This window comes from Pontibacillus yanchengensis Y32 (genome assembly GCF_000770635.1).
Lineage (GTDB): Bacteria > Bacillota > Bacilli > Bacillales > BH030062 > Pontibacillus > Pontibacillus yanchengensis.
The window spans coordinates 1-57,671 of record NZ_AVBF01000008.1; the positions used below are offsets into that span (position 1 = coordinate 1).

Below are 57,671 nucleotides of genomic sequence, written 5' to 3' on the forward strand. Positions count from 1 at the left end.
TTGTTCCACGGCCACCTTTATTCCATTTAAAGAAACGGAAACATCTCTCTTCCACAAAATATCTCGAATCCAAGTCTTCAAGGTTATGGTGCTTATATGGAAGAACATAAAACCATTTCATTACCATATCAACAATAAGCTTTAACACAGCCAATGAGTAAAATGAACTGAAATTGCCAGAATAAGAACAAGAGCGCAAGCGCCGTTTAGCGACGTATTTTGCTGCGGGCTAACTAATCGCCAACAAGGAGGAAACGTATGCGGAAGCCAATGTTGCCAACTTTAACGGAGGAAGTTCCTACGGAAGAGGAATGGGTATATGAAGTGAAGTATGACGGGTTTCGTGTACTGATGCACTGGACAGAGGATGGTGTGGAGCTTTGGAGTCGAAACGGGAAAGCGTTGCACGATCGCTTCCCGGAAATTGTAGAGAATTGCCAAGCCTTGTACCCTTCTATCACATCACACCTGCCTTTGTGGATAGATGGGGAATTAACTATATTAAACACGCCATTGCAAGGGAATTTCCCCCTCCTTCAACAGCGAAATCGAATGCGCAATGAGAAGTCGATTGAAAAAGCAGCCAAGGCAAGACCAGCTACCGTCATGTGTTTTGATTTGCTCGAATACCAAGGGGAAGACATTACTTCACAAAATTATACTACGAGAAAACAACGACTCCATTCCATTTTGAGCGATGTCTCAAGCGAACGACTTCTCTATGTCCCTTCTTTTGAGGATAAAGATAAATTGTGGGAAGATATTGTTTTACATCTAGGGGAAGGCATGGTTGCAAAAAGAGGGACTAGCTCATATGGGGAAGGAGACCGTACAAGAGACTGGTTAAAAGTGAAAAATTGGCGTGTCGTTTCTGGCATCTTACATACCTTCGACCCATCAAATGGGTATTACACATTATGTGTATATCGTGGGGATAACCTTGAAATGCTAGGCTCCTTTAAGCATGGTCTACCTAAAAAGGATAAACAAACACTTAAGCAGTTCTTTAAGAAGAATGGAACGTTGTACAACAAGGTGTACAGGCTTGAACCCAGTGCATGCGTGGATGTAAAGTGTTTGCATGCTCAAAAAGATGATCTTCGTGAACCTATGTTTAATTCCTTTCGATTCGACTTATCCCCAGAAGAGTGCACAGTTGAGAAGAAACAATGGGATTTAGCATTGTTTCCACATGTGGATATCACAAACGAGGATAAAAAGCTGTGGATAAAACCCACCTATACAAAACAAGACTTTCTGCTATATTTACGAAACATGGCGCCGTATATGCTCCCGTTTCTACAGGATAAGCGATTAACCGTTATTCGATATCCTGATGGTATTCATGAGGAATCCTTTTATCAAAAGCATTTGCCAGATTATGCACCTCAGTTTGTAGCACCTATCGAGAAGGAAGGAGAAACGTTTTTCATGTGTCAAAATGTCTCATCCCTTGTCTGGCTAGGAAATCAGGGATCCATTGAGTATCATATTCCTTTTGAAAAAGAAGGTCATGGAGAACCAAATGAAATTGTCTTTGACCTAGACCCACCAGATAAGGAGGCATTTTCCTTATCCGTTCGAGCCGCTACACTCCTCAAGCATTTATGCGATAAATTGGAGATCTTCGTATTCGCCAAAACATCAGGAAACAAAGGGATGCAACTACATATCCCTATTCCTGAGCATTCATTCTCCTATGACGAGACTAGGGTATTTACGGAAAAGCTTGCATCCTTACTCGTAAAGCAAGAACCTGATTATTTTACAACCGAGCGACTTAAGAAAAATCGCGGCAATCGTTTATATATCGACTATGTTCAACATGCAGAAGGAAAAACAATTGTAGCTCCCTACTCTCCGCGAGCTACGGAAACAGGTACTGTGGCCACTCCAATTTTTTGGCACGAAGTGGATGAATCCCTCTCCCCACAAACATTCACGATGACCCATGTATTACAACGAGTACAAGAGCTTGGTTGCCCTTTTGCTGATATAGAAAATGCTCGCAAAGAACAAAATATCGATTCCATAAAAAAGCTCATCGATTCCGAAACGGAATGATGAGCTTTCCTTTAATCTACCCAACCTCGCGCATACATAGCATCACCTAAACGTTTTACTGCTAGGTAATAGGCGGCGTGGCGCATAGTCTTATTATTGTTAATGTCTTCTTTCATGCTATACACTTCTTCAAATGCCTTAGCCATATCTTTTTCTAGACGCTCGTTCACCACTTCTTCTGCCCAATGGTCGTGGGAATCATTTTGCATCCATTCAAATGAAGAAACCATGACGCCACCTGCGTTACATAGAATATCTGGTATGACGAATACTCCCTTTTCAGCAAGGATGTCGTCACCCTCTCCAGATGTTGGCCCATTAGCAGCTTCTGCAACAATGCTTGCTGTCAGCTTTGGTGCTGTCTCTTTGGTAATCTGATTCTCCAGTGCTGCTGGTACAAAAATATCACACTCTACTTCAAAAATTTCATTGGAGTTTTCATTGGTTGTGTATCCTTTTAATGACCCGTTTTCCTCTACATAATCCATCATTTCAGGAATGTTCAAGCCATCTTCATCATAGATCATCGCATCAATATCAGCGACTGCAACTACGTTTATTCCTTTTTCATAAAGTGTTTGAGCTGTTACGGACCCAACATTTCCAAATCCTTGGATGGCTACTTTAGTATCCTCCTTATCCATACCAAGCTTATCCATCGCTTGCAAGATATTCACCACCACTCCGTGCCCTGTTGCTTCCACACGACCTTCAGAACCACCGATTACTGGAGGCTTTCCTGTAATAAAACCTGGCACATTTCGTCCTCTAAGCTTAAAAAATTCATCCATCATCCAGCCCATCACACGTCCATCTGTATTTACATCAGGTGCGGGAATATCCTTTTGTGGCCCGATTACCGGTTCTATATTTTGAACATATTGTCGACTTAATTGTTGGAGCTCTCTTTTTGATAATGTATTCGGATCAACGATAATACCACCTTTTGCTCCTCCAAAAGGAAGCTTTAAGATGGCTGTCTTCAATGTCATCCACATGGAAAGAGCTGTGACTTCCTCCTGATTAACATCAGGGTGAAAGCGAATGCCACCTTTTCCTGGTCCTAGCAAATCACTATGGACCGTACGATATGCCATAAAATTTTCGACAGTCCCATCATCCTTCTCTAGTGGGATGGATACTGAAAAGTTGTGTTTAGGATACTTAAGAATTTGATAAACAGAAGTGGATAAATTTAATTCTTCTACTACTTCTTTTATTTGTTTTCTAAGTTGATCTGTCGGATTCTGATTCGTCAAAACATACACTCCTTCGATTTACTGTCTATACCTTTTGTTCCCAAACGTTCTTCCATCGAAACCAAATTATGGGTATAAAGGCTAATGCTTGACACTACTTTTCTCACACGTTACTATTTAGCTACCGAACGTTAGGTAGTTATCGAGGTGATATACATGAGTAAGGATACCATTCTTCAAAGTGCCCTTTATTTATTTTCTCGAAAAGGATATGAAGGCACCTCCCTTTCTGAATTAGCCGCTCGATCAGGTATGAGAAAAGCATCTATTTATTCTCATTTCACAAATAAAGAGGCTGTATTCTGGGAGGTAATCGACAGGGCTTTTCAGGAAGAATCCGAAAAATTTTCTGCCCTATTAATAGAGACGGAAGAGGAATCATTTCAAGAACGATTGAACCGGATTATTGATTTACATGTCGATTTTTATAAACAAAACGACGAAAAAGCCAACTTGTGGAGAAGGATGACGCTTTTTCCACCTGAAGCGTTTCAAGAACGGTTGCAGAATAAATTGATGGAATATGAGCAACATTGTAATGCGCTACTTGAAAAGGAGCTAAATAGAGCAAAGAATGCAGGAGAAATAGCTGCTATTGATGCTAATACAGGGATAGCTATGATTCTATGCATGGTGGATGGCTTGTTCATGGAGTATAGCTATTATACGGAAGAAGAATTTGATAAACGCGTACAAGCCGTGAAGCAAATGACATGGAGAGCGTTTATGCCAGTACAAGGCTAACAATCAGGAGGGATCATAGATGGCATGGACATATGTACTTATCGCAGGGTTAATTGAAATTATTTGGGTATTCAGCATGAAGCTATCAGACGGATTCACGAATCTTGTCCCAAGTGTTGTAACCGTGGTGGCAATTGTCATTAGCTTTTATTTTGTATCCAAATCCATGGAAGCTCTACCAGTCGGTACAGCATACGCTGTATTCACGGGCATTGGTACGGTTGGTGCGGTTGTCATCGAATTTATCATGACACCAGATATGATGAATGTGGGCAAAGTATTCTTCTTGCTTTTACTGGTAACAGGAATTATTGGCTTAAAATTTACTGATAAAGATGAACAAGAAACCGCAAGCGAGGTGACGAACTAATGGCATGGATTCAGCTTATCCTAGCAGGTTTTGCGGAGGTTACTGGAGTTACGTTTTTAAAGCTTTCCGATGGATTTCGCAATAAATTTTACATGGTCCTTATGTTTCTTGCAGGTGGAGTGAACTTCTATCTTCTCTCTAAAGCCATTGAAACGTTGCCTATTAGTACTGCTTACGGGGTATGGACAGGAATTGGTTCACTTGGGACCGTCTTAATTGGTATGATTTTTTTCAAGGACTCGAAAGAATGGACAAGGCTTTTATTTATGTCGTGTATTATTATTGGAATTGTAGGATTGAAAATGACGACAGCTTAAGACTAGGTTATGTACACGAAACACTCTGATCCTCTTTGGGTTAGAGTGTTTTTTAGTTACAACTTCCTATATTTTCAAATTATGTTACAGTAAATAAAAGCTCTCTAAATAAAAGGGGAAATGTAAGATGAAGATAGAGAATCATAATGGGGTCCAATCTATATTAGGAAAGGTGTCTTATCAAGACTTTTCCATGTCTGTTTACCAGTATCTTGTCGACGGTATGCTGATTGACACAAGTGCCTACAGTCTATTAGATGAATTGATTCCTTTTTATAACGAACATGATATTGATTTTGTCAGCTTAACCCACAATCATGAGGATCATACAGGTACAGCCGCTTGGCTACAGCAGGAAAAGCAACTTCCTATCTATATACACCCCCAGTCCATTGAAGCTTGTGCACAAGAAGCTACCTATCCAGAATATAGACAAGTACTATGGGGTGTCAGACCGCCTTTTGAAACCCGCCCTTATGGCAATACCATTGAATCTAGGCAGTACACGTGGGATATTATTCATACTCCTGGACATGAAGAAAACCACGTTTGCTTATTGAACAAACAAACAGGCGCCCTGTTCTCTGGCGATTTATTTATTACACCAAAAACGAAAATAATCATGAAAGACGAGTCCATAACTGAGATTATGTCCTCTATCCGAAAAGTCCTATCCTATGATTTTGAGGAGATGTACTGCTCTCATTCAGGTTATCACCCGGACGGGAAATCCATGTTTACGAAGAAGCTAAACTACCTGGAGGAATTAAGCGGAAACGTCCTTCATCACTATGCAAAAGGGATGACGATTGAAGAAATTGATCAAGAGCTTTTCCCTAAAGTGCCTATGCTCACCTACTATTCTGATCATGAATGGGACTCGAAGCATATGATCCGTTCTATTGTTGAAGATAGTGGAAGGTCATAATATAAAAAAGAGAGCTCAACGTTTCGTTTAAACGCTGAGCTCTCTTTTTTTCTTTTCGATTAGTCGAAGCTAATAGCCCAGTTTCCGTTACGGAAAACTGGTTCTGTTGTGCCATCTTCTAGCACACCATCAATGTCCATATTAGCTGATCCCATCATGAAGTCTTCGTGCACCATGCTGTCATTCACTCCATGGTTTGCTTTTTCTTCCTCATTCATATCAGAACCGCCTTTTACATTGGTAGGATAAGCTCCACCTAATGCAAGGTGACAAGAAGCGTTCTCGTCATATAGTGTGTTAAAGAAAATAAGCTCTGATTGAGAGATTGGGGAGTGATGCGGCACGAGTGCTACTTCACCAAGATGACGCGCTCCTTCATCCGTATCTAATAGAAGCTTTAACGTCTCTTCCCCTTTTTCCGCTTTAAAATCTACAACTTTACCGTTTTCAAAGGTTAACGTGAAGTTTTCGATTAAGTTACCGGCATAGTTTAATGGCTTCGTACTTGTAACGGTACCATTCACACCATCTTTGTGAGGCATTGTGAATACTTCTTCTGTCGGCATATTTGGATTGAATTTCACACCCTGCTGCGTTTTCGTATCCCCACCATGCCATATATGATTGTCTACAAGCTGAACAGATAAGTCTGTACCTGGGGCTTTATAAACAAGCTTCTTATATTGTTTCTGATTTAAATACTCACGAGCTTTTCGGAGCGTCGCATTGTGCTCTTCCCAAGCTTGGATTGGATCCTCTTGATCTACACGAGTAATTTGGAAAATCTTATCCCATAGCTGGTCGATTGCTTCGTTGACCTCTAAGTCAGGGAAGATTTTCTTTGCCCAGTTTTCTGTTGGAACAGAGACGATGGACCACGCTACTTTATCATTCATAATGTACTCACGATATTCCTTCAACGCCTGACCGCTCGCCTTATTCGTAGCCGCAACACGCTCTGGATCAATATCTTTCAGTAGATCTGGATTTGGTGCATAGATAGATAGGATAGCCGCTCCATCCTTCGCATAGCTCATCACTTCATCCACTTTCCACTGAGCCACATTTTCCAGCACTTCCATCGGTGCATGCTTCATTTTTAAGTATGTTAAATCCTCATCATTCCATCTCACATGAACATCCTTCGCACCAGCTTCATACGCCTTACGAGCTACCGTGCGAACAAAGTCAGCACTTTCAACAGGAGCATTGATCATAATCGCTTGCCCCTCCTGAAGATTAACACCTGTATGTATCGCTAAATCTGCATATTTCTCTAACTGTTGCTGTGTTGGTTCCATTCTAATTTCCCCCTATACACTAGTTTTCTTTTTATCTATTATTTCATAGATTGGAATACATGACCAGCACTAGCCCCTCCTAGCTAATGCTGCAGGAGGGTGTGTGGGGGTGGGTTATGCTTGGGTTTCTTGTTATATGCGTGAGTTTTCCGTGATATGCGTGACTTCACTACCTATATGCGTGGATTTCCCCTCGATATGCGTGACTTTCCTACCGATATGCGTGGGTTCTCCTTCGATATGCGTGACTTCACTACCTATATGCGTGGGTTTTCCCTCTATATGCGTGACTTCACTACCTATATGCGTGGATTTCCCTCGATATGCGTGACTTCCTACCGATATGCGTGGGTTTTCCCTCGATATGCGTGACTTCACTACCTATATGCGTGGGTTTTCCCTCGATATGCGTGACTTCCTACCGATATGCGTGGGTTTCCCCTCTATATGAGTGAGTCTCCTACCGATATGCGTGAGTCCACGCTCGCTATTCCACTACTCTTCATTCCCCTCAAACATTGCGATGGCTTTCTTCCTCATCACTTTATGATCAACGGTCGGCTCAGGGTAGTCTTTTCCAATGATACAGCCATACTTCTCCTGTTCCGCTTCTGTCATTTTCGAAGGTTCATGAATGTATTTCTTCGGTACATGTTTCAGTGCTGGTAGATAACGTTTGATAAATTCCCCATCTGGGTCAAAGCGCTCGGATTGACGTGTTGGGTTGAAGACACGAAAGTAAGGCACCGCATCTGTTCCTGTTGAAGCTGCCCATTGCCACCCACCGATATTCGAAGCTGGGTCATAATCGATTAGATGATCTTGAAAGTAACGCTCTCCTTTACGCCAGTCCATCAAATAATCCTTTGTCAAAAAGGAGGCAACGACCATGCGGAGGCGGTTATGCATCCAGCCAATCTCATTGATTTGTTTCATAGCTGCGTCTACAATCGGAAAGCCAGTCTCCCCGTTCTTCCATTTCTCGAAGAGTTCCTCGTCTTGATTCCAATCGATTTGTTGGTATTTCGAGCTTATTTCTTCATCTTTGCAGTTTGGATGGACGTAGTAAATCATATTGTAAAAATCTCTCCATGCAATTTCCGAAACAAACGTTTCCAATCCCTTCGCTTCGCCGTATTCTTGCTGTACTTCCATTGCTTTATGATAAACAGTCCGTGGCGAAAGTACACCACATTTCAAATAAGGGGAAATCATACTCGTCGCCCTTTTTGCTGGAAAATCACGTTCCTCTTCATATGCCTTCACTTTGTTATGCAAAAAATAAGCCAGGCGTTGAATCGCTGATTTTTCTCCAATATGGTTCCATTCCCTCGTACACTTTTGGATTAGATTTTGAAATGACTCACTACCGCCCTGAAAATGCTTGGTGAAATCAGTACCGTATTGTTGTAACTTTTGTTTATCTACGTTGAAGACAGCTGGCTTATCTAGCGAGCTCCACCTTCGATAATAAGGCGTAAAAACCGAATAGAATCCGCCGTCTGGCTTCTCGACTTCCTCTGCCCCATGAATATGAGCGTCTACATAGCGATGTACCTGAATTCCTTCTGTTTCGAGCCAATGCGTCATATGTTCATCCCGCTTGCGACCGAAACCTACTTCGTCCAAATTAAAATGAACAGACTTGATTGCCGGAACCTTTTCAAGTAGATGTCGAAACGCATCCTCGGTATCTCCTTCGATAAAGTGGAAGGGGATTTTATATTCTTGCGCCTGCTGCGCTACATCCTCCACCGTACGAAAAAAATAATCATGACGTACCGTAAACGATTCATTTAACGCAGGATGTATGTGAAAAACCGCCATAATGGAACGATTGTGCTGCTCTGCATCTTTCATAGCATAGTAAAGTGCCTTATGGTCCTGTAGTCGTAAATCTTGCCGGAACCAAACGACCACCACATCTGATTGTGACATTGTATCGTCTCCTCTCTCTTCTATTTAACATACCATTATCCTAAGTGCCTTCAAACTAACGGATGTGCCATTTTTCGGTGCCTTTTTCGGTGCCAGACCCCCACCTCTGCATAATGGTAACGCATTACCGCGGCGGGGGTCTGGCACCGAAAAAAAGGGCACCGAAAAAAAGCTGTAAAAAAGACAACCTGAAGCATTCGCTTCAGGTTGTCTGTCTATGCCTATAATTTTGAGCTTAAGATAACCTCACCTTGTGGTTCTTTACTTGTGGCGTCTGGTTCTTTTGATATTGCGATTTGATCCCATTTCCCTTGGTTTTGTAGCTTATCTAGTGAGTAAGTAACTGCACCATCTCCGTTCTGGTTCGGAACAAAGCTACCTGCTCGATACGGTTTTCCTTCTTTGATTAGCCACACTTGATACACTTGTTCTCCTTCGAGGTTTGCAAGCTGATTTGCATTTACAACAAGCGTATTCGTATCTTTTTGTTCCACAATGGAGGCCGTTGCACTTCCTGTTCCCTCTAATTGTACACTCTGCAATACTTGGTCTATTCCATCTGTCGTTATCGTATCTGGTGGTTCTTCCTCTTGTAATATAGTATAGAGGTTTCCAGCCAGTGATAAGAACAAGGCTGCTGCTAATGCGGGAGCTAACCAACGCTTCGGTTTTGGGCTCTCGCTTTGAGTGTAGGATGATGCTTGTGCTTCCCGTTTCGTTTCCTTTGCTTTTTCAAAAGAAGCAGGTGCTTCCTTTTCTGCCTGGTCCGATTGTTCTTCTGCAAATACACCAGCTAATACACGATCCTTCATTCCCTCAGGTGGCTCTACAGGTTCTGCTGCATATGGGAGGTCTTCCGTAAGCTCGGTAAGCTCCGCCCATTCCTCTTGGCAATTTTCACAGGACTTTAGATGCTTTTCAAATTCTCTTTCCTCTTCTTCGGATAATAAGCCATTAAAATAATCAATCAGTTGATCGCATTGTTCATGCATCTCCTACACCCCCTTTCTCTTTGATGTTGGATAACTCTTTTCTAAGGTGTTTTAATGCTAATCGTATCCTGCCTTTCACGGTACCTAGAGATAGATTGCATGATGATGCTATTTCCCTTTGCGTTAACCCTTTGAAATAAAATAATTGTATGATTTTGTTCTGTTCTTCCGATAATTGCTTAACTGCTTCTCGTACGATTTCACCCTGCTCTTTCCACTCTGCTAAATCCTCTGCAGATGGTTCTTCCTGATGCAAGGTGTCCCGTTCTTCCTCAAGGGAATAATTCTGATTCTCTTTCTTTCGTACGATATCAATACTCGTAAATCTGGTCACCGATAAAATCCACGAGGAAAACTTACCCTTAGACGAGTCGTAGGTTGCCTTTTGGGTCCACACTTTTATAAATACTTCCTGCATGACTTCTTCAGCCATTTCCTTTTGCCCACATGATTTATAAGCAAACGAATAGAGGAGTTTTTCGTATTTATCATAAAGCTCTTCCAAAGCTCCCTTATCTCCCTCGAGGACCTGATTATATAAATCTAGATCCCGATCGCTCATACCATTCTCCTTTACTGCTTAGTTAATTAGGGCTAGCATAGCATATTTAATATGAAAAGAAAGTTCCTGGCGCTTACGTGTCTAGCTCCAGCAAATGGGATCTATTCAGTAATCGAATAACTCCCTAAAAAAGATCAATCTCACGCCTTTGTTTTTGACAATATTTAGATATGCTGTTATGTAACCATTTACAAATTACCTACTTACACCTATTCACTTTAAGTATATCGCTGAATCATAACTTCGGAAAGAAATGTACTATTTCGTAACTAGTTATACCGAAGATGCTTACTCCTTCATCATGTCATGCAATAGCTCTTTAAATACGAGAGTGTTTTTCGTTTGCATTGGTTTTTTTCGTAAAAGGATAGAGAAGGACCGTTTCACAAATCCTTCTGGCACATCCACGATAAACAACGTGTTCATGGAAAGCTCTTTCCGAATCGCCCAAAGGGACACAAGCGATAGTCCTAATCCGGCTTCAACGGATTCTTTAATAACTTGAGTACTCCCAAACTCCATCCGATGCGTAGGGTCTATTCCTAAGGTGGTAAACATCCTCTCTGTTGCTTCTCGAGTACCAGAACCTAATTCCCGCGTTATCCACATCTCATTTTCCAAATCACTCGTAGTAACAGGGAGTTTCTCTGTAAAAGGATGGTTAGAGGATGCAACAATCCGCATATAATCCTCTGCAAAATGCTCCACTTGAAGCAACTCTCTATCTACATCTCCCTCTACAATGCCAATATCTAGTTCCATCTTTTCCACCTGTTCGGCTATCTCTTTCGTATTGCTGATCGTTATGGTTGGTTGAATATCGGGATACCTTTCTCTAAGTGGAGCCATCACACGAGGCAATACATACTCTCCGAATGTATAGCTTGCTCCTATAGCTAACGTTCCAGTTGGTTCATGGAACAATTCATGAACGAGATGGTGCATGGTTTCATAATGACCAATCATCTCTTTTGCATGCTCATACACAATCTTTCCCGCTGTAGTTAAGCGAACCTTTTTATGACTCCGATCGATTAATTGCGTACCAATTTCTGATTCTAATGCTTTTATATACTGGCTAACAGCAGGTTGGGTCATAAACAGTGCTTCGGCAGCCCTTGAGAAGTGTTGTCGTTCCACTACTTCAACAAACACACGATACGATTGATTCATATCCTCCACCCTATCATAAGTAATTACTTATCTATAATATTATCATAATTTATTTAACTTATGATTCTGTTTCACTTAAGATATGGTAGGGATGAACGGAGGAAATCAACATGATTATACGAAATACAAAACATCAATTCGGTGGAGTCCTACTCACCTTTCTTTTTGCAAGTGCTGGATTGCTACTTGCCCAGCTACCAGGCTTTCAACATATTGGAGCCTTAGCTTCTTCTATATTGTTAGCGGTAGCTTATAGACATTTTTTTGGCTATCCTATGAAACTACAGCACGGTATTGATTTTTCTACAAAAAAATTACTGAAACTAGCTATTATATTATTTGGTTTAAAGCTAAATTTAGACGTGGTTTTTCAGGAAGGACTCGGTTTATTAGCTAGAGGGGCATTAACCATTGTCTTCTCCATCATCATCACCTTGCTCCTAGCAAGGTGGCTCAAGGCTAACTGGACGATTTCGTTTCTTTTAGCTGTTGGAACAGGGGTGTGTGGAGCTGCAGCTATAGCTGCCGTCTCTCCCATCATCAAATCCAAAGATGAAGACACGGCTTTAAGTGTGGGGATCATTGCGTTAATAGGCACGTTATTTGGAGTTGGTTATACACTTGCCGAACCATACTTACCTATTTCTAGCGAGCAGTACGGAATATGGACCGGACTTAGCTTACATGAAATTGCCCATGTTGCGTTAGCTGCAGCACCAGCTGGTGATGATGCACTGGCAATCGCATTTTTAGCTAAACTGGGAAGAGTTTTATTGTTAATACCTTTGTCCTTCTTGCTTGTTGTTTGGATGCGTCGGAAAAAGCAAGAAGATACGCAAACAACGATTGCCTTTCCATGGTTTTTACTTGGTTTTATGGCTATGAGCTTTGTTGGAAGTTATATGATTGGAGAATGGATACCCGCTTTTCCTGGTGTACTTGAGGCTGTTTCCTTTATTACGACCTTACTCTTATCCATGGCTATGAGCGGATTAGGATTAAACGTTGATATACGAAAAGTAAGAACCGTAACGTTAAAACCGTTAGTAGCTATGCTGATTACATCCATACTCTTATCCGTCCTTACATTCTTTCTTCTATAGAAGAGGGGAAGGCGGTAGTACTTTAAGGCTATCGTCCTGAATCTAGACATTCGCCCTTCCCTTTTTGCCTTTTCAGCATATAGTAACTTTGAAGGTAAAAACAAATGAAAAAGAGGTGGATACGATGTCAGGAGGATACGGATACGGCGGTGGTTTTGCTCTTGTAGTTGTTCTTTTCATTCTGCTTATCATCATTGGAGCAGGTGCATTTAGCGGCGGTTATGGCGGCTATTAATACAAAATAGTAAAAGATAAGCTCTTGCTTTGCTCACCCTGAGAGGGATCTTAAACCTTGAAGGCAGTGGTGCTAAGAGCGAACAATAAGAACAAAAGCGCAAGCGCCCTGCTAGCGACGTACAAACTGGACGGCTCCGTATGAGATAAAGGAAACACGAAGAGCGGTAGCGATTCGATGTTGACTTATCGTAAGGAGGAGCAGGAAGTTTGCTAGTCGCTGGGCGCTGGAGCTGGACGTGGCCGCATCACTTTTTTAGTTATACACATGCATTGAATTTTATAATTTCCTAAGCAATAAAAAAAGCGCATCTGCCAAGTCTGGCAGATGCGCTTTTGTATGATCTGTTATGCTTTTTTCTTGCGACGGAATTTCCCTAATGTCTCATAAACAAGTGGTACGATTAAAAGCGTTAGTAACGTGGAGCTTGTTAAGCCACCAATTACGGTAATACCTAGTCCTTTACTAATAATCGATCCACCTTCAAAACCTAATGCTAGTGGAAGCAACGCTCCGATGGTTGCTAGTGCTGTCATTAAGATTGGACGTAACCTTGTTGCACCAGCATCAAGTAACGCATCCCGTGTAGACAGTCCTTCGTTTTCTTTATGAATAACACGGTCAATTAATACGATACCATTGGTTACCACAATACCGATTAACATAAGAGCGCCAATCATCGCAGAAATGCTCAATGTTTCCCCGCCAATGAGCAAGCCTATTACTGCTCCGATAATCGTGAATGGCAAGGAGAACAGAATAGCAAATGGCGCTAGTGCTCCACCAAAGAAGATGACCAGCACGAGATACACAATAGCAATGGCTGCAAGCATGGCAAGACCAAGCTGACTAAAGGATTCATTGATATCTTGGGTTACCCCACCAAGTGTAATATCTACATTGGATGGATGATCAATCGTATCTAATTCTTCGTTAACGGTTGATGATATTGCACCAACATCATCTGTTGTTGCTTTTGCACTTACGCTTGCATACACTTGACCATCCCGTCGACTAATGGTGTCCTCTGTTGTTCCTTCTTCAACAGATACCACTTCACTTACTGGGATAGACTGACCTGTTGGTGTCGTGATTTCACGGTCTGTCAGGTCTTCGATGCTATTATAATCTTCTTGGTTCACTTCTAAATAAACCTGAAGCTCTTCCCCGTCTTGTTTGATGGTAGTAATCTTTGGACGTTGGCCGTTTTGATTTAATTCCATTCCTATTTGACCCGCTGTCAGACCAAGCTGACTTAGCTTTTCTTGATTGGCTACAAGGGTGTATTCCTCATAGGATTCAGACAAGCTAGAATCAACGTTTGTTAGATCTTCTTGTTCTTCTAGCATGGCTTGAACGTCTTTCACTACTGGTTCAATTTCATCTGTGTTTTCCCCAAAGACTTGGACTTGAATATCGCTACCAGACCCTGTTGCGGAGAAGTCTTGATTAGACCATTCTCCTTCATCTGTCATGGCTTTCAAGTCTTTCATCACTTGCTGCTTTTCATCAGAGAAGTTTTCTGTTTCACTGTCATATTCGACAAAGAATGCCGCCTGGTTGCTTGCTCCAGGACTCATCGGATTTTCTCCTCCGACAGAATATTGGATGGTATGGACGTTTTCACGACCATCAAAATATTCCTTCGCATCTTTGGCAATGTTCTCCACGTCTTCTAGTGTTTGACCTGGAGCAGGACTATACGTTGGCATCACCATTTTTTCCCCTTCACTAGGAAGGAAGCTTACACCAACTAATGGAACCATTGCGATACTTCCAGCCAATACACCTACTGCAACAATGGAGGTGATGATCTTATGATTCAACACGCTATCTAAGAATGAGCGATACGCGTTCGCAAGACGTCCTGGTCCTTCATTATGTGCTTTTGATGCTTTCTCTTTACTTAATAGAGAATGGGACATCATCGGCACAATCGTTACGGCAACGAGTAATGATGCTAGTAGCGAGAATACCACTGTTAACGCAAATGGTAGGAAGATTTGCCCTACAACACCTTGCACTAACCCTAATGGTAGGAACACGGCAATCGTTACAATCGTAGAAGATAGGATTGGCATAAACATTTCTTTCGTAGCTGCCAATACCAAGTCTTTGCCCTCTAATGTTTCTTCCGTTAGAGACATGCGCCGGTATATATTTTCGACGACGACAATGGAGTCATCGACCACCCGTCCAATCGCTACTGTCATCGCTCCAAGCGTCATAATATTTAACGTAATACCCATCTGATTCAAGATAAGTACGGCGATAAGTAAGGATAACGGAATGGAAACTACTGAAATCAACGTCGTACGGAAATTACGTAAGAACAGTAGAATAACAATAATCGCAAATAGTCCACCGAACAATGCTTTGTTTAACATCGTACTTACGGATTCTTCTATTGGTTTTCCTTGGTCAAATGTCGTAATCAGTTCTATTCCAGATAAGTCTTCCTCGAAGTCGGATGCTGTCTTTTTTACAGCATTTACAACATCAACTGTATTTGCTTCTTGTGATTTTACAATTTGAAGCGTGATGGAATCTTCCCCGTTCGTTCGAGAGATAGACTCTGCCTTCCCAACGATTTCTAGGTTCGCAATGTCTTGTAACTGGACAGTTGGGATGCCTTGCTGCTGGGCAGCCTGACTCTGACTAGCACCTTGCCCACTAGGCTGATTTTGCCCTGTAGCTTGTGCAGATCCTTGTTGAGGTGCTTGAGATTGCTGAGTGGATGGGGCTTGTGGAGCTTGTGCACCTTGCCCGCCTTGAGATGGTACAGCAGGTATCTCTAATTGCCTCAACTCTTCCAGTGTTGTTACTTCCCCGTCTACAACAACGGACTTTTGTGTTTCATCAAACGTGTACAACCCTAAAGGAACAGACACATTGGAACCTTTAATAAGATTCATAACTGTATCTTGTGACATTCCACGTTCTTGTAATGCTTCTTGGTCAAAATTCATTTGTACTTCTTTAACTTGTTGCCCAGCTACTTGAACAGAAGCAACACCTTCTACCCCTTCAAGCTCTGGCACAATGTTTTCTTCCACTGTTGTGGTAAGCTCTTCAAGGGACGCTTCCTCATTAATGACACTCATACTGATAACTGGGAATGCATTGAAATTAACCCTTGATACATTTGGACTTTGTGTAGCATCTGGCAAACTTACAGAGTCTACAGCCTCTTGAAGTTCATCCTCTGCCTCATCCAAATCTTTATTATAGCTATACTCTAATTGTAAGTTCGAGGCATTTTGAAAGGATGTAGAACTCACTGTCTTTAATCCACTCAAGTTTTGAACTTGCTTCTCTAGTGGTTCAGACACCTCTTCCGCTACCTCTGCAGGTGTCGCACCTGGATACACGGTAGTTACCGTGATTACTGGTGGATCGATATCGGGTATCGTTTCCAGCTTCATATTTAAACCAGAATATAAACCTGCAGCTGTGATAATAATCGTCATCAACCATACCGCAAATTTATTATTCATTGAAAAATTAATAATACTCTTCACCTATGACTCCCCTTTCGAAATTGACTAACCGGTCATTACGATATACAATATATATGACCAGTCAGTCACAGTCAAGAGAAAAGGGTTTATTTTTTTAGAAAGGTCGGTCATTTATGGATCAAAAGAAGGTCACCATCATAGAAAATGCTATAAAATTATTTGCTAGAAAGGGCTTCAGTTCTACATCTGTTCAAGAAATTGCTGACGAATGCGGAATCTCCAAGGGAGCTTTCTACCTCCACTTCAAATCCAAAGACGTCCTTCTATATGAGTTATTTGAATACTATTGGCAACGAATCCAACAAAGGGTTAACAAAATTACCTCAGAACCGCTACAGCCTCGCGAAAAGTTTGTTCATCAGCTGAAAGTAACCATCGAAGAAGTTGCAAATCATCGCGAATTCATCATTATGCAGATTAGAGAACAGGTCATACCGTTTAACGATACCATCGAGACATTTATCAAGCGCATGCGATATCATTCCTATTTATTTTATAAAAATCATCTCCTCGCTATTTACGGAGAAGCAAAGCGTGATTATGTATGGGAAGCTAGCTCCATTGTCCAAGGTTTACTCAAGCATTACATCGATTTAATTATCATGGATAACTTCGACGTCGATTATCATAAACTGGCCCTTGCTATTATGAGACGTGTTGATTACATCATGGAAGGCTTTGAGAAGCACAATGACCAACCAGTCATAACCGAAGCCATCATGAATCAAATCATTCCGGAGAACATTAAATATGAACAACTCGAGGATATAATCGATATTCTAATGAAAATAAAAGAACACGAAACAGACCGGGAAATCCTAGATACAGTCGATGTTTTATTAGAGGAATTGAAAAAAGAGGATTATCGCCAAGCTGTGATCAAAGGCATGGCATCTATATTAGAAAAGCATGAGGAATATATGGATGTGGCTTCGCAATTGAGGTCTTATTTTATATAAGCAAACGTGCTGATAGTAGTAGAGGAGCTGGGGGCGGAGGGTTATGAGCGACATTATAGATTTATGAGCGGGATTTGAGATTTATGAGCAACATGTTAAATATATGAGCGTGATCCGTATTTTATGAGCGACATTTCAAATATATGAGCGACCCTCCTATCAGCCTATCCCCTCTCCCCTACCATCCCCATTACTTAGGAATTAAATGACTGTACGTTTTTCGTAATTCACTTAACGCCTGTAAACGTTGCAAGGAAACTTCCTCAAGTTCTAAACCTACTCCCATTACAATCCCTTCAAGAACCGCTACCGGGGCAACCATTGTGTGGAATTCCCACATTTCGCCTCGGTGAGTATATAAAGAATAATCGACGTACTCATGCATATTCGAGACTAATTGATCGGATATTAAAATGATTTTCATGCCGATCGAATTGGCATGCTCAAATAAAGCTTGGGTTTCTAAGAGCATTTCAACAAATTGAAACACAATCAACGTTGATTGGGATGTCATATGTAACATAGATTCATAGATTTCAAATCCACTTTTGGCTATACGTTCAATATGGATACCAAAGCGTTTCAATCGAAATTCTAATAAATCTCCTAATCCTTCAGAGGACGCAGGTGCATAAATATAGACCACTGTAGCGGACGAAATGGTTTGGATAGCCTTTTGCATATGTTCATTATTTAAGTGGTTTGCGGTATGAACGAGGTTCTTGAAGTGATGCTCCACCAATCTACTTAATAAGTGATTTTCATCCAATTGTTCTGCAAAGTTTCTAAATTTATTTTCAGGTGTTATTTCTATTCTACTTTTCATTTCCTTCTTGAAATCCTTAAAGGTTGTATAACCTATTAATCCCCAAAACCTTGAAACAGTAGGAGTACTCACCCCCGCTTTATCAGCTATCTCCTTTTCTGTATGGTACACAATAGACGTCCCCTGCTTCTCAACTAAATCTGCAACCCTTCTTTGTTTAGGAGTTAAGTGCACTCCTTCAAGTGAAAATAATTTATCCATCTATCATCCCTCCTAGCCAAGAGTATAACGGTATTTCATAGCCTTTTGAAAAAAAACTTTCATTCTTAAGAAAATGTTTAATTTATTTACAAATTCTAAATCTACAAGGAAAACCTCCTTTACGTTCATTCCTTAACATAATAATTGCAAAATCAATTAAGGAGGCAATACCATGAACCAATTAAGCCGTGAAGAGTACTCTCAGTCGCAAAAGATGATGATTTTTATCTTAGCAATGTCCTTGTTTGGCTTAGCTAATTTATTCACAGAATTATTACCTGAATTTGTGTTAGGGCCAGTTGAAATTTCCGTATCTTATCTTGCTTTTATTCCTTTGTCATTAGTAATGCTATTTCATCCTCTGTACGCAGCAGTAGGAGCTTCTGTGGGAGAAATTATTTTTGGAGATTTGTTGTTAGGTGATTTTGGAGGACTTGGAGAATTAGAAGGGTTCATTGAATTCACCCTTGCCATGTATATAGCTGGGTTGCTTGTTACAAATCTTCGTAGCAAAAAACAAGTTGGTATTGCAGCAATAGTTGGTATTGGTATTGATCAAATGTTAAGTACGATCGTGGATGTCGGTAAAGTCTGGGTAGGAATTGAAGAAGTAGAGGCTGTACCAGGTTTACCAGAATCCATTCTAGCAATTGAAGGACTTAGTTTTGTCACAGAGATGATCATCTCTGGCGTGATATTTGGTTTAATTCCTACATTGTACTTAATCCCGAGACTGTATGGAAAAATTGAACCGCTGCTTGGCATCAAACCTCGTGAAGGTCGGGTTAAAGCTTCCATGACAGAGTGGATGTCTGTTCGTTTCGTGATTCTAGCAATCTTCTTAACCTTCATGGGGATGGTCGCTGAATTCATGGCTGAAATGGATATCAATTTTGCCGTGTGGGAACCTGAATTTCTTGAACAATTTGGGGATGGCTTTATATGGTTACCTATTTCTGCCGCAGCAATAGTTTTCATTGTCGCTGTGTTTACAGCAATCAAGTGGTTGGGGGCTTCTTCCAATCAAGATAAGAAAGGAAAGTCTGCATGAGTGAAGCTATCATCTCGATTGATCAAGTATCTTTTAAATATCCTGGAGGAGACGATTGGGTCCTCCAGGATTCCTCCTTATCCGTCAACAAAGGAGAATTCCTAGCTATCATCGGTGGGAATGGTAGTGGTAAATCAACCCTATGCAAAACCATTAACGGATTAATTCCACACTACTATACAGGGGACTTTAATGGATCCGTTCATGTGGATGGCATAGATATGTACAGTTCCGCCGTAGCTGTTTTAAGTCAAAAGGTTGGTTATGTGTATCAGGATTTTGAAAACCAGCTTATGCGCCCTACGGTTTTGGAGGATGTAGCCTTTGCCCCTCTTAATTTTGGGGACCCTGACTTTCAACAACATGCAGAATGGGCTTTAGAAATTCTAGGGTTAACTCACCTAAAAGACAAAAGTATTTGGCAACTTAGTGGTGGACAAAAGCACTTAACTGCCATTGCGGGTGTCCTAGCATTAAATCCTGACATTCTTATAATCGATGAACCTGTTGCTCAACTGGATCCACACCACGCCAAAGAAATATATCAAAAATTAAAAGTTCTACAACAACATCATGGAAAAACGATTATCGTTATTGAACACCATACAGAGTTTATAGCAGATTTCTGTACTGACGTAACGTTAATCGATCAGGGGAAGGTGTTATGGAAACATGATGTGAAAACGGGGCTACAAAAGGTGGATGACCTCTTGGAAAGACAGATCTTCCCCCCTCAAGTAACCCAAGCAGCACTTAAGATAGACCATTCGAACAAGAGCGAGTTACCAATCACTCTTAAAGAAGCAGTTACCTACTATGAAGGTCTTTCCATTACTAATCCGACGTCTGTGGAGCATAAATCCGATCAACATGAGCGTTTACATGAAATCGTGCATTTAGAGAATGTAAGTCATTATGCCAAATCATTACGTAATGAAACGGTAACGATATTAAATGACATTCATTTATCCATAAAAGAAAAAGAGAGAATTGCCTTGGTAGGAACGAATGGTGCAGGAAAATCAACGCTCATGAAATGCTTAGCAGGAATCATCAAGCCCTCCAAGGGTAAAGGACGAATCAGTGAATACAATCTAAAAAATAGTTCTTTAGAAAAGCTATCTCAGGATGTAGCGTACGTTTTTCAAAACCCTGAAGAAATGTTTATAGAGGATAGCATTTATAAGGATTTATCCTTTTTTGCCCATTCAAGAAATATGGAGATGGAACCTTTTTTTCAACAATTAATTACTGCTTTTCGAATGGAAAATTTCATCCATAACGATGGGCGATTATTAAGTGGAGGACAACAACGGAGATCTTCATTAGCAATTGGTCTTGCCATTCAACCATCATTGCTTATGTTAGATGAGCCTACCGCAAGTCTTGATGTAAAAAGTCGCCAAGAGATGATTCGGACGTTAAATCAGATTGACGAACAAGTGAAGAGTGTTTTAATAGCAACCCATGATATGCAATTAGTAGCAGAGTGGGCAACGAGAGTCATCGTTATGGACCAAGGAAAGATTTTGTTTGACGGCACCCCACATGAACTATTTGCCCAGGAATTCATCTGTCAGCAAGCTGGATTAATCCCTCCGCAAATGGTTCAGCTCTCTAACCAATTAAACATACATCCTGTAGCGTTATCGATCTCAGAGTTCGTTGAGAGAATAGAAAGGATAGATAGCTATGGAGTTAGTTAACCGTTTCAAAAAAACATACAATCTGGAATGGGTTAAACTTGAGTTGTTGAAAACGGCTTTTGGAAAAAAAGATTCCTACATGGGAAGAAAAGACCCAAGGTTAGTGATGGTATGGTATTTCATTGTAAGCTTGCTACCTTGGTTTACGTTTAATCAGACTATTTTAATTGGGTTGCTAGTGTACACCATTGTAACTTCTTTAGTCTCAAGAGTAAGCCCACTAATCATAGGGTTATTAACCATAGGAGTTATCAGTGAAATAATTTATATTGTTGCATTAGTGTATTTATTTGGAGGGGAATGGGCTGCATTTTCTTCCTTGATTACATTTACGATGAAAATCACGATAATGTCCATTGCCAGTATAGCTGCATTTGCAAGCATGGATCCAGAAAAATTAAGCGATGCTTTACTAAGTTTTGGGGTTCCTGCTCAATTTAGCTTCGCTGTATCTTACGGATATCGTATGCTCCCTATTTTGCTAGATGAATATCAACAAATTATACTCTCGTTCCGACTGAGGGGAAAGGCACCAACAAATGGCGGTGTCCTTAAATGGAGAACAATCTATTATTACTCCAAAATAGTTGTAAAAGCCTTCTATCCAATGATGTTAAATACCGCCAAGAAAACGAGAACTACTGTAGAAGCTTTAGAGGTTAAGGGATTTTCCTATTCCCTTCATGATAAAGAAGCCAAAAAACAAAAGTTATCTCATTTGAAACTATCCAATCAAGACTATACTTTTTTAGTAATGTCTATAGGTATCTTACTTGCTATCTATTTCTTAGGAAAATATTACCCGATATAAAAAGGAGAAAAATACTATGATGAATATTGATTTTCATACACACGCAAACTTATCCAAAAAAATACCTGTCTCAGCAGAAGAATTCAAAGATAAAATGAGAGTTGCCTATGAAAACGGATTGAATGCTGTAGCCATAACGGAACATTTCAATGCTGCAAACTTTTTATCTTTTTATGAGGAAATGGATCAAACCTTCCCTTATGAAGGAGACCATTACAAAGTCGATCAACTAAAAGTATTCCCTGGGATTGAGATTGATGTGAAAGAGACCGGTCACTTTTTAGTTGTAGCAGATCGTGACACTATCAAAACGATTAGAAAAAGATTAATAGGCCATGAAGAGGAAGAAGATTTTATAGAGGTAAAGGAATTAGTAGACTTCCTTTCTGATTTTGATGTACTAAAAATAGCGGCCCATCCTTATAGAGAATCCACACCATGGACACACCATGAGGACGACATTTTAAAACAATTTAATGCCTTCGATATTAATGGAAAAGATTTATTTAAATACGGAATAAGCATGAAACAAAAAGTAGAATCTCTTGGCGAACAATTTGATGTACCAGTTATTGGCGGAAGTGATACGCATCAATATTTACAATACGGATCTATTTACAATCGTTTTCCTGATTGCGATACAGTCAGCGAATTGAAAGAAGCACTTCGTAATGCAAAGTATGAGACGATTGTTTCTAATTGTTTAGAAACAAAAGTTCACTCCGCAAAAGTGGTTAAGAAAATGATTAAAAACTCTATAGCCTGAACAAAAGCGGAGCCTAATGCAGGCTCCGTTTTTTTGTTTAACAGCATGGTATGGGCTAGTAGAGCTTACATGTTTTGAGCGACATTTCAGCTTTATGAGCGAAAGTTGGAATATATGATCGAGATTTCAAATTTATGAGCGAAATGCGAATTTTATGATCGACATTTCAAATATATGAGCGACCCGCCAAAATAAGCATAGCTTTCAAAAAAAAGAAGCCCTACACAGGCTCCTTCCTTATTGCTCAAATGACTTCGTTAAATTAGCCATTTCAATAGCTGCTGTTGCTGCTTCAGCACCTTTGTTACCCGCTTTTGTACCGGCGCGTTCGATGGCTTGCTCGATGGTTTCTGTGGTAATGACACCGAACATGACTGGTACGCCCGTTTGCATGGATGCTTGGGATACGCCTTTTGCTGCTTCGCCACATACATAATCAAAATGAGGTGTGGAGCCGCGAATAACCGCTCCTAGGGTGATAACGGCATCGTATTGCTTCGTATCTGCCATACGTTTGGCGATCATCGGAATTTCATAAGCACCAGGTACATATGCAACATCCACATCCTCTTCGTCTACGCCGTGGCGCTTTAACGTGTCGACTGCTCCCTCGTATAGTTTACTCGTAATGAAATCGTTGAATCGTCCTACAACAATCCCTATTTTCAATCCTGTTCCGACTAAGTTTCCTTCAAATGTTTTGCCCATGCTTTCTCCTCCTCTAACTCATTAATAGTGAAATAAGTGACCTAATTTACTTTGCTTTGCCTTTAAATATCGTTCGTTTTCTTTACGGCTTTCGGTTTGTATCGCAACCCGATCCACCACTTCTAGTCCATAACCCTTCAATCCTGTAATTTTTCGTGGATTGTTGGTCAGTAGTTTTAATTGCGTTATACCGATATCCTTTAAAATTTGTGCGCCAATTCCGTAGTCCCTCAAGTCAGGAGCGAAGCCTAATTTTTCATTAGCTTCGACGGTATCGAGGCCTTGTTCTTGGAGCTTGTAGGCGTGCATTTTATTTAATAAGCCAATACCTCGACCTTCCTGACGCATATATAAAAGGACTCCAGAACCATTCTCCTCGATTTGCTGTAAGGCTGCATGAAGCTGCGGCCCACAATCGCATCGATACGATCCAAATACATCACCTGTTAAACACTCGGAATGCACACGAACGAGTGTAGGTTGATCAGGATGAACCTCTCCTTTAACTAAGGCGATATGCTCCTTGTCATCTACGACGTTTGAATAACCGATTGCTTTAAAATCCCCATATTCCGTTGGCAGCTGAATCTCAACTTCCCGTTGTACCAATTTGTCTTCCCGATTGCGATACTGGATCAACTCTTGGATGGTAATCATTTTCAGGTCGAACTCATCCGCCATTTTGCGAAGGTCGGGAACTCTTGCCATCGTGCCATCGTCTTTAATAATTTCACATATGACACCTGCTGGTTTTGACCCTGCTAGCTTAGCTAGATCCACTGCTGCTTCTGTATGACCTGCCCGGCGAAGCACGCCACCTTCTTTCGCAAGTAACGGGAAAATATGACCTGGTCGTATGAAGTCATAGGACTTAGCTTCCGGATTCAACAGCTCGCGTATGGTTTTAGAACGCTCGGCTGCGGATATGCCTGTTGTGGATGTTTTATGATCGATACTTACTGTAAAAGCTGTACCGTGTGGGTCTGTACTCCGCTCAACCATCGGGAATAGTTCTAGCTGATTCGCGATATCATTCGAAACAGGTGCACAAACAAGCCCTTTTCCTTGTGTAATCATGAAATTTATTACTTCAGGAGTCGCATGTTCCGCTAACGCAATTAAATCTCCTTCATTCTCACGATCTTCGTCGTCACAGACGATGACCATTCTTCCTTTTTTCAAATCATCTAACGCTTCCTTAATCGTATCGAACATGCCTATCACTCCATTACCGTTTAGTTACTTAAAACCGTTCTCTTCTAAGAAAGAGGCTGTTATTGATGATTGGGACTTAGAGCCTTCCTTCATTTGCTTCGTTAAAAAGTTCACTACATATTTTCCAAGCATATCGATTTCAATATTCACTCGATCTCCAGCCTGCTTTTCTCCGAGTGCAGTGTGCTCCATCGTATGAGGAATCAGGGAAATCGTAATGGAATTCTCTCCAACTCCAAAAACAGTCAAGCTCGTGCCATCGATAGCAACAGAACCTTTATATACAAAGTAATCCATCAGTTCAGCATCCAGCTCAATTTCATAATACACTGCATTGGAGGTTGGCTTTTTACTCGTGATGACACCAACTCCGTCTGCGTGACCGGAAACCATGTGGCCACCAAAACGCCCGCCTGCTTGCATCGCACGCTCTAGATTTACACCACTACCAGTAGTAAGCTCATGCAAATTGGTGGCACGGAATGTTTCTGGCATGACATCAAAGCTTGCTTCTTGGTCTGTAAACTGCGTTACCGTTAAGCATACGCCGTTCACGGAGATACTATCTCCAAGTTGAACATCCTCCAGAATCTTTGAAGCTCCGACGACAAGCTCCATTGATTCCTGACCCGGTTTAATACGTTTTACACTTCCGATTTCTTCTATAATACCTGTGAACATCGGATCACTCCTGTTCTGCTGGCTTAGCGATAATTTTAATATCTTGACCTAATTGAATTACTTCTTCTATTTGAAGGGATATAGCCTCATTTAACTTTGCTATCCCCTCACCCGTGATTGGAGTTGGTGCTGTTTTGCCACCTATTAATTTTGGGGCAATATACTGAATGACTTGATTTACTGCTCTAGCACGAACAAATGCATCATTCACCTGGGCTCCACCCTCAACGAATAAGGACGTTATGCCCTTTTCTCCTAAAACACGTAATACTTCATCAATGGAAATAGTTGATTTGGAAAGCTTCACAACTTCAACATGATCATACTGCTGGAAGTGATCGATTTGGTCCTGTTCTACTTCCCTACCAGTCACAATCCATGTTGGTGCTTCGGGGGATTGAATGAGAGGTGTGTCAATAGGAGTACGCAAATGTGTATCAAGTACAATACGAACTGGGTTCTTCCCACCGTGAGGAAGTCTTGTCGTTAGCTTCGGCTGATCATGAATAACTGTATTCACACCGACTAGAATGCCATCATGCGTGTGCCTATAATGATGTACATCCTCTCTTGCTTCCGTTCCGGTAATCCATTGGCTTTCGCCTGTTGTGGTAGCTATTTTCCCATCAAGGGACATCGCTGTTTTCAAGGTTACGTACGGCGTTTTATTGGCAATCCAATGATAAAAAACCTGATTCAATGCATCGGCTTGTTTTTCAAGAACGCCAACCTCAACATCAATACCAGCTTCCTGTATAAGTCGCACACCTCTACCGGCAACTTGAGGATTAGGATCTAGTGTCGCCACAACTACACGTTGAATACCAGACTTGACGATGAGCTCCGCACAAGGCGGTGTTTTGCCATAGTGACTACAAGGCTCAAGGGTTACATAGATGGTCGCACCCTCAGCCCGATCTCCAGCCATTTGCAGTGCATGAACCTCTGCATGCGGCCCACCAGCCTTCAAATGTGCACCCATGCCTAATACCTCACCGTCCTTTACGACTACAGCACCTACATGTGGATTTGGTGTCGTTTGACCAGTTGTTGTTTGAGCCATTTGAATGGCAAGTTGCATATATTGTTGGTCCTGATTCACGTTTACGCCCTCCTTTCTTTTATTTTAAAAAAACAAAAAACCCTGAGGAAGATACACGTTCCCCAGGGTTTGTTCAAGTAAGTCATTTACAATTAGACAGACGTCCAGAATTTCGTCAAAGCGATGCTCGCATCACTCTGCATACGACTCTACTCCTATTCCTTCTCCCATCCGGACTCTTACCGTCGGCTCTGGTCTCGCACCAAATCAGCCACAAAGTACATACTCTGCAGGTCGCGGGCTTACAAGTATTCACTTGATCACCGCCGGTTGGGAATTGCACCCTACCCCGAAGGAAACACTATTTAGTTGTTATTCATAATATATCTGATTTGAGCAGTTATCGCAATTCATTCAGCTCCTTAAATGTTTAGATAACATAAAAGGAACCCTCTGAACTCTAATAAAGTCCAAAAGATTCCTTTCGTTCCGAATACTTAGGAAGGCATCAATTCGGTTGCTGCTGTCGTAACACCTATCATGATTCCTTTTTCGTTTAACAAAGGTTGGCCAAACACATCGTAAGAAATGGTTCCTGTATAATTAGGGTAGGTTATTTTTCTCCTTATCCCTATTTTCTGTTCTAATATATCACGTTTAAGTTTCATCAGGGCTAATGATCCATCATTGTTCAATATATCCGTATCTCTTTTTCCAATAATATCACTTAATTCTTTGTCCATTATTGGATTAAATACCCACGTATATCTCAGATCCAAATCACAATGAGCTAGTGTCATCGGAGAGTTTTGCAGGGAAACAGTAAAGGAATTTTCATTTCTATCAAAGTTCGTATAATGAAACCCTAACACGTCACCAATTCTTTTCGTTACATCACTACTAGGATTACGAGCACCCGACTCGATTTGTGCATAGTAAGCCCTATCAATAAAAGCGGTGTATGCTACTTCTTGTTGAGTCATTTGTTTGCTATTCCTAATATTGATTAACCAGTCTCGTTTCGTCATGACTACCACCTTTGTAAGATGATTATTTCTTTATCTACTGCACATCTTAGAAACATGCAAAGAAAATACACCATTACCTAATAAAATAGTACACTTTCACACTTCTCGTAAACGTAGCTATTGAGCCACAATTAGACATCTTACATAGCCATTTCCTAACGAATATGTAAACGCATCCCTACTTATACTAAGAGGTAACTAATAACAAAGAAGGCGACATCCATGAACTACTACATGCAAAAATTACTTGAATTACAAGAAACCTCTTCATCGACCCAATTTGACTATTGGAAGGAAGAAGTTGTATTTACACCACAGTGGTGGTTTTTATTATTCTCTCTTATTTTTCCTTGGTTTATTTGGTGGAAGTTATTCGAACGTTCCTTAGCTTTCAACCTTTGGATTGTGGGTCTATTTGTGATGCTGGTATCGTTTTTCTTAGATGAAGTAGGAGCTTCGTTTCTGTTCTGGACATACCCTTATACGCTCACACCTCTTGAAAGAGAAGTGTTTGATCCGGCTAATTTCACTCTTCTCCCGATTCTGTATATGCTGTTATTTCAATACTGTAGAAGTTGGAGGTTATTTTTAGTAGGCAATGTAGTTGTTTCTTTGTTTAATACGTACATCGGAGGCGGTTTATTTCGATGGATTGGTGCATATGAATTACTTACTTGGAAGAGCATTTATTCGGTTCCTATCTATTATGCAATTGGTGTAGCTGCAAAAGCATTTGTTCATCTGTTAGAGCGTATTCAATATGGTTCTCATAGGAAGGGGTAGTTCAAACAATAAAGGCTTCGTTAAAGTTTAGTGTTAGTTTTGAAATCAACTAATTAAAATAGCCTTGTTCCAGATAAGAAGCATAATTGGGTTAGGGGGATCGGACGTGCGCCCAAATTCACTGGGAGCCCCTTGCGAGCGAGTTTTTGAAATTAGGAGCGACTTTCTGGATATAGGAGCGACTTTCTGATTTTTGGAGCGACTTCGGCCAAATTCCGAGCAACTTATAAAAAATAGGAGCGACCGCTTATTATGGTAAAATAAACTGGTAAACGTTTTTAAACATCGGCAGTAAGTTACACTTTTTTATTCTCATTTGTATATTCTTTTATGAACAAAAAATGCATAATTTATTCTGTGTACCTTTATTATTTAGGGGGAGGTAACTTTGGGTTTATTTTTCTATCTTACAATTATTGTTGGCTTGTGTCTTATATATTTGTCTCTTCTGCTTTTGTATTATGCAAGTATGAAAAAAGCAGATAATGATGTGAAAAAGAAGGAACTTGAGCTAGAAGAAAAGAAGTTAGAGTTGGAAATAAAAAAGGTTGAAAGCAACAAAGAAAAAGAAGATAAAGTTGAGGGAGAGGTCTAAAAAGGCCAACGTTATATGGAACTGTTTTTTTTGCGAACGCATGCATAATGGAAGAAGAGAGAGCATTTCCCTATATGGAATTTGCTCTTTTTTTGTACTACCATTTAAGGGAAATCCCCACCCTACCTCCATTAAAAGCCATCATTCCAATTCTTTATTAGTAAATAGACATTTACTAATAGCAACAACCCCACATGCAACACTGGAGCCAATTGTAGTTGTACCACAGATGAGTTTGAAGTAGCATCCAACGCACCACCCCACACCACTTGTACCATAAAAAGAAACGCTAGGATAAAAATACTTGCCGTTATGCTTCTACCTAAATTGCTTTGTATTGAATGTAGACCAATTAGTAACAATCCAGTAGCAATGAAGAAGAATACTTGGGAGGTAATAGCTTCTGACGTTGTATAAGAAATAGGGATATCGGATAGAATCAGTCCATTATAAGCGAACGCCACAAAAGCTACTAAGAAACCTATACATATGAATATGGTTCTGATAAGGACGCTTACTTTTGCTTTCATATAGAATTTCCCCTTTGTTCATTCACATAAATAGTAGCCCAACGAAAGAGTGCAAATGGTTCTTTGCACTCCAACATTGGACTACTTAGAAATCACTTATCTTCGTTAGCTGTCTAACACTTCAATATGCGCTTCAATGGAAATCGTAACATTGCCTTTAACCGCTCTTGAGATCATACAGTTGGATTCTGCTTTTTCTATCAGTTGTTCTAGCTTTTCAATTTGTTCATCTGTCGCATCCTCTTTTAATACCACTGATGGGCGATGAATGATTTCCTCATACGTAATGACGCCATTGGTTACATCGACAATTCCTTCTGATGTTAGTCCCATCTTGTGCAATGGTAATTCTGCGCGTTCAATCATCGCAGCAAGTGTGATGATATAGCATGTCGATGCCGCTCCAAGTAACATCTCATCAGGGTTCGTTCCTACGCCAGGACCGTCCATTTCAGGTGGAATAGATATTTCTGTATTTAATTGACCTGCTTCAATAGAACCAACGGAATTTCGTCCTCCAGGCCATTTTGCAGTTAAATGAAAATTGTGCTTCGCCATTCTAGCACCTCCTCGTTACCGCCATCATATCGAAAATGGATAGATGATACAAAAAATTTTCACTCTCTCCTACTTCAGCACATCAACGGAACACCCATGCCACAAGTTTTTTCCTTTAACGATTATAATAGAGGGTACTATAGTCAAGAAGGTGATGACATGACGACGTATGATATAGCTGTTGTTGGAGCAGGGTTTGGTGGACTTAGCGCTGCTGCTCTGTTAGCGAAAAAAGGGTACTCGGTTGCTGTATTGGAAGCATCATTTGAACTGGGTGGTTGCGCCGGGAAGTTCAATCGTCCTGGCTATCGTTTTCAGGCAGGTGCAACGGTTGGCATGGGATTTGAAGAAGGTGGAGTGTTGAAACGTCTTTTTGAGGAGTTAGAAATCGATCTCCCTCCTATGAAACGAATGGATACCATCATGAATATCCATATGGGCGATGAGACGATTCATTATTACCGTGAAAAAGAAGCATGGTTCCTTGAGCTGGAGAGACTTTTTCCACATATAGCTGATCGAGCAAAGGCATTTTTTGAAGAAGTCTTTCAGGTAGGCTCACGTATCGATCACTTATTGGATGACCTGCCTGTTTTTCCTCCAAAACGTGCGATTGACTGGTTGAAAATGACGAAGTATGTAAACACAAATAGTATGAAGCTAATTCCCTTCATGACCCAAACGCTTATGGATCGGTTAAAGGCTTTTAACGTAAATAAGGATGAGCGATTCTTAGCGTTTCTAAACGGACAACTAATGGATAGTGTACAAACCACTGCTGAACATTGTCCTGCTTTTCTAGGACATGCTGCATTACAAACCTTCCATAAAGGTGCCTATGCTGTTCAAGGTGGCCTCGCTTCCGTTGCCAAATCTCTTGCTACGTCCATCAAAGACAATGGTGGAGAAATACACATGCGTCGACCTGCTCTTCATATCGAACAGCAGCAAGGTTATTGGGTCGTGCACAGTAAACGTGAAAAGACCTACGTTGCCAACAAAGTCATTCTCAACAATTCCATGCATAACTTTCATCACTTGTTCGACGAATCCGTATCATCGAAATCGAATGTAAAAAAAGATCGGATGGATACATCATGGGGAGCTTTTATGCTTTATTTAGGTGTCGAGGATAACTACCCTGCAGACGTTTTGTATCACCAAATCATCCAAAACCCTTCCAAACCATTAGCGGAAGGAAATCAGTTTCTTCTGTCATTATCAGCTCCAAATGATCGTACAATGGCTCCTGAAGGAAAACGAGCCATTACGATTTCTACTCACACAGAAATAAGCCAATGGTGGCAACAGGAAACGTACGAGGAGCGAAAAGCAGAATACGTGGAGCGAATTCTAGATGGTGTCGAAAAACATTTCCCTACCATCCGGGAGGACATTGACCTACTCATGCCAGGTACCCCGGTCACCTTCGAACGCTATGTTAAGCGAGACAAAGGCCGTGTAGGTGGATATATCCCAAATGGGAAATGGAGCTGGCTGAACCATTATTCTGTCCATACGGGATTAACCGATGTCTTTAGTTGCGGAGATACCACGTTCCCCGGTGCAGGTACACTAGGCACTACACTGTCTGGGTGGATTGCAGCGAATGAGGCGATGAAATAATCGCCTCATACAATAGCAGGAAACTTAATGGTTAAGGTGAAATGTCGCTGCTTATAAGCAAAGTCTAGGTACCCCTCATGTTTCTCTACAATTTCCGAGATGATCATCGTACCAACCCCATGACCACCCCCCTTTTTGGTGGTATATCCTTTTTTCTCAAATAAGTTGTCTAAGATCTCATTTGGGATGTCCGTCGCATCATTGCGAACGGTCATGATGTAAAAAGCACTTCTTTTTTGCAACTTCATAGTAATTGTAGCTTGTTTATGTACGGTTTGCTGGTAATGAAGAGCAGCTTCAAAAGCGTTTGATAGAATGTTTCCAATTAACACCACAGTATCATCTTGTGAAATAGGCAAGGAGGAAATCGGGGTTTCAAGCTCATATTTTAGAGCAATGTGATGGTGATTGGCCTTTCTTTGATAATCATGCAAGACTCCTGAAACCGCTGCAGATTCTCCTGAGACTACTGTACTCACATCATCATACCTTCCAACTAACTGATCCATATAAGCTTTGGCATCTTGAAGGGATTCATTTTCTAGCATATATTGGATGCTTGTAATGTGCTTTAGGTAATCATGCCTATCCTTTCGCAGCTGTAAAAAGACCTCATCCATTTGCTCTCGATTGTTATGAGCCAGTTGATTTCGATTTTGATACAAGTACTGCTGTTCCAAAATCTGATACTTGGCCCACTCCATTGCAAAAGAACTCAAAAGGGGGATGATACATTCCAAAGCGGATAGCTGTACATAACTAACAACCAATAACCCCTGTACGGAAGTTAACACCCACATCGTTTTCGAGGAGCTGATATTCGTTAAATGACGACTTAGCTTGCCCTTATTTACAAAGAAGATTAGTAAAATGATGGGCAGGCTAGCAATTCCAATACTCCAATGGGAAACACGATACGTAAATATACTAATATGTAAAGATAGTAATAGAATAGTTATAATTCCAATTGTTGTTTTTGGCAAGCTTTCACAACCTAGAAATAGTAGTGTTGAACATAATCAAGTTGTTCTTTTGTAATGATTGCTTTTTCGTCTGTTCCATCAAACGAGACTGTATAGGAATGCTTACTATAAAGAGAGAAATGTTTAACAAAATGGATATTTATAATAAAGGATCGATGGGAGCGTATAAAGTCTCGTTCCCGTAGCTCCCCTTCTAGATCATTTAACGTTTGATAGGTAGACACAACTTGATTTTTTGTATGAATGGTTGAGGAACGACCAGTTCGCTCAATAAATATAATCTCTTTTTTGGGTAGAATGTGGATTTCAGACTTTTGCTTTATAAATAAGCGTCCTTTCATCTCCGTAGACTTCGTTTTATCCACATATCGATCAATGGATTGGACTAGTCTTTCTTTCTGATAGGGCTTCATAATATAATCATGGACATTCAATTCAAAAGCATGAACTGCGTACCCACTATGGGCCGTTACGAAAATGACATCAATATCGATAGCATGCGTATGAATTAAATCAGCCAATTCATAACCAGACAACTCTGGCATTTCAATATCAGCAATGAGTAAATCAATGTTCTCCTCTTTCACTAACTCATATGCCTCTGTAGCAGAAGAAACGGCAAATACAACCTCCGCTTCTCCTACTTGCGTAACGATACTTCTCATTTTCTCTAAATCAATGCTTCTGTCATCAACAATCCCTACTCGAACCATGAGGCCACAATCTCCCTTATTAAGAAAAGCGCAAGTGCTTGAGCTTATACTATCTTCTCTAGTGAGCTAACATGTCAATTGTAACATCCTCCCCATCAGGCAGAGAACGTTTCACGACATAAAAAGACCTTTACACGACAGAATGGTTTTAAGATACTCCATTATTCTATACGCTTGCATTACAGAAACAGCGCGAAGGGAGTTATTACAATTGATTGAAATAAACGAAGTTACCAAAAAATTCTCATCCAAGAAGGAAAGCATTACAGCTTTAAACCATGTTTCCTTTTCTGTTCCAGAAGGGCAGGTTGTTGGGCTCCTAGGAGAGAACGGTGCAGGGAAAACAACATTGTTACGAGCGATTTCGACGCTTTACACTCCGACAAGTGGGTCCATTTATGTAGATGGATTTTCAACAACAGACAATCCAAATGAGGTAAAGAAGAAACTAGGCGTCTTGTTTGGAGGAGAAACAGGATTATATGACCGTTTGACCGCACGGGAGAACCTTAAATACTTTGCAAGGCTGTATGGAATGTCTAAGCATGAAACAAAAGTACAGATTGAAGATCTTGCTGTTAAATTTGGCATGAAGGACTATCTTGATCGTAAAGTAGGGAGTTTTTCAAAAGGAATGCGCCAGAAAGTTGCCATCGCCAGAACCCTTATACATGACCCAGATGTTATTTTACTAGACGAACCAACTACTGGACTCGATATCACTTCTAGTAATGTGTTCCGCCAATTTATACTGCAGCTAAAGAAACAGGGAAAAACACTACTCTTTTCAAGTCACATTATGGAAGAAGTGCAAACACTATGTGATTCAGTCGTAATGATTCATAAAGGTCAGTTAGTCTATGAAGGAAACCTGGAAACGTTATACCACAACGAAGATTCCAAGGATTTGAACTTCATCTTTATGTCAAAATTAGCACGAGGTGAAACAGCATGATTTGGAGCATGTTTAAAAAAGAAATGACAGATGCTTTCCGAGATAAGCGAACCATGCTGTTAACTTTCCTCATTCCGGTAGCTATGCTGACGGCACTTGTATTTTTTTATGAGAGCATGTTGAGTGACAATTCCAATACCACCTATACAGTCGCTATCCCACATGAACTGTCCGAAGAAGGAGAGCAATTTTTTGCTGAACTTCCTACACTCAAACCTAACGTTACAGAAAACGCTAAGCAAGCAGTCGAAGAAGGAGAAGCAACCGTCGCCTTTCTATCTGAGGAAGCGTTTTTCGACACAGTTACCGAAAATCAAGTAAGCAATGTGACCTTGTACGGAGACTCCACTAGCGAAAACGCATCAACTGTCATGTCACTCATTGAAAATCAATTAAATACGCTGGAAGATAGTATTGTTTCTTCTCGCTTAGCAAACAACAATTTAAACGATAGCGTGCTTGAAGCTATTCAAATCGAACGACAACAGTTAAGCTATAATGATAACAACGGTGCTTCAACTATGATTCTAGCTATGTTTCTTCCTATGATTTTCGCTATATCTATTGCTTCAGGTGGTATGCCTGTTTCAGCTGACATACTAGCTGGAGAAAAGGAGCGGAAAACAATGGAAGCTCTGCTTATGACGCCGGTAAGTCGTAAGAAGATTCTTGTTTCAAAATGGTTTACGATTTCAACGATTGGATTTCTTTCAGGCATTACAGCTCTTATCATTGTTGTGATTGAAACATTCTTCTTTACTGAAAATCTAAAAGATGCACTAGGCTTTGGAGAACAGCTACCTCTTATCTTAATGGTTGTTCTATGTACAACGATTTTGTTCAGCTTATTTATAGGGGCACTGCAGTTATTGGTAAGCCTAGTGTCTAAAACAGTTAAGGAATCCAACAACTACGGATCACCAATTATTATGTTAACCGTTTTTCCTGTCTTTCTCATTATGAGTAAAGGGGTTAATGAGTTTACATTCACAGATTATATAACGCCATTTATGAATATGTTTGTTCTACTCAAAGAAATGCTACTAGGGGTTCTTGATCCTGTTGCGATATTCCTTACACTAGGAAGTACAGCTTTATATATGCTAATTGCATTTGTGATAGCGCAAATCTTGTTCATGAAGGATAAATGGGTGTTATAAAGAACGATGGTCACCTCTCCACAGGCGGCAGTTTACTGGTAAGCTTCTCTAAATATATCGGTCACATATAAAAGAGCTGCGCCATCAAAAGCGCAGCTTCTTTATGTAGAAATTAAATCTCTCACCCACCTGATCCCTTCCTGCACTGTTTGTTCACTCGGCTGTGTATGAGGGGTATGCTCAAATACAAAAATCTTTTCCTCGCCTGTTGCCAGCTGCTGTATAACCTTCTCCACCTGGTAATAGGACGGATCGTGTTCCTGACTAGGATGGATCATGTTCCAAATATAGTGCCCACTTTCCTTTACCACGTTATGTAAATGAACTACTTTAATGACTTCATTCCATTTCTCTATATGTTCATAGATGTCATACCCAACGGCCATCAAATAATCACCAATGTCCATGCACATTTGTAGGTCGTATTTTTTCCATACATCTAACGGAAAGGTATATAAATGGGATATACCTGCTGGATTTGCTCCTTTCCCTAGCTTCGGTTCACACACAATAGGAAGACCCGTTTCCCTTTGTAGTTCACTCAACTTCTGTAACCCTGCTTCAATTTGTTCGTTACCACTTTCCCCAACTTCTCCTGTAAAGTATGGAAAGTGAACGAGCATATATGCTGCACCTAGCTTTGATAACCTCTCAGCCTCTTGTTCAATTTGCTCCCAAGCTTGCTCTGGCTCCATTTGAACATATTCTAGCAAATCGTATTTACTATTCGAGCGATACAGCGGCGAATGAACACCATAACTTTTTTGGCTTTGATTCTTTTCTAAAAACCTCTGGAATGCCTGTTCATTTGCAAACTCCCCAATTTCAATATGATCGGTTTCTGTTCGAAATAAGTCATCAAATTGTTCTTCGTTCGATAAAATAGTACTCCCAGATATGCCAAGCTTATGTGCCATCTAACCATCCCTTTCTCTTACAGTTTCCATAGATAGCACTTCTATTTCCTAATATGAAATCCCTCCACATATTAATGACATAATCAGGCTTACCCTCATATCTGTTCATTAGAAGGTGTCAGTTCAAAATGTGGTTCCCTTTTTCGTATGGCGATCCTTGAGAAGAAAATCCCCGCAATAATTAGCAACAGATAAAGAAGGCTCATCCCCACACCACCAATGATGTTTCCTACGATTAGACCTAATGCCCCTAGCATTTTGCCAAGCTGAAATACCAATCCATTTACCGCCATATATGCTCCCCTACTCGAATCATCCACAATGTCAGCTAAAATAGATTGCCGCGTCGGGACGTACAATAGTTCCCCAACAGACAGTACACAAACCGCTAGAAATAGACCAACAATGTTGTTGCTAAATGCCATAAACGCATAGCCTAAGCCAAACAATATAAATCCTGTGTACATGATTGGTTGCTCTTGCTTTCCTTTGATCCATTTAGAGACAACCGCTGTAAAAATGACAATGATCAATGTATTGGCAACAGTTAGTAAGCTTAACAACTTAATGCCATCTAACTGAAAGGAAAACAGGTGAAACACATCAATCATTTGAGATGGGATGTCACGTTCCAGCCTTACTGAAATAAAATTATTCCGTTGAAATTCAATTGCCAATATAGCCACACCACCAATGGTAAAGGCTAAAAATGACCAATCTTTCATAACCATTTGATAACTTTTCCATAAGGGTTTTAATCCATAGCCTTGACCAGATTTTTCTTCTTTCGCAACATACGTATCGATAATACGAACGGCTGTCATCCAAAGGGTTAGCAAGCTAATACCAATCAATACAGCCAGTAATTCAAATAAGTACGCTTCAAAAAACCAGCCACCAATAATTAATCCAACCATGATGGACATATTAACAGCCCAATAGTTTATGGCGTACATAAACGCCCTTGTTTCTTTTGTGCTTACGTCAATTAACATCGCTTCTGCCGCTGGATTCACTAATCCCGCTGAAACTCCAATGAGGAGCATCATAACAAAGGTAATCCAGGCTGAAGTCATCCACGGAGAGTTTACAATCAACATTCCAGAGAAGGCCACTACCTTTAACACCTCTCCGGTCACCATCAAACGTTTTCGACCGACTATATCTGCAAGGTGACCACCATACAATCCAGTCAAAAATTGAACAGCCACCTGAATGAGAAGTAAGATTCCTGCAACCGTCGCATTGATTTCCCTCGTAAAATAGATGGCCATAAACGGGAAAACCGCTGACCCCACTATTCTACTAAGGAATGAAGTATAAATTCGGATTCGTATATTGGGATGTAGTGTACGAAACATTCGACCGCCTCCTTGACCTTCATTATCCACTTTCCAAAAAGCGGTAAAAAGGGTACAATCGAAGAAATAATGTCCCCTTTTTATACGTAAAGGAAGTATGAATTTCTGGCGCCTACCCCCGACAGGCTTGAGACAAGCCTGTCGGGGGTGACCAAGGCGCCCTGAGCTTTTCTTATGGAGGTTTCTCAAATGCTTGATCAACGCTACTTCACCATGCGCGCGCATCTTTATGAACGAGAACATAATCAAATATGTACGTTTAAACTTCAAGAACTTGAAGACATTTGGTATTGCTCGACAAAAAATGTAAAACGAATCCTACATGAGTTAGAAGCACAAGAAAGGTTGGTCTATCAACCCGGGAGAGGGAGAGGCAATCCTTCCACACTACAGTTTCTATCACCTTTTCAAAGTGAAGTAGACCACTACGTAAAAAACTGTCTACACTATGATCAGCTCGACAAAGCTGCACAATTATTAAGGCTCCCAATCCCCAAATCATGGATTGCCAAGTCTTCTTCTGATATACGGAAAATGTTTGGCTACCAATCAGATACAGCTTCCAAAGATATATTGCATGCTTTTATTACAAGAGATGTGATGACGCTAGATCCGTTACGTGTAGCTATATCGTTTGAGGCGCATCTGCTTGAGCAATTAGGTGATGCCCTTTTGACATATGATGCCCAGCATGATGTTATACGTCCGCATATTGCCCATCGCTATGAAGTAGACGAAACGTATCAGGTGTGGACTTTTCACTTGCGAAAAAGCGTACAGTTTCACCATCGTGAAGAATTGACGAGTCGCGATGTGGAAGCCACGCTGATTCGGGTGCAGCAAGGACCTATTTCTACTTCCTGGATGACGCAAGAAATTGTGAACATAGAATGCCAAGGACCATATAAAATCGTCATTACGTTATCGAAGCCCAACCCCTTTTTTGCGAGATACATGGCATCTTCCAATCTATGTATTTTACCTGCAGACACTCCTTTTGATGAGTACGAATGGATTGGCACTGGACCATTCTTTATGAAAGAGCGTACGGAGCACAAACTTGTCCTCGAAGCTTTCGATAGTTACTTCAAAGAGCGTCCCCTTTTAGATGAGGTCCATTTTTATAAAGTTTCTCCGGAAGTAGCTGATGTAGTTAATTTTACGATAGACAGTCCTGACCTAAGTGAACCGCAGAGCAAGCATGAAATCGAAACAGGATTTCGGTTTCTCACTTTTAATTTTCAGCAGGATAACATCGTTCAGCAACCGGATTTTCGGGAGGCTATTTTTCATTTATTAGACATGAACAAGATGGCGAAGGCCTTACAATGGGAGAATTGGGTGGAAGCTAGTAGTTTCATGGCTCACAGATCCGAACACTTACCTAAAGATTCTCAGCGCATCCCACATCTCCTAAAAAAAGCAGGGTATAAAGGGGAAACACTTCGTCTCTATCATCTCAACTTTGAACGTGCGAAGAGAGAAGTAGACTGGTTTGCGGATGAAGCGCGAAAATACGGAATTTCCTTTGAACTGCATCCCTTTACATTCAAGGATTTTTATGAAAAAAACATGGATCCAATGATTGATCTTATTTTTATGGGAGAAGTCTCCTCTCTCGATCCACACTTATCGTTCTTAGGTGCCTTTTACAATGACACACTTCTATTCCGACGCATGTTCCCGGAAAACGCGTTAACATGGATTGATGCTGAACTAGAAGAACTTAAAAAACAGATGGATGCAAGCGCACGGGAAGCTATCATGGCTAGAGTAGAAGCTTATATTAGGAATCATAACCTACTAATCTTTCAGCACCATCCTGTTAAAACACGTACATTTCATCCCCTTATTCAAAACGTAGAGTTTCAATCCTTTGGTCATTTTGACTTAACAAAACTATGGATTCCCAATTAACGAGAGAGACAAATCAATTGTTGCCTCACGTGTTTATATAAAAAGCCTGATATCTACAAGGAGATATCAGGCTCTATCATTCTAACTATTATTGTTTAAGTTTCCACATTAGATAGATTACTTTAGATGCTTGTGCACGGTTAGCGTCCGCTTTCGGATTGAAGTCTCCGCCACCGTTACCAACCATTAGCTCTAAGTCAGCAGCGTGGTCTACATAATGATCAAACTGTGGGCTGATCATGTCTTCGTCATTGTACATCATGTCTGCAACATTGTCATTATGCTCTCCGCCTGTTGCATTGTAAGCACGGATTAGCATTGCTGCCATTTGTTCACGAGTAATTGTTTCGTTTGGTGCAAACATGGTTTCTGTCATACCTTCTGTAATACCAGCATCATAAGCTGCAGCTACTTCTGCTGCAAACGTATCAGAAACGTCTGTGAACGGAAGCTCAGCGTCTGTTTCAAGACCAAGGGCACGTACAAGTAGTGCTGTGAACTGGCCACGTGTAACAGATTCCTCAGGCATGTACATGTTATCTGGCATACCAACAACAATACCTTTGTCAGCTAGGCCGTAGATATAGTCAGAAGCCCAATGATCCATTGGTACGTCTTCAAACATGTCTTCTTCTTTCATATCTTCTTCAGAGAATTTCTCTGGGAATTGAGAAGCGATTGCTCCACTAAATAGCTTCGCTGGCGTGAACATATGCTCATAACCAGAACGGGCAATATCCCAAGCTTGCTCATAGTCACCCTCTACATATTCATCAAATGTACCTGTAAGTTGTCCAACGTGAGTTTCTAGACCTTTTGCAAGTCCACTAGAAGGTACTTTGCCTTCTGTTGCATTGCTCATGAATTTAGAGAAGTCTTCACGATATTGATCAAGGTTATTAAGCGCTTCTTCTTTCGCTTCCATGTCTTCGTTCCCTGTCGCTTTCACGTAGTCCACGAAGAAACCAATGTGGCTGCTCCATAGCTCCTTGAATTGCTTCTCAGCTTCATCGCCATAAACAGAACCAATTGTAGCAGAAAGTTCCTCTGTGTTCTCGTTTAACTGTTCTACGCTTGCATCATATTCTGGTGCGCCCTGAATGCCATTTTGCATTGCTTGTTGCGCAAGTGCAAAGTGCTCAGAGAATAGGAAGTTTAAGTCAGAACGCAGATTTGCTGCTTTTGTAACAGCTTTCGTGTTATCGAATTTCTCTGGGAATTGATTTACGATGGCACTGGATAACCCTTTACTCGGATTATACATATGCTCCATTGCATTACTTTGAGCATCGTATGCTTTATCGTAGTTTTCATTTACGAAGGCATCAAATCCAGTAATTAGCTGGTTGATGTGCATCTGAAGACCTTCTGCTAGATTGTCAGATTTTAATTGATTGTTTGTTGCTTCAGAAAGGAAAGAAGAGAATTCTTCTTTATAGTTTGCTAGGTTATCTAACGCTTCTTGTTTCGCTTCTTCATCATTTTCAGCTGTTGCATTTACATAGTCTACGAAGAAACCGATATGGTTACTCCAGAATTCATGAAACTGATCTCCAGCTTTCTCGCCATAAACGCTTTCAATAGCTGCCGTAAGATCGTCCGTGTTCGCTTTCAGTGCTGCTACTGCCTGGTTGAAATCAGGTTCTTGAGCTGCACCTTTTCTCATTGCTGTCATAGCCAAGTAAACGTGTTCAGAGAAAAGCTGATCTAAATTCGCTCGTAGTTCTACCGCAGGCGTGTCCACCTTCGGCTTCATATTCATGTGATCGTCCGCTGATACGATACCAGCTGTTGATGGTACCAATAGTGCGACACTCATTGGAATCGCTACAAATGCCTTTTTTACATTCATTCAAAAAAACCTCCTTTTAGTTTTTGTACCTATGTCTGCTAAACAGCACATGTCCATAACGGCCTAGTAAGTATAGTTTTATTTACCCATTGCTTCTTTTTCATGCCCGTAAATAAATTACTAAACCATTATGATGTTTTCTATTAAGCTATCGAATGGAAATAGACTTTGGATCACATTTTTTGAGAATTTTTTTATGTTGGTGCCAGACCCCCACCCCTCTACCACGGTACAGCACTATCATAGCGGGGGTCTGGCACCAATAAAAAACAATAAAAAAAACGTAAGCGAAATGATTCCGCTTACGTTTGTATAAATGTTTTACCATATTCGATTTGGTTCCGCACCTGTTGTTCCGATGTACCGCCATAACTATTCCTTGCGTTCATAACTGATTGCGGCTTTAAGAGTTCGTATATATCCTCTTCAAATAGTGGGCTAAATTGCTTGTATTCCTCCATCGTTAAATCGAGTAAATATTTCTGATTCTCGATGCCGTACAGCACAATCTTCCCAATCACTTCATGGGCTTCTCTGAAGGTTGAACCTTGATTCACCAAGTAGTCCGCAATATCTGTGGCGTTGGAGTAATCATGCTGAACGGACTTTTTCATGTTCTCTTTCTTTACGACCATCGTTTCGATCATTGGAGCCAACAACTTCAATGTACCATCCAATGTCTTCACTGTGTCGAGCATGCCCTCTTTATCCTCTTGCATATCTTTGTTATACGCAAGCGGCAGGCTCTTCAATACGGTAAGAAGTCCAAACAGATTCCCATTTACCCGTCCTGTCTTAGCGCGAAGCAACTCAGGTACGTCTGGATTTTTCTTTTGCGGCATGATACTCGAACCAGTGCAGAAGGAGTCATCCAGTTCAATGTATTGAAATTCCTGGCTACTCCAGATGACAAGCTCTTCGGATAACCGAGACACATGCATCATAAATGTAGATGCAATCGATAGAAATTCTAAAATGAAATCCCGATCACTTACGGCATCAAGACTATTAGGATATACATCCATAAACCCTAGTATTTCTGCTGTACGACTTCGGTCGATGGAAAAAGTCGTTCCAGCCAGAGCCCCCGCACCAAGTGGGGAGATGCTGATGCGTTTTAAGCTGTCTTCGAACCGGCTTTTATCCCGCTCCAGCATCCAAAAGTAAGCCATTAAATGATGAGCGAATGAGATGGGTTGAGCCCTTTGCAGATGCGTGTACCCTGGTAAAATTGTATCGACATTATCTGCCGCTTGCTCCAATATAGATTGCTGCACCTGTTCTATCAAGGAGATGAAATGCTTTGTCTTCCGCTCGAGATAGAGATGCATATCTGTAGCAATTTGGTCATTTCGGCTTCTGCCTGTATGCAGCTTTCCACCAACAGGACCAATTTCCTCTATTAATGCACGTTCAATATTCATGTGAATATCTTCATCAGCAACAGAGTACTCAAATGTGTCATTCTTGATTTTATTGAGTACCGTTATAAGGCCTGACTGGATTTGGGTAACCTCTTCTTCTGTCAGGACACCACATTCCCCGAGCATGATAACGTGGGCAAGGCTCCCCTCCACATCTTCTTCCGCAAACTCCTTATCGAACGAAATCGAAGCCGTAAACTCTTCCACCAGTTCATTCGTTTGTTTCGTAAAACGTCCGCCCCATAATTTCGACATCAGCATCCACCTCCTTATGGCTGGGTGACTTTTGGTTTATTGTGGACTTCTGCGTGTACTTTTGTTGGTAGTCCCCAAAGTTTAATAAATCCTTCCGCTGCTTCATGGTCAAACATGTCCCCCTTCATATACGTAGCAAGTTCTTCGTTATATAGGGAGTATTCAGATTGACGTCCAACAACACTATAATGACCTTTATGCAGCTTGACGCGGATTTTCCCGGAAACCATTTTTTGCGTATCATCGATAAACGCCTCTAGTGCTGATTTCAATGGCGAGAACCACAACCCGTCATAGATCAGCTTTGCCAATTGTTGATCGACCGACGTTTTGAACTGTGAAACTTCACGCGTATGAGTAAGAAATTCCAGCTCTTTGTGTGCTTGAATCAAAATTAGGGCAGCTGGATTCTCGTATACTTCTCTTGATTTAATCCCGACTAAACGATTTTCAACGTGATCAATACGACCAACACCATGTAGCCCACCAATTTGATTCAATTGTTCAATTAACGAAACAAGGTCCTTCTGTTCTCCGTTCAAAGCAACGGGACGTCCTTGTTCAAAATCAATCTCCAGATACTGGGGTTCATCTGGTGTTTCGGAAATGGGATTCGTCCAATCAAATGCTGCTTCTGGTGCTTCGGCCCAAGTATCTTCAAGGACGCCTGCTTCACAAGCACGCCCCCAGATATTTGCATCAATGGAGAAAGGATTCTCTTCATTTACGGGTACCGGAATGCCTTTTTCTTGGGCATATTTCAATTGCTCGTCTCTCGTCATTCCCCATTCACGAACTGGAGCCACTACTTTCAGGTCAGGATTCAGTGCTTGAATGGACAATTCGAAGCGTACCTGGTCGTTTCCTTTTCCAGTACAACCATGAGCAACGGCTACAGCGCCTTCTTTTTCAGCTATATCGACCAACAATTTCGAGATAAGCGGACGAGACAACGCAGAGGAAAGTGGATATTTTCCTTCATATAATGTATTTGCTTTTAAAGCTGGTAACAGATACTCTTCCGCCAGCTCTTCTTTTCCATTAATGACGTATGCCTTGGAAGCACCTACCTCTAAAGCCTTGTCTTTAATCGTTTGAAGGTCTTTTCCTTCTCCCACATCCAAGCCTACAGCAATGACCTCGTAGCCGTACTTCTCTTGAATCCATTTTACGGAGATAGATGTATCTAAGCCCCCAGAATACGCTAAAACAATTTTGCCGTTACTCATATCGATCGCTCCTTTTCCGAATTTTTATTTAAAATAAAGTATTTTTATACATTCTCAACAAAACTCACTGCCCTAGTAGGAGATAATTCAAGATGGCTTTTTGTGCGTGAAGGCGATTCTGCGCCTCGTCAAACACAACAGAATGCGCTCCATCAATAATATCTGCCGTTACTTCCTCGCCACGGTGAGCTGGTAAACAGTGCATAAACATATAATCTTCTTTCGCATTGGCACATAATTCTTCATTCACTTGAAAGCTTGAGAAAACATCCAAGCGTTCTTGTTGCTCTTCCTCCTGCCCCATGCTAGCCCAAACATCTGTCGTAATGACATCCGCACCATTCGCTGCCTCTTTTGCATCATTTGTGATGGTAATCGATCCGCCTGTTTGTTCTGCTAGAGCTTTGCCCTCTTTTACAATGGATTCATCCGGCTCATAACCAGAAGGAGCAGCTATGGATAAATGCATCCCCATTTTAGCGGCTGCTTCAATAAAAGAATGAGCCATGTTGTTGCCGTCTCCTACATACGCTACCTTCACACCAGCTAGCGCACCTTTTTTCTCTTTAATCGTCAGTAAATCAGCCATGACCTGGGTTGGGTGATGGAGGTCTGTCAATCCATTAATGACAGGTATATCAGCCGCTTCCGCAAATGTTTCAATCGTCTCATGCGCAAATGTACGAATCATGAGTACGTCTACATATTGGGATAATACCTTGGCAGTATCTTCTACCGTCTCGCCGCGTCCCAGTTGCAGGTCATCTGATTTTAAGTTAATGGCATCTCCACCTAACTGCAGCATCCCAGCCTCGAAAGATACACGAGTACGTGTGGAAGACTTTTCAAAAATCATACCGAGAATTTTTCCTTGTAAATCTGTTTGGAGGATTCCGTTTTGCTGTTTATCTTTTAAAACTTGAGCTTGCTCTAATACGTGTTCAATTGTTTGAATAGACCATTCGCCAATGGTTAAAAAGTGGTTCTCGTTTATGCCTTTTTCAGAAAGCGATGGAGAGGTTTGGGTTGAGCTCATGATAATCTTCCCTTCTTTACATAGTAATGGATTGAACAAAAGCGCAAGCGCCCGGGTAGCGACGTACAAACTGGACGGCTCCGTATGAGATAAAGGAAACACGAAGAGCGTTAGCGATTCGATGTTGACTTATCGTAAGGAGGTGCAGGAAGTTTGCTAGTCGCTGGGCGCTGGAGCTGGACGTGGCTACTTCACTTTTTCAGTTATTCACAAGCATTGAATTTAATAATTTCCTAGACATGAACAGATGAACCGTTTTTCTGTAAATCTTCTACCGTTGCCACAGCGAGATCCTTATCTTGATCGAGTAAATAGTTTACCAGTTTAAACGTATCAAGATGCGTAAAGCTTGGTAAGCGATAGCGTGTAGCTAATGCTCTCAGCTGATAACCGAATCGTTGCTTTTTCCTACCTTGTGTTGGCGTACAGAGCAATGCGTGGATCTGTTCGTTTGAAATCATCTCTTCCATTTGGTCGAGGTTTTTCTCAACTACCTCCACGTTCAGACCTTCTTGAGTTAAAAATGCCGCTGTATTCGGCGTTGCATATACATGCATTCCTTTTTCTATCATGTTCGTAAGGATTGGGATGGCTGCATGCTTTTCCGACTCATTGATGGAGCATAGTATGTTCATTGGCATTTGGATATTGGTCAAATACCAGGCTTTTTGAATGGCTTCCGTTAGATCAGTCGATAAACCAAGAACTTCACCTGTCGATTTCATCTCAGGTCCTAGTGCGTGGTCTACATCATTTAATTTATTGTCTGAAAAAGCTGGTGCCTTCACGGTATAGAATGGGACTTCTTCTAGCAGTCCTGTTCCGTAGGTTGAATCCTTCAGTTTATAGCCAATTTGAGTGAATACGGCTAATTCAATCATTGGTACCGACGTTACCTTACTCATAACCGGAACCGTTCTCGAGGAACGAGGATTCACTTCTAAGACGTAGACCTCATCTCCTTCTATGACGAACTGAATGTTAATCATTCCGGTTGCGTTCATGGCTTTGGCTAGCTTTTTCGTATAGGAGACGATTGTTTCTTGTTGCTCGTTGGTCAGAGTAATAGGAGGATAAACGGATGTGCTATCACCTGAATGGACTCCCGCTCGTTCCATGTGCTCCATGATGCCTGGAATAAGAATATCGTCTCCATCACAAATAGCGTCCACTTCACATTCCTTGCCTTTTATATATTCATCAATAACAAGAGGCCACATATTCTTTTGTGCTGCCTTCCATTGTTTTGAGTGGGTTTCTAGCTCTTCCTTACTACTGATTAGAAACATGGATTGACCACCTATTACGTGGGATGGACGAACAATGACTGGAAAGGACACTTCGTCTGATACGTTTTGTAAATCAGTCAATTTATTTGCAATCGTTCCTTTAATATACGGAATATCGAGCTCCTTCAATGTGTTATAAAAAGCGTCACGGTCTTCTACTTTTTCAATATCCTCAACAGAGGTACCGAGAATCTGGACGCCATTTTCTTGTAAACCATTCGCTAGATTAATAGCAGTCTGCCCACCAAATTGAATCAACACTTTCTCAATGCCTTCTTTTTCAATAACAGCAAGGACATCTTCTAGAGCAAGTGGTTCAAAATAAAGACGGTCGGCCATTGTATAATCTGTACTAACCGTTTCAGGGTTATTGTTGATCACAACTGCTGTGTATCCTTTTTCTTTCAATGCCATCGTTGCGTGCACCGAGCAGTAATCGAATTCCACTCCTTGCCCGATTCGAATTGGGCCAGAGCCGACAACCAATACTTTCTCCCCGTCTACTTGTTCAACTTCATCCTGGCCATTCCAAGTAGAGTAATAGTAAGGAGTGACCGCTTCAAATTCCCCTGCACATGTATCAACTTGCTTATAGGAGACAGTTAAGCCTGATTCTTGTTTGTACTCCCGGAAAAGAGGCAGGCTCATGTTGAGACAGGAAGCAAGAAATGCATCACTGATATTGAAGGACTTTGCTTTTTTGATTTGTGCGATGGAAAATAAAGTTTGATTTTTCAACTTTCCTTCAAGCTGGACGATATTGGCGATTTTTTCTAAAAACCATGGATCGATATACGTCAGCTGTTGAACCTGGTCGACGGTAACGCCTCGCTTAAACGCTTCTGCAATCAAGAACATTCGCTCATCTGTAGCGTGCTGAAGTTGATTGGATAACCCGGCATCAGAAAGATCTTGATAAGAAGTGGAGGTTAAGCTAAGCTGATTCGTTTCCAGCGACCGAACAGCTTTATTCAACGCACCTTCAAACGTTCGATCAATTGCCATCACTTCCCCTGTCGCCTTCATCTGAGTTCCTAACTGTCGATTGCCTTCTACGAATTTATCAAACGGAAAACGTGGTAGCTTTACCACAACGTAATCAAGGGCAGGTTCAAAGGCAGCATAGGTTTTCTGTGTGATTGGATTTACAATTTCATCTAGATGATAGCCGATGGAACATTTCGTTGCCATACTAGCTATTGGATATCCGGTTGCTTTGGAAGCCAAGGCAGATGATCGACTCACCCTTGGATTCACTTCAATAACATAATAGTTATTGGAATAGGGGTCTAAACCAAACTGAATGTTACACCCGCCAACGATGTCGAGCGCCTGAATAACCTTTACGGAAGCATTACGAAGCATCTGATATTGCGTATCCGTTAATGTTTGTGAAGGAGCTACGACGATGGAATCTCCAGTGTGAACGCCAACAGGATCCATATTTTCCATGTTACAAACGATTGTGGCCGTTCCATTTGCATCTCGCATCACTTCATATTCAAGCTCTTTCCAGCCAAGGATGCTTTTCTCGACTAATATTTGATGGATAGGGCTGAGTTGAAGTCCTGTTCGCGCGATTTCCTGAAGTTCTTCTGCATTGTTTGCAACTCCACCACCTTCCCCGCCTAGTGTATAGGCAGGACGGACAATGACTGGATAGTGAATAGCTGCCGCAAACTCGAGCGCTTCTTGTTGATTATCCACCATTTTCGATTCTGGAATCGGTTCCTCGATATCAATCATGAGCTGGCGAAATAGCTGCCGGTCCTCTCCTTTTTGAATCGATTCCAGGGATGTACCTAGAAGCTCAACGCCATATTTTTGTAAAACACCTTTTTCTTCAAGTTCAATTGTTAAATTCAGCCCCGTTTGGCCACCTAACGTTCCGATTAACCCTTGAGGCTCCTCTTTAGCGATAATCTGTTCAATGGATTCTACCGTTAAAGGTTCCATATAGACACGATCTGCCATCATAGGGTCGGTCATGATAGTGGCTGGGTTACTATTAACAAGAACAACTTCGATTCCCTCTTCCTTCAAAGCCATACACGCCTGCGTTCCAGAGTAATCAAACTCCGCCGCTTGCCCAATCTGAATCGGACCGGAACCTACAATTAATACCTTTTTCAAATCGTTACGTAGTGGCATAAGACTGTTCACCTACCAATTCGACAAACTGTTGAAACATAAACGCTGTATCATTCGGTCCTGCGTGAGCCTCCGGGTGAAATTGTACCGAGTAAATCGGCAAGGTATGGTGTTTCATCCCTTCGAGAGATCCATCATTTACATTTTTGTACGTCGTGATAAAAGGGGTGCCTTCCATACTTTCTGCCTGCACCTCATATCCGTGATTTTGCGATGTGATATAAACTTTGCCTGTTTCCATATGTTTAACAGGGTGATTGGATCCTCTATGACCAAACTTTAATTTAGATGTAGACCCGCCATAGGCAAGTGCTAATAATTGATGACCGAGGCATATGCCAAAGATTGGGTATGCCTGACTTAGCTTTTTCATTTCTGGTAGATAGGTTTGTAAGGATTGAGGATCCCCTGGACCATTGCTGATTACCACCCCATCTGGATTCAACTGCTGAACCTCTTCAAAGGAAGAATTGTATGGCATGATCGTGACTTTGCATGATTGTTTTTGTAAATATGTCACAATAGATTGCTTATAGCCAAAATCCATCAGTACAATATGAGGCCCCTCATTGGAATAGGTGAACGGCTCCTTCACAGATACGTTAGATACAAGTACTTCATCTGACTTCGCCTCCCATTCCAAGTACTCTGGGATATGTTTTACAATCTTCCCCTTCTTCGTTCCTGTATCTCGAATCGTTTTCACCAATGTTCTTGTATCGATTCCACTAATCCCAGTAACTCCTTTGGTAGCTAGATAAGTAGAAAACGTATTATTGGATTGAAAGTGACTCGGTGCGTCACAATTCTCACCGATCACAACACCAGATATAAAAAGGGAGGTACTCTCATCATCTACATCATTCACACCATAGTTCCCAATTAGCGGATAACAAAAAACGATAATTTGCCCTGCATAGGAAGGGTCTGTGGTAATCTCTTGATACCCTGTCATGCTCGTGTTAAAGACGACTTCTCCTTCACATGAAGATGCATCCCCTATCAACGTTCCTTCAAAAACATCTCCATTCTCTAGTAAAAGATAACCTTGATTCTCCAATTGCCAACCTCCCTTAGTTTCTCCATTCTGTACGGATTGTAATGAAGTTTCGATTTGTCTCGTTGCGAATTATTATACACAAGAACGAATTTATATACAATGCAAATAAAAGAATTTTCTTGAAATTATTTTTGGAACCCTATGATTACGCTGTTTTTGTAAGGGTTTTTTGAATTCGTATAAAAAAGCACCAAGTATTACACTTGGTGCAAATGAATACGTTATACATTTCAGTGCATATCGCGGTGCCTGACCCCCGCCACGATACCGCGTTAAAGCATTATCAGAGCGGGGGTCTGGCACCTACTATTGCTTGGTAAGGATTTCTTTTAAAACAACCGCATGATTATACTCCTCTTCCTTTGTAGCAAACAGAAGCGTTACTTTCTTTTGTTTCACGTAAGATTTTAACTGGTCAAGCGCTTGCTTCTTCTCCTCATCTTCGTGCATTTCTTGTTTGTATTTACGCTTGAAGTCAGCAAACTTATCCGGATCATGCCCAAACCACTTTCGCAAATCTGCACTAGGTGCGACAGCCTTCATCCATTCATCTAATTGAGCAGCCTCTTTAGACACTCCTCTTGGCCACATCCCATCAACCAAAACCCTCATGCCATCTTGATCAGAAACTTCCTCATATATCCGTTTTAATCGCACATCCATACTATCCCTCCTGCTTGGTGCCAGACCCCCGCCATGCTACCGCATTAACGCTTTACTCAAGTGAGGGTCTGGCACCATTTGATGACGGCACCTTTTGATGACACCTCTTAATCAACTACCACTTCTCTTATTTTTCTTGTACATATATAATTACCTTTATATACATTAGAAAAACAGCAGTTCTAAAGGTGCCTGACCCCCACTCTGTTACTTTGCTAAAGCTGTAACGTGACGGGGGTCTGGCACCTTATGATAAACTAGCAATATAAGGAGGTTGATTATGAAAACTCTATCTAACGAAGCGTTTCAACAAGCTAGATCTTATATTATGTCGAATGGTCGTCCTTTAGAGCAAGCACTATTTACATATGAATTTGAGGACGGTTCAGCTGAGGACGTTCTACACGCTCTTCAGCAATTCCAAAACGAAGATGGAGGGTTCGGAAATGGATTGGAAGCTGATTTCCGACTTCCTCACTCATCCCCTATGGCAACCTCTGTTGCATTTCAACATTTAATTCGTTTTGCCGACCATCCCTTGGCAATGGAGATGATTGAAAAAGCAATCCGTTATCTCGAATATGCTTTCATCGAACAACGACAAGGATGGCTTGCTGTTCCTGAACAAGCGAACGACTATCCTCACGCTTTTTGGTGGACGGTGCGAGAAAATGGGATGACATGGATAGATGCTAATTGGGGAAATCCAAGCGCAGAGCTTATTGGCTACCTTCATATATTTGAAGAATATGTCCAAGTACTACCTGTGCCAAAACTGGTGGACCAAGCCGTTCAACACTTACTAGAGATGGAGAACTTTGAATCAGAGCATGAAATCTATTGCTATCTACGGTTGTTAGCCATGGTTCCTTCCCAACGAACAGAAAAGGTAGAAAACCAACTAACGAGAGCTGTTCAATCACTCGTTAAACTGGACCGAGAAAATTGGCAAAAGTACGTTCCATTTCCGCTGAAATTCATCGCTACACCAGAAGCCAATCATTTCGGCATCCCTTCGTTCAAAGTGGAAGATAATCTTGATTTCTTTGTAGAAAAACTCGAAGAAAACGGCCACTCTGCCCCAACATGGGAGTGGACAGAGTATCTAGACACATGGGAAGTTGCTAAAAAAGAATGGAGTGGCATTCTTACTTTAGGTGCACTCATCTCATTACGCACATTCGATCGACTAGAAGCATAAATAAATCATAGTAAAACGCTCAGATACAAAACTGTATCTGAGCGTTTTTTACACTTCAACCTAAAAGTGCACTTTATTTCACTTTCCCCACTACCTCCTCAATTTGATCATTCAACTCCTCCTGAGATAAAGAAGAGTTAGTTCCCTCATCCAACTTATACTTCTGTTTAAGCTTTAAGATACGCTGCACACTCTTCTCAATGGATTCCTTAGAAATCTCTCCGTCTTCTACTGCTTGCTTAATGGTTTGCTGAACAGATGCATATTGATCGCCTTGAGGATTAGCGATCATCACCATATCAGACCCTGCTTTTATGGATAATACAGCGGCTTGTTCCATCCCGTACTCATTTGAGATGGCACCCATTGTCATATCATCTGTAACCACTACTCCATCAAACTGCATTTCCTCCCGTAGTACCCCTGTAATAATAGGCTTAGACAGCGTCGCTGGATAGGTTTCATCCAGTTCAGGAAAAAGAATATGCGCAACCATCACCATGTCAGCACCTTCTGCGATTGCTTCCTTAAATGGCACCAGTTCAAAGTCCTTGAGCTCCTCAAGCGTTTTATTGATTTTCGGCAAATTAAAATGGGAATCTACCGACGTATCCCCGTGACCTGGGAAATGCTTCACTACTGGAACAACGCCTTCAGAAGCAATGCCTTTCATCGTCGCAATCCCTAACTCTGATACTTTCGATGGTTTAGCTCCAAAGGAACGATCCCCTATCACTGGGTTATTTGGATTATTGTTAATGTCTAAAACAGGTGCGAAATCCATATTAAAACCATATCGTTTCACTTTCTTAGCAAGAAGTTCCCCAACTTGAAAAGAAAGCTCCGGGTTGTCCTGATCCCCTATTTGTTTACTGCTAGGGATATTTCTAAGCGCGCTCGGAATACGACTAACACGTCCACCTTCCTCATCTACACCAACAAATAATGGAACACCATAGCCTTGATTCGCCTGTTTAATAGAAGAAACAAATGAATCCAGTTGTGCATCACCTGTAACATTTCTCCCCAGCAAAATGACACCACCTACATGCTGGGAGGAAATCATCTCTTCCCCTTTCTTACTTAACGAGGTTCCATTTAGCCCCACGTACATCATTTGAGCAATCATATCCTCTAACGTCATATCCTCCATCGCCCCCCTTACTTCAGCATCCATGGTAAAATTGGCGATTGTTTCTTGATTTATTTGCTTCTTTTGTCTATCACTTGCTGCAGCATCTTTCGCTATATGCTCCCCTTCTTCGTCTCCTGTACATCCAGCCAAGACAAGCGTCAGGGTAACTAATAAGCACGGAATATATCTTGTCATGCACACACCTCACGTTATGAAATTTCTATTAATCATTATTCCCCTTCTATCATATCAAAACCCTTTTGTTTTAAATAACCACGCAAACACAAACCAAAAAACAACAATAAACAACAACAAAACACAAAAATACACAGGATTAACTTGGTCTTAATATGGTATTTACAAACAATCGTTATAGTATAAAGTGAATCAAACGACAGGAGGTTTTTCATAAGAATAGAGGCAAAACACTGGAATTCAAAGGTTTCACTGGTAAATAAAACATATTGAGGAGGAATTTAATTATGAAAAAAACAATGTTGTTTATTGTTTCGTTAATGTTGGTTTTTGTGGCAGCTTGCTCTGGAGGAAATGCAGAGACAAAGGAGAAAGAAATTACCGTTTATACAGCTCTAGAGGATGACATGATTGAAACATATCTAAGCTCATTCAAAGAAAAACATCCAAATATCAAAGTAAATATCGTTCGTGATTCCACAGGCGTTGTAACATCCAAGCTATTAGCTGAAAAAGACAATCCTAAAGCAGATGTTGTATGGGGACTTGCTGCAACGAGTTTATTAGTTGCTGATCAAAAAGGAATGCTAGAAGGATATGCACCGGAAGGCATCGATCGCGTTGGCTCTCAATACAAAGACACCCAAAATGAAAAGCCACACTGGGTTGGTATTGATGCATGGATGACTGGCATTGCAGTAAACACGGTAGAACTTAAAGAAATGGGCTTAGAAGCTCCTCAATCTTACGAAGACTTATTAGACCCTAAATATAAAGATTTAATTGTTATGCCAAACCCAGCATCATCTGGAACAGGATTCCTAACGGTGTCTGCCATGATGCAACTAATGGGCGAAGACAAAGCATGGAACTACATGGACGAGCTTCATAAAAACGTTGGTATGTACACACACTCTGGTTCTAAGCCCGCTAAACTAGCTGGTCAAGGAGAGTATCCGATTGGTATTTCCTTTGGATATCGTGGGATTACTCAAGCTGAAAAAGGCGAGCCAATTAAAACGATTTTCCCTGAAGAAGGTTCCGGTTGGGATTTAGAAGCGAATGCTCTAGTGAAGAAAGAAAACATAAAGGACGAAGCGAAGACGTTCTTAGACTGGGCTATCTCTGACAAAGCCATGAAGGAATATAGCGAAAACTTTGCCATTACAACGGTACCTACAGATAAGCCAGTACCTGAAGGTTTTCCAGAAGATCCAACGGAACAGTTAATCGACAATGACTTCAATTGGGCTGCTGAAAATCGCCAAGAGATTCTAGACAAATGGACCAAAAATTATGACGGAAAGAGCGCACCCAAAGAATAAATTGGGAGGGGTGGCTCTTTCCCCCTTATACTCTTATTATCTCAATCAAAAAGGAGCGAGTCAATCTATGGAGCATCTGACCGTTCAAGATATACACAAGCAGTTTGGATCTTATACTGCTCTTCAAAATATCTCTTTTTCCATCCAACAAGGTGAATTTGTTTGTTTACTAGGACCAAGTGGATGTGGAAAGACAACCTTACTCCGTATTATCGCAGGACTTGAGCAACCAAATAGTGGAGACATCACGATGAACGGAAAGGCTATTACACAGCTACCACCTGCCAAACGTAAATTTGGTATCGTATTTCAATCGTATGCGTTATTCCCAAATTTAACAGCCTTCCAGAACGTAGCTTACGGATTAAAAACTAAAAAGACTTCAAGGCAAGAAATGAAACAAAAAGTCTACGACACACTTAAGCTCGTAAATCTTGAGCATATAGCTGACCGTTATCCGTCACAACTATCCGGAGGTCAACAACAACGAGTGGCATTAGCTAGAGCATTAGCACTGTCCCCAGACTTTCTGTTACTGGATGAACCATTATCTGCATTAGATGCAAAGGTACGAGTTCAACTTCGAAACGAAATCAAAAAGCTACAAAAACGACTAGGTATTACCACCATCATGGTCACACACGACCAAGAAGAAGCATTATCAATGGCGGACCAAATGATTGTCATGAACGATGCGAAAATGGAACAATCCGGTACGCCCCAACAAGTTTATGATCAACCAAAAACACCTTTTGTATCTGACTTTATTGGAACAATCAACTTCATCGATCAGCATCTAGGCGTAGCAACCACTAACTCGATAGCTATCCGCCCAGAACATATTAAGGTGGCAACGGATAAAAAAGAAAATGCAAGTCCTGCGACTATTGAACATATGGAATTTCGTGGCTCTTCCTACCGGTTAATGGTACTTCCTTTACATCAATTTGATCAAACGAATGATCAAGCTTTTATCCAAATCGACCTTTCTGCTGAAGAAGTTCACCAAATGGGCCTACAAATCAGTAACAAAATTTATATGACCTTTCCTGAAGATAAACTGACATACTTCGGGACTTCTCATTCTGGTCCGAAAACAGAAATTAGTTAGGGGAATCCATTATGATTTCAGCAATAAAATCAATTGTTCAATGGAATCCAACCGTTCCACAGAAACCCGGTATCACGGAGCGCGTTCATCGAGCACTCATTATATTGATGATGTTGGGCCTGGTTTTTTCCATGGTATTTCCTATTATCGAATTACTGAAACGAGCACTTCAAGATCAAAGTGGGACTTACATTGGACTGGACAATTTCACGACCTATTTTACATCACCTAGTTTATTTCAATCGGCTTATCATACGGTAACCATTGCCATCATCACAACTATTATTTCAGTAAGTGCAGCATTCCTATTCGCATATGCAATCGAAAGGACGCATATGAAAGGAAAAACCTTTTTCACCTATATCGGTTTGTTACCTTTATTTGCCCCGACCATGATGTATGGGATTGCGCTAATCTACCTATTAGGAAATAACGGGCTACTAACGACAGGATTCTTTGGCCTGACGGAACAGTGGTTTGGTTGGGAGGAATTCGATTTTGAATTATATGGGATGAAAGGCATTATCATTTCAGAGGTAATATTCACCTTCCCTCAAGCCTTCCTCATTTTAAAAGTTGCGCTATCCACGGCCGATCAACGTTTATATGAAGCTGCTGACACACTTGGGGCAAGTACACTAAGAAAATTGGTGACAGTTACGTTACCTAGCATTAAATATGGTTTAGTAAGCGCATTTTTCGTTTGCTTCACGCTGAGCTTTACAGACTTCGGTGCACCTAAAGTCGTTGGTGGACAATACAACGTACTGGCAACAGATGTGTACAAGCAAGTCATTGGCCAGCAAAATTTTTCAATGGGTGCAACGGTCGGCATTATTTTAACGATACCTGCCATCATTGCATTTATCGTTGACCAAACGATCCAACGCAAGCAAAGTGGCGGTGTTAATTCAAGAGCTGTTCCATACAAAACACCGAAAAACAAAGGACGAGACAGGCTTTATTTACTATACTGCTCGGCCATCGCCTTTAGTGTCCTCCTTCTATTCGGAGCTATTGCGGCTGCAGCATTTGTGAAAGTATGGCCGTATGACTTTTCTTTAACCCTTCGAAACTTTGGATTTGGAAGTGTTGCTGGGGATGGACTTAAACCTTACTGGAACAGTCTAATCGTATCCACCTTAACCGCAACCATTGGTACAGCAGTTATATTCATAGGAGCTTACTTGACAGAAAAATCACGTCACCTGAAATGGGTACGGAAAGTGTCTTATTTCTTATCGATATTACCAATTGCATTACCCGGACTTGTTATAGGTTTAGCCTTTATCTTTTTCTTCAATGAACAAGCGTTTACCATTCCATTCATCAACATGGAAATAGCTAACCCATTTAAATGGTTATACGGATCACTAGCCATACTTGTTTTAGCAAACATTGTGCACTTCTATGCAGTCGCTTTTATTACAGCAAATACATCACTCAAAAAACAAGACGATGAATTTGAATCCGTATCAGAAGCAATGAACGTGCCTTTTTATAAAACATTTTCAAGAGTAACGGTTCCATTATCCTTACCTGCGATTCTAGAAATGGCTATGTATTTATTCGTGAACTCCATGACAACCATATCAGCAGTTGTTTTTCTTTATTCGCCTGATTGGAAGCTTGCATCTATTGCCATTGTGAATATGGACGACGCTGGAGACATTGCACCTGCAGCAGCTATGTCGCTGTTGATTATCGCGACAAATATCATCGTTCGCGTTGTATATGAGTTACTATCCAAGAAGTTAATGAACAGAACAAATGCATGGAAACAAACCCAAACCTGAAAGGATGACTAATCATGACCCCAACTATTAAAGGAGTTATTTTTGATTGGGCAGGTACAACAGTAGATTACGGTTGCTTTGCCCCAGTACAAGTTTTTATGGAAGTTTTTAAGCAACGTGGAGTAGAAATTACATTTGAAGAAGCCAGAGCACCGATGGGGTTACTGAAAATAGACCATGTTCGAGCAATTTGTGAAATGGATCGTGTCAAAGCAGAATGGAAGACGGTTCATGGCAAAGCGCCAACCGAACAGGATGTCGTTGCTTTATATGAAGATTTCGAACCGATGTTATTTCGAATTTTGGATAACTATGCAGATCCTCTACCGCATGTACAAACAACTATGGAA

At 41.0% G+C, this 57,671-nt stretch carries 50 protein-coding genes and 1 riboswitch (1 of these 51 running past the window's edge); of the genes, 23 read left to right on the forward strand and 27 right to left on the reverse strand.

Features of this window, described 5'->3' with window-relative positions; all coding sequences use genetic code 11:
- Positions 1–258 precede the first annotated feature (258 nt).
- A complete protein-coding gene (locus N782_RS04535; protein WP_036816705.1) occupies positions 259–2,064 on the forward strand; it encodes a DNA ligase D in 1,806 nt (601 codons plus the stop codon).
- Positions 2,065–2,075: 11 nt separating this feature from the next.
- Here N782_RS04535 and N782_RS04540 read toward each other — a convergent pair whose 3' ends face one another.
- On the reverse strand, positions 2,076–3,323 hold the full coding sequence (locus N782_RS04540; protein ID WP_036816708.1) for a Glu/Leu/Phe/Val family dehydrogenase: 1,248 nt from the start codon (positions 3,321–3,323) through the stop codon (positions 2,076–2,078).
- A 156-nt stretch (positions 3,324–3,479) separates the two neighbouring features.
- Between N782_RS04540 and N782_RS04545 the strand changes: the two genes are divergently transcribed.
- The 4 genes from N782_RS04545 to N782_RS04560 all read left to right on the forward strand — a co-directional run bounded on the left by N782_RS04545 (position 3,480) and on the right by N782_RS04560 (position 5,682).
- The gene (locus N782_RS04545; RefSeq protein ID WP_036816711.1) at positions 3,480–4,067 is read left to right on the forward strand and encodes a TetR/AcrR family transcriptional regulator; all 588 of its coding nucleotides are present in this window, start codon (positions 3,480–3,482) and stop codon (positions 4,065–4,067) included.
- Between the two features lie 19 nt (positions 4,068–4,086).
- The gene (locus N782_RS04550) at positions 4,087–4,437 is read left to right on the forward strand and encodes a DMT family transporter (protein ID WP_036816714.1); all 351 of its coding nucleotides are present in this window, start codon (positions 4,087–4,089) and stop codon (positions 4,435–4,437) included.
- On the forward strand, positions 4,437–4,754 hold the full coding sequence (locus N782_RS04555; RefSeq protein WP_036816719.1) for a DMT family transporter: 318 nt from the start codon (positions 4,437–4,439) through the stop codon (positions 4,752–4,754). Before N782_RS04550 ends, N782_RS04555 begins: the two co-directional genes overlap by 1 nt.
- 127 nt (positions 4,755–4,881) lie before the next feature.
- Entirely contained in the window at positions 4,882–5,682 is an 801-nt protein-coding gene (locus N782_RS04560; RefSeq protein WP_036816722.1) for an MBL fold metallo-hydrolase, read from the forward strand.
- A gap of 59 nt (positions 5,683–5,741) precedes the next feature.
- On the opposite strand, the gene N782_RS04565 is transcribed toward N782_RS04560, so the two are convergent.
- From N782_RS04565 to N782_RS04585, 5 genes are all read right to left on the reverse strand, one after another.
- Complete coding sequence (locus N782_RS04565) at positions 5,742–6,983, reverse strand: aminopeptidase (RefSeq protein WP_036816725.1); 1,242 nt, start codon at positions 6,981–6,983, stop codon at positions 5,742–5,744.
- Between the two features lie 495 nt (positions 6,984–7,478).
- On the reverse strand, positions 7,479–8,921 hold the full coding sequence (locus N782_RS04570) for a cryptochrome/photolyase family protein (protein WP_036816727.1): 1,443 nt from the start codon (positions 8,919–8,921) through the stop codon (positions 7,479–7,481).
- A 221-nt stretch (positions 8,922–9,142) separates the two neighbouring features.
- Positions 9,143–9,913, reverse strand: a complete 771-nt coding sequence (locus N782_RS04575; protein WP_036816730.1) for an anti-sigma factor — start codon at positions 9,911–9,913, stop codon at positions 9,143–9,145.
- Positions 9,906–10,475, reverse strand: coding sequence for an RNA polymerase sigma factor (locus N782_RS04580; protein ID WP_036816732.1), 570 nt, complete (start codon positions 10,473–10,475; stop codon positions 9,906–9,908). The genes N782_RS04575 and N782_RS04580 overlap by 8 nt, the downstream gene beginning before the upstream one ends.
- Before the next feature lie 288 nt (positions 10,476–10,763).
- Positions 10,764–11,648: a LysR family transcriptional regulator gene (locus N782_RS04585; protein WP_036816733.1), complete on the reverse strand. Its 885-nt coding sequence runs from the start codon at positions 11,646–11,648 to the stop codon at positions 10,764–10,766.
- A 110-nt stretch (positions 11,649–11,758) separates the two neighbouring features.
- Here N782_RS04585 and N782_RS04590 point away from each other — a divergent pair, with 110 nt between their 5' ends.
- Positions 11,759–12,751 carry a YeiH family protein gene (locus tag N782_RS04590; RefSeq protein ID WP_036816735.1) on the forward strand — a complete coding sequence of 331 codons (993 nt, stop codon included), beginning with the start codon at positions 11,759–11,761 and terminating at the stop codon, positions 12,749–12,751.
- Positions 12,752–12,875: 124 nt separating this feature from the next.
- Entirely contained in the window at positions 12,876–12,986 is a 111-nt protein-coding gene (locus tag N782_RS20935; protein WP_084102974.1) for a YjcZ family sporulation protein, read from the forward strand.
- Between the two features lie 347 nt (positions 12,987–13,333).
- Here N782_RS20935 and N782_RS04595 read toward each other — a convergent pair whose 3' ends face one another.
- Positions 13,334–16,507: an efflux RND transporter permease subunit gene (locus N782_RS04595; RefSeq protein WP_152600709.1), complete on the reverse strand. Its 3,174-nt coding sequence runs from the start codon at positions 16,505–16,507 to the stop codon at positions 13,334–13,336.
- Between the two features lie 113 nt (positions 16,508–16,620).
- Between N782_RS04595 and N782_RS04600 the strand changes: the two genes are divergently transcribed.
- Complete coding sequence (locus N782_RS04600) at positions 16,621–17,466, forward strand: TetR/AcrR family transcriptional regulator (RefSeq protein WP_036816737.1); 846 nt, start codon at positions 16,621–16,623, stop codon at positions 17,464–17,466.
- A gap of 190 nt (positions 17,467–17,656) precedes the next feature.
- Here the strand turns inward: N782_RS04600 and N782_RS04605 are convergent, their stop codons facing one another.
- Positions 17,657–18,493, reverse strand: a complete 837-nt coding sequence (locus N782_RS04605) for a MurR/RpiR family transcriptional regulator (RefSeq protein ID WP_036816740.1) — start codon at positions 18,491–18,493, stop codon at positions 17,657–17,659.
- Between the two features lie 172 nt (positions 18,494–18,665).
- Between N782_RS04605 and N782_RS04610 the strand changes: the two genes are divergently transcribed.
- Genes N782_RS04610 through N782_RS04625 form a run of 4 tightly spaced genes read left to right on the forward strand, consistent with a single transcriptional unit; the run spans position 18,666 to position 22,827 of the window.
- On the forward strand, positions 18,666–19,544 hold the full coding sequence (locus tag N782_RS04610) for a DUF8171 family membrane protein (protein ID WP_036816742.1): 879 nt from the start codon (positions 18,666–18,668) through the stop codon (positions 19,542–19,544).
- Positions 19,541–21,250 (forward strand): ABC transporter ATP-binding protein, encoded by a 1,710-nt coding sequence (locus tag N782_RS04615; RefSeq protein ID WP_052111173.1) that lies wholly within the window; start codon positions 19,541–19,543, stop codon positions 21,248–21,250. Before N782_RS04610 ends, N782_RS04615 begins: the two co-directional genes overlap by 4 nt.
- A complete protein-coding gene (locus N782_RS04620) occupies positions 21,237–22,061 on the forward strand; it encodes an energy-coupling factor transporter transmembrane component T family protein (protein ID WP_036816745.1) in 825 nt (274 codons plus the stop codon). Before N782_RS04615 ends, N782_RS04620 begins: the two co-directional genes overlap by 14 nt.
- 16 nt (positions 22,062–22,077) lie before the next feature.
- Positions 22,078–22,827 carry a PHP domain-containing protein gene (locus N782_RS04625; protein ID WP_084102975.1) on the forward strand — a complete coding sequence of 250 codons (750 nt, stop codon included), beginning with the start codon at positions 22,078–22,080 and terminating at the stop codon, positions 22,825–22,827.
- A gap of 237 nt (positions 22,828–23,064) precedes the next feature.
- Here the strand turns inward: N782_RS04625 and ribH are convergent, their stop codons facing one another.
- The 5 genes from ribH to N782_RS04650 all read right to left on the reverse strand — a co-directional run bounded on the left by ribH (position 23,065) and on the right by N782_RS04650 (position 27,501).
- Positions 23,065–23,535: a 6,7-dimethyl-8-ribityllumazine synthase gene (gene ribH / locus N782_RS04630; RefSeq protein WP_036816748.1), complete on the reverse strand. Its 471-nt coding sequence runs from the start codon at positions 23,533–23,535 to the stop codon at positions 23,065–23,067.
- A gap of 21 nt (positions 23,536–23,556) precedes the next feature.
- The gene (locus N782_RS04635; RefSeq protein WP_036816750.1) at positions 23,557–24,750 is read right to left on the reverse strand and encodes a bifunctional 3,4-dihydroxy-2-butanone-4-phosphate synthase/GTP cyclohydrolase II; all 1,194 of its coding nucleotides are present in this window, start codon (positions 24,748–24,750) and stop codon (positions 23,557–23,559) included.
- Between the two features lie 24 nt (positions 24,751–24,774).
- A complete protein-coding gene (ribE, locus tag N782_RS04640) occupies positions 24,775–25,431 on the reverse strand; it encodes a riboflavin synthase (RefSeq protein ID WP_036816751.1) in 657 nt (218 codons plus the stop codon).
- Positions 25,432–25,435: 4 nt separating this feature from the next.
- The gene (gene ribD / locus N782_RS04645; RefSeq protein WP_152600710.1) at positions 25,436–26,533 is read right to left on the reverse strand and encodes a bifunctional diaminohydroxyphosphoribosylaminopyrimidine deaminase/5-amino-6-(5-phosphoribosylamino)uracil reductase RibD; all 1,098 of its coding nucleotides are present in this window, start codon (positions 26,531–26,533) and stop codon (positions 25,436–25,438) included.
- Between the two features lie 155 nt (positions 26,534–26,688).
- A riboswitch (FMN riboswitch) is annotated at positions 26,689–26,834 on the reverse strand.
- A 136-nt stretch (positions 26,835–26,970) separates the two neighbouring features.
- Complete coding sequence (locus tag N782_RS04650) at positions 26,971–27,501, reverse strand: helix-turn-helix domain-containing protein (RefSeq protein WP_036816752.1); 531 nt, start codon at positions 27,499–27,501, stop codon at positions 26,971–26,973.
- Positions 27,502–27,735: 234 nt separating this feature from the next.
- Between N782_RS04650 and N782_RS04655 the strand changes: the two genes are divergently transcribed.
- A complete protein-coding gene (locus tag N782_RS04655) occupies positions 27,736–28,284 on the forward strand; it encodes a CBO0543 family protein (RefSeq protein ID WP_237582555.1) in 549 nt (182 codons plus the stop codon).
- Positions 28,285–28,672: 388 nt separating this feature from the next.
- The gene (locus N782_RS04660; RefSeq protein WP_036816755.1) at positions 28,673–28,879 is read left to right on the forward strand and encodes a hypothetical protein; all 207 of its coding nucleotides are present in this window, start codon (positions 28,673–28,675) and stop codon (positions 28,877–28,879) included.
- A gap of 131 nt (positions 28,880–29,010) precedes the next feature.
- On the opposite strand, the gene N782_RS04665 is transcribed toward N782_RS04660, so the two are convergent.
- Together N782_RS04665 and N782_RS04670 are read right to left on the reverse strand one after the other, a co-directional pair.
- The gene (locus N782_RS04665) at positions 29,011–29,409 is read right to left on the reverse strand and encodes a hypothetical protein (RefSeq protein ID WP_036816758.1); all 399 of its coding nucleotides are present in this window, start codon (positions 29,407–29,409) and stop codon (positions 29,011–29,013) included.
- A 105-nt stretch (positions 29,410–29,514) separates the two neighbouring features.
- Positions 29,515–29,967: an OsmC family protein gene (locus N782_RS04670; RefSeq protein WP_036816760.1), complete on the reverse strand. Its 453-nt coding sequence runs from the start codon at positions 29,965–29,967 to the stop codon at positions 29,515–29,517.
- 96 nt (positions 29,968–30,063) lie between these two features.
- On the opposite strand from N782_RS04670, the gene N782_RS04675 reads away from it, so the two are divergent.
- Positions 30,064–31,593: a phytoene desaturase family protein gene (locus N782_RS04675; RefSeq protein ID WP_084102976.1), complete on the forward strand. Its 1,530-nt coding sequence runs from the start codon at positions 30,064–30,066 to the stop codon at positions 31,591–31,593.
- Positions 31,594–31,598: 5 nt separating this feature from the next.
- On the opposite strand, the gene N782_RS20615 is transcribed toward N782_RS04675, so the two are convergent.
- The gene (locus tag N782_RS20615; protein WP_052111175.1) at positions 31,599–32,576 is read right to left on the reverse strand and encodes a sensor histidine kinase; all 978 of its coding nucleotides are present in this window, start codon (positions 32,574–32,576) and stop codon (positions 31,599–31,601) included.
- Between the two features lie 11 nt (positions 32,577–32,587).
- Entirely contained in the window at positions 32,588–33,289 is a 702-nt protein-coding gene (locus N782_RS04685; protein WP_036816767.1) for a LytR/AlgR family response regulator transcription factor, read from the reverse strand.
- 211 nt (positions 33,290–33,500) lie between these two features.
- Here N782_RS04685 and N782_RS04690 point away from each other — a divergent pair, with 211 nt between their 5' ends.
- Positions 33,501–34,244 carry an ATP-binding cassette domain-containing protein gene (locus tag N782_RS04690; protein ID WP_036816770.1) on the forward strand — a complete coding sequence of 248 codons (744 nt, stop codon included), beginning with the start codon at positions 33,501–33,503 and terminating at the stop codon, positions 34,242–34,244.
- Complete coding sequence (locus tag N782_RS04695; protein ID WP_084102977.1) at positions 34,241–35,404, forward strand: ABC transporter permease; 1,164 nt, start codon at positions 34,241–34,243, stop codon at positions 35,402–35,404. The genes N782_RS04690 and N782_RS04695 overlap by 4 nt, the downstream gene beginning before the upstream one ends.
- Positions 35,405–35,505: 101 nt before the next feature.
- On the opposite strand, the gene N782_RS04700 is transcribed toward N782_RS04695, so the two are convergent.
- Together N782_RS04700 and N782_RS04705 are read right to left on the reverse strand one after the other, a co-directional pair.
- Positions 35,506–36,321: a TIM barrel protein gene (locus tag N782_RS04700; RefSeq protein ID WP_036816773.1), complete on the reverse strand. Its 816-nt coding sequence runs from the start codon at positions 36,319–36,321 to the stop codon at positions 35,506–35,508.
- Positions 36,322–36,416: 95 nt separating this feature from the next.
- Positions 36,417–37,682: an MDR family MFS transporter gene (locus N782_RS04705; RefSeq protein ID WP_052111176.1), complete on the reverse strand. Its 1,266-nt coding sequence runs from the start codon at positions 37,680–37,682 to the stop codon at positions 36,417–36,419.
- 189 nt (positions 37,683–37,871) lie between these two features.
- On the opposite strand from N782_RS04705, the gene N782_RS04710 reads away from it, so the two are divergent.
- Positions 37,872–39,599 carry an ABC transporter substrate-binding protein gene (locus tag N782_RS04710; RefSeq protein WP_052111177.1) on the forward strand — a complete coding sequence of 576 codons (1,728 nt, stop codon included), beginning with the start codon at positions 37,872–37,874 and terminating at the stop codon, positions 39,597–39,599.
- An 88-nt stretch (positions 39,600–39,687) separates the two neighbouring features.
- Here N782_RS04710 and N782_RS04715 read toward each other — a convergent pair whose 3' ends face one another.
- The 7 genes from N782_RS04715 to N782_RS04745 all read right to left on the reverse strand — a co-directional run bounded on the left by N782_RS04715 (position 39,688) and on the right by N782_RS04745 (position 50,558).
- Positions 39,688–41,451 carry an S-layer homology domain-containing protein gene (locus N782_RS04715; protein ID WP_052111178.1) on the reverse strand — a complete coding sequence of 588 codons (1,764 nt, stop codon included), beginning with the start codon at positions 41,449–41,451 and terminating at the stop codon, positions 39,688–39,690.
- A gap of 302 nt (positions 41,452–41,753) precedes the next feature.
- On the reverse strand, positions 41,754–43,130 hold the full coding sequence (gene argH, locus N782_RS04720; protein WP_036816776.1) for an argininosuccinate lyase: 1,377 nt from the start codon (positions 43,128–43,130) through the stop codon (positions 41,754–41,756).
- Between the two features lie 14 nt (positions 43,131–43,144).
- Positions 43,145–44,359 (reverse strand): argininosuccinate synthase, encoded by a 1,215-nt coding sequence (locus tag N782_RS04725; RefSeq protein ID WP_036816778.1) that lies wholly within the window; start codon positions 44,357–44,359, stop codon positions 43,145–43,147.
- A 64-nt stretch (positions 44,360–44,423) separates the two neighbouring features.
- Positions 44,424–45,395: an ornithine carbamoyltransferase gene (argF, locus tag N782_RS04730; RefSeq protein WP_036816780.1), complete on the reverse strand. Its 972-nt coding sequence runs from the start codon at positions 45,393–45,395 to the stop codon at positions 44,424–44,426.
- A gap of 233 nt (positions 45,396–45,628) precedes the next feature.
- On the reverse strand, positions 45,629–48,835 hold the full coding sequence (gene carB / locus N782_RS04735) for a carbamoyl-phosphate synthase (glutamine-hydrolyzing) large subunit (protein ID WP_036816782.1): 3,207 nt from the start codon (positions 48,833–48,835) through the stop codon (positions 45,629–45,631).
- Positions 48,822–49,895 carry a carbamoyl phosphate synthase small subunit gene (locus N782_RS04740; protein WP_036816788.1) on the reverse strand — a complete coding sequence of 358 codons (1,074 nt, stop codon included), beginning with the start codon at positions 49,893–49,895 and terminating at the stop codon, positions 48,822–48,824. Before N782_RS04740 ends, carB begins: the two co-directional genes overlap by 14 nt.
- A gap of 306 nt (positions 49,896–50,201) precedes the next feature.
- The gene (locus N782_RS04745; RefSeq protein ID WP_036816790.1) at positions 50,202–50,558 is read right to left on the reverse strand and encodes a DUF488 domain-containing protein; all 357 of its coding nucleotides are present in this window, start codon (positions 50,556–50,558) and stop codon (positions 50,202–50,204) included.
- A 280-nt stretch (positions 50,559–50,838) separates the two neighbouring features.
- Here N782_RS04745 and N782_RS04750 point away from each other — a divergent pair, with 280 nt between their 5' ends.
- A complete protein-coding gene (locus N782_RS04750) occupies positions 50,839–51,759 on the forward strand; it encodes a hypothetical protein (RefSeq protein ID WP_036816791.1) in 921 nt (306 codons plus the stop codon).
- Between the two features lie 73 nt (positions 51,760–51,832).
- Here N782_RS04750 and nagZ read toward each other — a convergent pair whose 3' ends face one another.
- Positions 51,833–53,089: a beta-N-acetylhexosaminidase gene (nagZ, locus tag N782_RS04755; protein WP_036816792.1), complete on the reverse strand. Its 1,257-nt coding sequence runs from the start codon at positions 53,087–53,089 to the stop codon at positions 51,833–51,835.
- 287 nt (positions 53,090–53,376) lie between these two features.
- On the opposite strand from nagZ, the gene N782_RS04760 reads away from it, so the two are divergent.
- The 4 genes from N782_RS04760 to phnX form a co-directional block, all read left to right on the forward strand.
- Positions 53,377–54,414, forward strand: a complete 1,038-nt coding sequence (locus N782_RS04760; protein WP_036816793.1) for a putative 2-aminoethylphosphonate ABC transporter substrate-binding protein — start codon at positions 53,377–53,379, stop codon at positions 54,412–54,414.
- A 67-nt stretch (positions 54,415–54,481) separates the two neighbouring features.
- Positions 54,482–55,525 (forward strand): putative 2-aminoethylphosphonate ABC transporter ATP-binding protein, encoded by a 1,044-nt coding sequence (locus N782_RS04765; RefSeq protein ID WP_036816795.1) that lies wholly within the window; start codon positions 54,482–54,484, stop codon positions 55,523–55,525.
- A gap of 11 nt (positions 55,526–55,536) precedes the next feature.
- Complete coding sequence (locus N782_RS04770; RefSeq protein WP_052111179.1) at positions 55,537–57,321, forward strand: putative 2-aminoethylphosphonate ABC transporter permease subunit; 1,785 nt, start codon at positions 55,537–55,539, stop codon at positions 57,319–57,321.
- 14 nt (positions 57,322–57,335) lie between these two features.
- Positions 57,336–57,671: the 5' end (the start) of a phosphonoacetaldehyde hydrolase gene (phnX, locus tag N782_RS04775; RefSeq protein ID WP_036816798.1), read on the forward strand. 477 nt of this gene lie beyond the right edge of the window; 336 of the gene's 813 nt are visible here — the first part of the coding sequence; it begins with the start codon at positions 57,336–57,338; its stop codon lies beyond the right edge, outside the window.

Bases quoted from the DNA above. Each gene is read 5' to 3' on its own strand.
- N782_RS04715 (WP_052111178.1), bottom strand. From the start codon at position 41,451: ATGAATGTAAAAAAGGCATTTGTAGCGATTCCAATGAGTGTCGCACTA.
- argH (WP_036816776.1), bottom strand. From the start codon at position 43,130: ATGTCGAAATTATGGGGCGGACGTTTTACGAAACAAACGAATGAACTG.
- N782_RS04675 (WP_084102976.1), top strand. From the start codon at position 30,064: ATGCCACAAGTTTTTTCCTTTAACGATTATAATAGAGGGTACTATAGT.
- N782_RS04765 (WP_036816795.1), top strand. From the start codon at position 54,482: ATGGAGCATCTGACCGTTCAAGATATACACAAGCAGTTTGGATCTTAT.
- argF (WP_036816780.1), bottom strand. From the start codon at position 45,395: ATGAGCTCAACCCAAACCTCTCCATCGCTTTCTGAAAAAGGCATAAAC.
- N782_RS04650 (WP_036816752.1), bottom strand. From the start codon at position 27,501: ATGACGAAACGAGACTGGTTAATCAATATTAGGAATAGCAAACAAATG.
- N782_RS04770 (WP_052111179.1), top strand. From the start codon at position 55,537: ATGATTTCAGCAATAAAATCAATTGTTCAATGGAATCCAACCGTTCCA.
- N782_RS04610 (WP_036816742.1), top strand. From the start codon at position 18,666: ATGAACCAATTAAGCCGTGAAGAGTACTCTCAGTCGCAAAAGATGATG.
- N782_RS04580 (WP_036816732.1), bottom strand. From the start codon at position 10,475: ATGAGCGATCGGGATCTAGATTTATATAATCAGGTCCTCGAGGGAGAT.
- N782_RS04750 (WP_036816791.1), top strand. From the start codon at position 50,839: ATGAAAACTCTATCTAACGAAGCGTTTCAACAAGCTAGATCTTATATT.
- N782_RS04745 (WP_036816790.1), bottom strand. From the start codon at position 50,558: ATGGATGTGCGATTAAAACGGATATATGAGGAAGTTTCTGATCAAGAT.
- N782_RS04655 (WP_237582555.1), top strand. From the start codon at position 27,736: ATGCAAAAATTACTTGAATTACAAGAAACCTCTTCATCGACCCAATTT.
- N782_RS04725 (WP_036816778.1), bottom strand. From the start codon at position 44,359: ATGAGTAACGGCAAAATTGTTTTAGCGTATTCTGGGGGCTTAGATACA.
- N782_RS04585 (WP_036816733.1), bottom strand. From the start codon at position 11,648: ATGAATCAATCGTATCGTGTGTTTGTTGAAGTAGTGGAACGACAACAC.
- N782_RS04665 (WP_036816758.1), bottom strand. From the start codon at position 29,409: ATGAAAGCAAAAGTAAGCGTCCTTATCAGAACCATATTCATATGTATA.
- N782_RS04600 (WP_036816737.1), top strand. From the start codon at position 16,621: ATGGATCAAAAGAAGGTCACCATCATAGAAAATGCTATAAAATTATTT.
- N782_RS04560 (WP_036816722.1), top strand. From the start codon at position 4,882: ATGAAGATAGAGAATCATAATGGGGTCCAATCTATATTAGGAAAGGTG.
- N782_RS04590 (WP_036816735.1), top strand. From the start codon at position 11,759: ATGATTATACGAAATACAAAACATCAATTCGGTGGAGTCCTACTCACC.
- N782_RS20935 (WP_084102974.1), top strand. From the start codon at position 12,876: ATGTCAGGAGGATACGGATACGGCGGTGGTTTTGCTCTTGTAGTTGTT.
- N782_RS04670 (WP_036816760.1), bottom strand. From the start codon at position 29,967: ATGGCGAAGCACAATTTTCATTTAACTGCAAAATGGCCTGGAGGACGA.
- N782_RS04705 (WP_052111176.1), bottom strand. From the start codon at position 37,682: ATGTTTCGTACACTACATCCCAATATACGAATCCGAATTTATACTTCA.
- N782_RS04700 (WP_036816773.1), bottom strand. From the start codon at position 36,321: ATGGCACATAAGCTTGGCATATCTGGGAGTACTATTTTATCGAACGAA.
- N782_RS04710 (WP_052111177.1), top strand. From the start codon at position 37,872: ATGCTTGATCAACGCTACTTCACCATGCGCGCGCATCTTTATGAACGA.
- N782_RS04635 (WP_036816750.1), bottom strand. From the start codon at position 24,750: ATGTTCGATACGATTAAGGAAGCGTTAGATGATTTGAAAAAAGGAAGA.
- N782_RS04555 (WP_036816719.1), top strand. From the start codon at position 4,437: ATGGCATGGATTCAGCTTATCCTAGCAGGTTTTGCGGAGGTTACTGGA.
- N782_RS04535 (WP_036816705.1), top strand. From the start codon at position 259: ATGCGGAAGCCAATGTTGCCAACTTTAACGGAGGAAGTTCCTACGGAA.
- nagZ (WP_036816792.1), bottom strand. From the start codon at position 53,089: ATGACAAGATATATTCCGTGCTTATTAGTTACCCTGACGCTTGTCTTG.
- carB (WP_036816782.1), bottom strand. From the start codon at position 48,835: ATGCCACTACGTAACGATTTGAAAAAGGTATTAATTGTAGGTTCCGGT.
- N782_RS04760 (WP_036816793.1), top strand. From the start codon at position 53,377: ATGAAAAAAACAATGTTGTTTATTGTTTCGTTAATGTTGGTTTTTGTG.
- ribE (WP_036816751.1), bottom strand. From the start codon at position 25,431: ATGTTCACAGGTATTATAGAAGAAATCGGAAGTGTAAAACGTATTAAA.
- N782_RS04615 (WP_052111173.1), top strand. From the start codon at position 19,541: ATGAGTGAAGCTATCATCTCGATTGATCAAGTATCTTTTAAATATCCT.
- N782_RS04685 (WP_036816767.1), bottom strand. From the start codon at position 33,289: ATGGTTCGAGTAGGGATTGTTGATGACAGAAGCATTGATTTAGAGAAA.
- N782_RS04625 (WP_084102975.1), top strand. From the start codon at position 22,078: ATGATGAATATTGATTTTCATACACACGCAAACTTATCCAAAAAAATA.
- N782_RS04575 (WP_036816730.1), bottom strand. From the start codon at position 9,913: ATGCATGAACAATGCGATCAACTGATTGATTATTTTAATGGCTTATTA.
- ribH (WP_036816748.1), bottom strand. From the start codon at position 23,535: ATGGGCAAAACATTTGAAGGAAACTTAGTCGGAACAGGATTGAAAATA.
- N782_RS04550 (WP_036816714.1), top strand. From the start codon at position 4,087: ATGGCATGGACATATGTACTTATCGCAGGGTTAATTGAAATTATTTGG.
- N782_RS04620 (WP_036816745.1), top strand. From the start codon at position 21,237: ATGGAGTTAGTTAACCGTTTCAAAAAAACATACAATCTGGAATGGGTT.
- N782_RS04545 (WP_036816711.1), top strand. From the start codon at position 3,480: ATGAGTAAGGATACCATTCTTCAAAGTGCCCTTTATTTATTTTCTCGA.
- N782_RS04565 (WP_036816725.1), bottom strand. From the start codon at position 6,983: ATGGAACCAACACAGCAACAGTTAGAGAAATATGCAGATTTAGCGATA.
- N782_RS04605 (WP_036816740.1), bottom strand. From the start codon at position 18,493: ATGGATAAATTATTTTCACTTGAAGGAGTGCACTTAACTCCTAAACAA.
- N782_RS04695 (WP_084102977.1), top strand. From the start codon at position 34,241: ATGATTTGGAGCATGTTTAAAAAAGAAATGACAGATGCTTTCCGAGAT.
- N782_RS04570 (WP_036816727.1), bottom strand. From the start codon at position 8,921: ATGTCACAATCAGATGTGGTGGTCGTTTGGTTCCGGCAAGATTTACGA.